The organism is Williamsia sp. DF01-3, from assembly GCF_023051145.1.
GTDB lineage: Bacteria > Actinomycetota > Actinomycetes > Mycobacteriales > Mycobacteriaceae > Williamsia.
The window spans coordinates 2466100-2523770 of sequence record NZ_JALKFS010000005.1 but is presented as its reverse complement, the minus strand read 5'-3'; the positions used below and the strand labels follow the sequence as shown (position 1 = coordinate 2523770).

Sequence of the window (57671 nt, the reverse complement as noted above, 5' to 3'; positions counted from 1 at the left end):
GCCGGATCCGAGGCACCGCTCCCCTGCAAGATCGCGAGATATGCCGAACGGTTCGCCGACACGTAGTCGATGTACTGGGCCAGCGATGCCCGGGCGATCTCGATCGGATCGCCGAGACTCAGATCGGGTTCGGTTCGCGCGAGCATCCGCCTGCTCTGTTCCGTGGTCAGTGCGACCAGGAAGTCCTGCTTCGACTCGAAATAGTGGAAGAGCAGAGCCCGCGACACGCCGGCCGCCTCGGCGACCTCCTCGACGGACACCTGGTCGAGCGCACGGTTGTCGAGCATCCGCAGACCGTGGCTGATCAGCTGATCACGCCGTGCCTGTGGGCTCATCCGGGTTCGCCGAGCGGTCGTCACGCGTCCGATAGTACTGACTCTTCGTCAATAGTCGGGGTCGTGCTCGACGTTCCGCTATTGACAGCTCGTCAATAGGCGGTATGTTCGTACCCATGAACGTTGTAAAGATCGCCATCATCGGCGCAGGCTTTTCCGGATTGGGTGCTGCTGTCAAGCTGCAGCAGAACGGTTTCGACGACTTCGTCATCCTCGACCGCGGCAGCAATTTCGGTGGTACCTGGCGCGACAACACTTATCCCGGTGCGGCATGCGACGTCCCCTCGCACCTGTACTCCTACTCATTTGCGCTCAACCCCTCGTGGAGCCGCTCCTTCTCGCAGCAGCCCGAGATCCACAAGTACATCAACGGCGTCGCCGACAAGTACGACCTGGGGTCGCGGACCCAGTGGAACACCGAGGTCATCAAGACCGCCTGGGACGAAAAGGCCGGCCACTGGGTGATCGACACCGACAAGGGTCAGTGGGAGGCAGAGTTCCTCATCGGCGGGATCGGGCCCCTCTGCGAGCCCAAGCTCCCCGACGTCACCGGCATCGAGAGCTTCACCGGCGAGATCTTCCACTCGGCGCGGTGGAACCATGACTACGAGCTGGCCGGTAAGCGCGTAGCAGTGATCGGAACCGGCGCCTCGGCCATCCAGATCATCCCCGAGTTGGCCAAGAAGGTCGGGCGACTCGACGTCTACCAGCGCACTGCCCCCTGGGTCCTGCCGCGTGCCGACCGGCCGTACTCCGCCAAGGAGAACTGGGCGTTCAAGAACATCCCCGGATTCCAGCGCGCGGTGCGCGCGAGCATCTACGCCTCGCATGAACTGGTCTCGTTCGGCCTCACCCATCAGCCGAACGTCCTGGCACCCGCCAAGATCATCGGCAAGCAGAACATCGCTCGCGGTATCTCCGACCCGGCGCTCCGGGCGAAGGTCACCCCGAACTGGAAGGTCGGCTGCAAGCGGATCCTGTTGTCGAACACCTACTACCCGGCGCTGAACCAGTCCAACGTCGAGTTGGTCACCGACCCGATCAAGGAAGTCACCAGCAGCGGCATCATCACTGCCGATGGCGTGAGCCGCGAGGTCGACGCCATCGTCATCGCGACCGGCTTCCACGTCACCGACTCCCCCACGTTCGAGCACATCATCGGCAAGGACGGGCGCAGCCTCGCCCAGGTCTGGGAGGCCGAGGGGATGAATGCCTACAAGGGTTCGACCGTCAACGGCTTCCCCAACATGTTCCTGATGGTGGGACCGTCCACCGGGCTGGGCCACACCTCGATGGTCTACATGATCGAGTCCCAGCTCAACTACCTCGTCGACTACTTCAAACTGTCCCGCCAGTACGGGATCTCCCGGGTGGAGGTGCGCGCAGACGCACAGCACGATTACAACGTCACCATCCAGAAGAATCTCAAGACAAGTGTCTGGGAGACCGGCGGCTGCGCGAGCTGGTACAAGGACAAGTTCGGCAACATCACCACGCTGTGGCCAGGATTCACCTTCAACTACCGGCGCCTGACCCGTAAGTTCGACCTGGCTGCGTACGACACCTCGACCGCGGCCGCGATCGCTCCCGCGGCAGGCGATGGCGATGGCACGACCAACACACTGAAAGAAGCGGTGACGTCATGAAGGACTTCAGGGGCAAAGTGGCCGTGGTGACCGGCGCCGGTTCGGGCATGGGTCGCGACCTGGCACTCCAGCTCGCAGCCAAGGGCGCCAAGGTCGCCATCTCGGACGTCAATCCCGCCGGTCTCGACGAGACCGAGCGCATGCTCAAAGAGCAAGGCGCCGAAGTACATTCGCAGCTGCTCAACGTTGCCGAACGCGAAGCCGTCCTCACCTACGCGGACGATGTCGCCCAGCATTTCGGCAAGGTCAACCTCATCATCAACAACGCCGGCATCGCGCATCACGGTGAGGTCGAGCTGACCGAGTTCAAGCAGTACGAGCGCGTGATGGACGTGGACTACTGGGGCGTGGTGAACGGGACCAAAGCGTTCCTGCCGTACCTCATCGCATCGGGCGACGGGCATGTCGTGAACACCTCGTCGTTGTTCGGCATCCTGGCCATGCCGGGTCAGAGTGCCTACAACGCGGCAAAGTTCGCGGTCCGCGGCTTCACCGAATCGCTGTACCAGGAGATGCGGATCGCCGGACATCCGGTGAACGTCACCTGCGTCCATCCCGGTGGCATCAAGACGGCGATCGCCCGCAACGCCACCGTGTCCGAAGGGCACGACCAGAAGAACACCGCCGAGTTGTTCGACAAGAAGCTGGCCCGCACCACGTCGGCACGGGCCGCGGAGATCATCATCAAGGCGATCGAGCGCAACCGTCCACGGGTTCTTGTCGGCGCCGACGCCAAGGTGCTCGATCTGCTGGTTCGCGCCGGCGGATCCATGTACGAGATCGTCAACAGCAAGCTGGCGGTCAGGTTGCTGCCGAAGGCGGACCCGTCGCCCGTGACCTCCACGTCTCCGCTCCTCTGACCCCTGGCGATCATGGAACTGAAACCATTTCTGTCGGTCCCGGCCGGCGAACTCATCTTCCGGCCGCTGTTCGCACTCACCCTCAATTCGCGGTGGTCGCCGCAGACCCAGCGCACGCTGCTGGAGATGAGTACGTTGCTGCTGCCGAGGGTGCCTCACTCGGTGATCCGGTCGGTGACCCTGGGTGATCGGTCTGCCGAGCGGGTCAGTGTCGGGGCCACCGAACACGGTCGGGCGGTGCTGTATCTGCACGGCGGTGCCTACATCGTCGGGTCCCCGACCACTCATCGGGCGCTGACCACCACGCTCGCGCGGGCCGCAGGCGCCGAGGTCTATGCCCTCGACTACCGGCTTGCACCCGAGCATCCGATGCCCGCCGCGGTCGATGACTCGGTTGCCGCCTACCTCGCCCTGCTCGAACGCGGATACAGTCCCGAGTCCGTGGCGATCGCAGGCGATTCGGCAGGCGGCGGGCTCAGCGTGGCCACGGCGCGGGTGTTGATCGACGAGCACGGGGTCACCCCCGCGGCGCTCGGCCTGATCTCACCATGGGTGAACCCTGCCGGGGTGTCGGAGGATCTCGGCACCGACATCGTCGTGAACCTCGAGTGGTCGCGTCAGGGCGCAGCCGCCTACCTCGGAGACGGCGATCCCACCGATCCCCGGTATGCGCCGGCCGTCGGACCTTTGGAGGGTCTGCCGCCCACGCTGGTCCAGATCGGTCAGCGTGAATTGTTGCTCGAGCAGGTCACCGAGTTCGTCGCGTCCCTGCGTGAGGCAGGGGTCGACGTCACCGCATCCGATCTCGGTCCGCTGTGGCACGTGGCGCACACCGCGGCACCGCTGGTGACCGAGGCTGCTGCAGCGGTCGACGACCTGGGTCGATTCCTCGGTGATCGGCTGCGGTACTCACAGGCTGTGCTCGCCGAGCCAGCGGGTCGCAACGCCGGATAACTCCGCACCACCGTCGACCTCGGCCGCCATGGTGGTCAGGTCGGCGGTGGTCAACTCGCCCGCAACCTTGTTCATCGCGCGGAACAACGTCCGGCTGAGCGCAGCGGTGCGGAAGACCGGCACCAGGTCCTGCGCCCGCATCGCGTCGTTGCCGTCGTCGAGACCCTGGAGTCCGGCGTCGTCGGCCACCACGCCCAATGCCGAGAACAACCCTGCGGCGCGGCCCGCGGCCACTTCCGCGACCGCCGCCTGCGCATCCATCACCCGAGCGGGACCGAAAGCGCATCCCGCCCCGGCCAGCTCGCTGACCGTCTGCGGCGCCGGTTCCACCACGGTGACCAGAGGCAGCCCTGCCGGGAGTGCGGCGCATTCCGCGAGTTCATCGATGTCGGCCGTGGCCGCGAGGTCACTGGAGACGAACACCAGCGGCTTGTTCTGCACAGTGGTGGCATCGCCTGCCGAGACACCTTGCGGTAGTGCCTGATTGAGCTGGTTGTAGACGTCCTCCGACGTGCGTCCCGATGCCCCCGGATCGAGCTGTGCCAGCAATTCTCCGGACCACGCCGGGAACAGATCCACTGTGCGGTTGTCCATCTGGTCGAGCAGGCCACCGTAGTCGGCCACCGGATGTTCGTCCGAGACCGCCGCCCCTGCCCCGCGAAGAGCTCCCGCATAGATGGCTGTGGCAACTCGACTCGGCGTATCGGCCGTCGACCCCATCACCAGCTCCTGCGGCGCGGGTCCCGGGTCCGAACAACCGGCGACCATCAGCGCGCAGGCCACCACCAAGACCGGCACAACTCGTCGAATGTGCTGCAGTAGAGCGGAATTCACCCTTGCTTGGCCACCCTGGCAACAGCGTCGGCGACCGCGGGTGCCACTCGGGGGTCCAGCGGGCTCGGCACGATCATCTCTGCCGACAGGTCATCGCCGAGGACCTCGACGATCGCGTCGGCGGCGGCCAACTTCATCTCCTCGGTGATGCGTCGTGCGCCCGCGTCGAGCGCTCCACGGAACACTCCCGGGAAGGCCAGCACATTGTTGATCTGGTTCGGGAAGTCACTGCGACCCGTGGCGACCACTGCCGCGTACTTGCGTGCGACATCGGGATGGACCTCGGGATCAGGATTGGACAGAGCGAAGATGATCGCGTCGGAATTCATCGTCGCGAGGGCCTCCTCGGGCACCTTTCCGGCACTCACCCCCAGGAACACATCGGCATCGACGAGGGCGTCCGACAACGATCCAGTCCTGCCGTCGGGGTTGGTGCGCCCGGCCATGTCGACTTTGACGTCGTGCAGGTTGTCGCGGCCACTGTGCACGATGCCCTTGCTGTCGATCACCGTGACGTCGGCGATGCCGTCGGCTAGCAGGATGTTGGCGCAGGCCACGCCGGCGGCGCCGCACCCCGAGATGACGATCTTGAGGGTGCTGCGGTCCTTCTTCAGCAGCTTGGTCGCCGCCTTCAGCGCCGCGAGCACCACGATGGCGGTGCCGTGCTGATCGTCGTGCATGACCGGACAGTCAAGGGCTTCGATCACCCGCTTCTCGATCTCGAAACACCGCGGCGCCGAGATGTCCTCCAGGTTCACCGCACCGAAGGAGTGCCGCAGGCGGATCAGCGTCTCGACGATCTCGTCGGGGTCCTTGGTACTGAGCACCAGGGGGATCGAGTCGAGCCCGGCGAAGTTCTTGAACAGCGCCGACTTGCCCTCCATGACAGGCAGTGAGGCACTAGGACCGATGTCACCGAGCCCCAGCACCGCACTGCCGTCGCTGACCACCGCGACGAGACGATTGGTCCAGGTGTAGCGCCGGGCCAGTTCGGGGTCGGCCGCGATGGCCCGGGACACCTCGGCGACGCCGGGTGTGTAGGCGATGGACAGAGCACGCTTGGTGTCGAGCGGCGAGGTGATACTCACGGACAATTTGCCACCCTCATGGCCGGCGAAGATCTCGTCGCGGGTGATTGTCGATGCGTCGGCGTCGGGGGCGGGCAGTTCACTGCCCATCAGGTCAGTCACGCCGATCACGCTACTTCAACCCAAAAGCTCTCACGGCCATACCTGGTAGTCGTGAGGTTGTCTCGGGTGGTCGTGACGTGTTCGCAGCCCGCACTCCACCGATTCGACATCAACCAGCACCGATGATCCAGGCGCAATCCCGCTGCCGTGGCCCTGCGCAGCCACCGGAATCGGCGGGCGCCACGGTTCCGGGCGTAGCATCCCCCGTGGACTTTCGCCACGCACAGACAAGGGAGGTGCCATGCCGCCGCGGCCGCATCTGCGTACCAGCACACCAGGCAAACCCTCCTCCAGGGTGCCCATCCCGCCGTCACGTGCAGTCGTCGACTGTGCGGTGTACGTCGACGGCAAACGCCTCCCGGGGCTGCGCACGTTCAGTCACGCCCTCGACGAGGTGCGCTCCACCGGACGGGGCTACGTGTGGGTGGGTCTGCACTCCCCCGACAGCAGGCAGATGGAAGGGGTGGCCAACACGTTCGGCCTGCACGAACTGATGGTCGAAGACGCTGTGCAAGCCCATCAGCGGCCGAAACTCGAGCAATACGACAACACGTTGTTCCTGGTACTGAAGACCGTCAAATACGTTGCCCACGAATCTCTACAGGTGGCGAACGAGGTCGTCGAGACCGGCGAGATCATGGTCATGGCAGGCAACGAGTTCGTGATCACGGTGCGCCACGGTGACCACACAGGGCTCTCGGGGGTTCGCAAGCAACTCGAGGAACTTCCCGAACGCCTGGCTCTGGGGCCCACCGCGGTGATGCATGCCGTGGCCGACCATGTGGTCGACACCTATGTCGACGTGACCGCCGCGGTCGAGTACGACGTCGATGCGCTCGAAGAGAACGTCTTCTCGCCCGGCCGCCGGATCGAGATCGAACCCGTCTACCTCCTCAAGCGCGAGGTCATGGAGTTGCGCCGGGCCGTCGACCCACTCGACGCGGCGCTGCGCCGGCTCACCTCGTCCGAGGACAAGTTGATCCCCAAAGAGGTCCGGCGCTATTTCCGCGACGTCCAAGACCATCACACCAGCGTCAACGAGCGGATCGCGAGTTACGACGAGGTCCTGACATCGCTGATCGACGCCGCATTGGCCAAGGTCGGCATCCAGCAGAACACCGACATGCGCAAGATCTCGGCATGGGTGGCCATCGCGTCGGTGCCCACGATGATCGCGGGTATCTACGGGATGAACTTCGACAACATCCCCGAACTGCACTGGAAGTACGGCTACTTCGTAGTGCTGACGTTGCTGGCCACGATCTGCGTGGGACTCTGGCGGACGTTCCGGCGCAATCACTGGCTGTGACCATGGCCCCGCGCCCGCGGACGACAGTCAACCGATGGTGGCGCCCGCCCTCACCGGGTCGTTCACGTCGATCCCGGCTTCGGTCCACGCTGCGCGGAGTGCGTCCACCCCTTTGAGCCGGACCCACGCCGCCTCGTTTGCCGTGACGGGGATCGCCCGAAAGAAATGCACGTCTTCGAGGTCGCCGGGTATCTCGCACGGCGCGATCTTGTCGTCCTCGAGTACAACAGCTGTGAAGGTCGCCCCTTCCCACAGGGGTTCGCCGAGATCGATCAGCGCATCGGCGGTCAAGACCAACCCTTCCACCGCAGGCGCCGCGGCCAGCATCGCGACCGTACGGTGCAGCCCGCGCAGCTGTGTGGAACGGGCTGAGGCATCGGACAGACGCATCCGGATCACCACCTCCGCGCGGGGTCCCGCCGTCGGATCCACGATCAGCTGGTCCGGCTCTCCCATCGGATGCCGGCTGCAGCCGAGCGACACGTACGCCACGCTGCTGGGCACGATCGAAAACCGAAGGACGTCAATCGATTCGAGCCCGAGGAAGGTGACCGACGCCCGCTGGGGTTCGACGTCGTCGAACATTCCACGCAGGTGCGCCGACACCCGATCGATCACCGACGACTCCGACTCGCTCACACGCTCAGGGTAATCCCCCTCATCTGGGCCGTAATCGCGGTCTTCGGCACGTCATCACCCGGCCGCGTCTAGGGTCGAACACGTGGTGCGTGTGCTTTCGGTATCGGACGAGGTCGTCGACAGCCTCTACTACGGGGTTGCCGAGGAGTTGGCGCCCGACCTGATCGTCGCTGCCGGTGACCTGCCCTTTGACTATCTCGAGAAGCTCATGGCCCATTTCGGTGTTCCATGCGTCTTCGTACCCGGCAACCACGACCGGGACCTGTCCGGCTTCAAGAAGACCCGGGCGGGCTGGACCGAGGCAGGGTTGCCGGTCCGTGATCCGGGGCCCGAGGGCGCGGTGAACGCCGACGGCCGCATCGTCACGGTGGCCGGTGTGCGCATTGCCGGACTGGGTGGCTGTATCCGCTACAACGACGGCCCCAATCAGTACCGGGAGGCGACCCAGCGTCAACGGGCCAATCGACTGGCTTTGCGCCGCTTCGCGTATCGGATGATGCCCGGCAAGTCGGCTGTCGACATCCTGCTCACGCACAGTCCGGCGCGCGGCATCGGGGACGCCGAAGACGGCCCGCATCGCGGATTCCGCTGTTTCCTCCCGCTGGTCTACCGGTTGCGTCCACAGCTCCTGCTCCATGGCCACATCCACCCCCACGGCCAGACCCCGATGGATCACACCATCCTGCTCAAGACGATGCCGGGCAAAACCCTGCGCCGCAGCACACTCTCGGTGAACACCGTCGGCTACTGCCTGTTCGACATCGAGCCCGGAGGAACCGGGATCCGGATACACCGGAGACGCCATGGCGCGTGACACCGGATTCCCCAGCGCCGACGCCGAGAACGACTTCAGCAGGCAACGCAGACGAGCCGAGCTGGCGCGTCTGTCGGCCTGGCTCACCCGACAACCCGCAGACGTCAACACGGTCCTGCCGTTCGACGAAGTCGTTGCGGCCCTGGGTAAGACGGGCGAGACGTTCCTCGGGCTCACCGTGGTCGAGGTCTCCACGATCGTCGGCAGCGTGGACCGCACCCGCGACTTCGACCGCTACTTCCGGCCCACGTCGGCCCGCGTACGCGAACGTTGGCAGCGGCTTGCCACCGCCCAGCGGCGCGGTGAATCCGTACCGCCGGTGCAGCTCTACCGCATCGGCGACATGCACTTCGTCATCGACGGGCACCACCGCGTCTCGATCGCGATCTCACGACATTTCACGACAATCGACGCGTACGTGACCGTGATCCACACCCGCATCTCCCCCGAGGGCATCACCGCTCGATCCGATCTTGTCCTCAAGGACCATCGGCGCCTGTTCTTGTCCCGGGTCCCGCTGGAAGGCAAGCAACGCGAGGCCATTTCGTTCGAGGACCCTTTCGACTACGCCGAGTGCGCCGAGAACGTGGAGGCCTGGGGGTTTCGGCTCAGCCAGGAGACCGGCACGTTCCTGAGCCGGGTGGAGGTCGCCCGTCGGTGGTTCGGCGAGGAGTTCCTGCCGGTGGTGCGGATGGCTCGGCGCGCCGAGATACTCCCCGAGGTGACAAGCGACGCCGAGCTCTATCTGTGGCTGGCCTCGGAACGATACCGCTTGGTACGCAAGCACATCTGGGACGAAGCAATCATCGACGAGCTGCGTGAACATTCCCGTCGCAGGCGCAAGCCGACCTGATCGCACGCGTGGCCCACGCGCCCTGTCCACACGCATCTACAACGTAGCGAGCCCGGCGGGATCACCCGCCGGGCTCGGCTGTCGATCGGTGCTACTACAGGCTGAGGTTGTGACCGCTCGCCTGATCGAACACCGACACCTTGGAGGTGTCGTAGAAGAGCTCTGCCTGCTGCCCCTTGCCGATGTTCGACTCCGGTGAGAGGCGGGCGATCAGTTGGCCGCTACCCATCTGCGCACCGGCATCTGCGGCGATGTCCGCCAGCGCCTTGGCGGACGACTGGCCGCCCTCGACGGTGAAGTGCGCGTAGTTGTCCGAGCCCATCGACTCGAGCACGCTGATCTGCACGGTGAAGGTGGCTCCCTTGGACCGAGCCAGCGGGTCGACCAGACGAGCATCCTCGAAGTGCTCCGGCCGGATGCCGATGAGCACCTCACCATTGCTGCGAGCATGTTTGGCGTTCTCCACCACTCGCCGCATATCACTGACCGCCACCTCACCGATCGCGGTCTCGATGCCGTTCTGGGTGAGGCGCCCGGGCAGGAAGTTCATGGCCGGCGAGCCGATGAACCCGGCGACGAACAGGTTCGACGGCCGGTTGTAGAGCTCCTGCGGAGAACCGATCTGCTGCACCAGGCCGGCGCGCAGGACCACAACCCGGTCGCCGAGTGTCATGGCCTCGGTCTGGTCGTGGGTGACGTAGACCGTGGTGGTGCCGAGACGCTGCTGCAGCTGGGCGATCTCGGTACGGGTCTGCACACGCAGCTTCGCATCGAGGTTCGACAGCGGCTCGTCCATCAGGAACGCCTTGGGCGAGCGCACGATCGCGCGGCCCATGGCCACCCGCTGCCGTTGACCACCGGAGAGGTTGGCCGGCTTGCGGTCGAGGTACTGCCCGAGGTCGAGGATGCGTGCTGCCTCGTCGACCTTCTGGGCGATCTCGGCCTTGGGCATCTTCGCCAGGGTCAGCGGGAACGCGATGTTGTCACGCACCGTCATGTGCGGGTACAGCGCGTAGGACTGGAACACCATCGCGATGTCACGATCCTTCGGTGCCTTCTCGTTGACCCGTTCTCCGGCGATGCGGAGTTCACCGGAGGAGATGTCCTCCAGACCGGCGATCATGTTGAGGGTGGTGGACTTTCCACAACCCGACGGGCCCACCAAGATGATGAACTCGCCGTCGGCGATGGTGATGTCGACGTCGTTGACGGCCACAGAACCGTCCGGGTATTTCTTGCTCACCTTGTCCAGCACGATTTCGGCCATTGGCTATCCCTTCACGGCGCCGGAGGTCAGACCGGCAACGATACGACGTTGGAACAAGAGGACAAAGATGATGATCGGGATCGTGATGACCACGGCCGCAGCCGCGATGGATCCCGTGGGTTCTTCGAACTGGCTGCTGCCGGTGAAGTTCGCGATCGCCACAGGGGCGGTGATCGAACGCTCCGTCGATGTCAGCGAGATCGCTAGCAACAGGTCGTTCCAGGCGAAGATGAACACGAGGATGGCAGCGGTCACGATGCCCGGTGCGGCCAGTGGCGCAATCACCTTGCGGAAGGCCTGAGCCGGGGTGGCGCCGTCCATTTTCGCAGCTTTCTCCAGCTCCCAAGGGATCTCACGGAAGAACGCGGACAACGTGTAGATCGCCAGCGGCAGCGCGAAGGTGATGTACGGGATGATCAGGCCGGCCCAGGTGTCGAAGAGCCCGAGACGCCGCTCGATGTTGAACAACGGTGTCACCAGCGAGATCTGCGGGAACATGGCGATCAGCAGGGCTGCGCCGATCAGCGCCTTCTTGCCCGGGAAGTCAAGCCGCGCAACAGCGTAGGCGGCCATCGTGCCCAGGGTCACCGCGATCACCGTCGTGATCAGCCCGATTCCGATCGAGTTGATCAGCGCCGAGGTGAACGCACTGGTGTCGAAGATGCTGGTGTAGTTCTCCCAGGTCCAGGACGTCGGAATGAACTTGCCGTCCTTCACAGAGCCGGGTGGCTTGAACGACAGGCTGATGATCCACAGCACCGGGATCAGTGCGTAGAGGACAACCAGCAGGTTGATGACGGTCCAGCCGACACGTCGGCCCATCACTGTGTTCATGGCTCAGTCACCGTCCTTCTGCGTCGGAGCCGGGTGCCGCGGCACCGAACAGCTTGATGAAGACGAAGGCGATGATCGCCACGCACAGGAAGATGAGGACACTGATCGCTGATCCAACTCCTAGGTTGAACGCCTTGAAGAGGTTGTCGTAGCCCAACATCGACACCGAATAGGTGTTGTTGCTACCTCGGGTGAGGATGTAGATGTTGTCGAACACCCGGAACGCATCCAGGGTGCGGAACAGGAGTGCGACGAGGATCGCCGGCTTCATCAGCGGCAGGATGATCTTCGTCAGGCGCGTCCACGCTCCGGCGCCGTCCATCTGTGCGGCCTTGAGCAGGTCGTCGGGCACCAGCGCCAGGCCGGCCAGGAGGAGCAACGCCATGAACGGTGTGGTCTTCCAGACCTCGGCCAACACGATCACCGCCAGCGACGGCCACTGCTCCGTCAAAGGTGCTGTGCCGTCGGGCAGCAGATTGGCCAGGTAGCCGGTGTCCGGCGTCCACGCGTAGTACCACGAGAACGCGGCGACCACGGTGACGATGCCGTAAGGGATCAGCACCAGGGTGCGAATCGCCCCCTTGCCGAACAGGGTTCGGTGCATCACCAGCGCGATGGCCATGCCCAGCACCAGCTCGATCACCACCGAGACGACGGTGATCCCCAGCGTGACGCTGAAGGCCGTCCACCAGTAGCTGTCGCTCAGCACGGTCGCGTAGTTCGAGAACCCGATGAACTCGTCCTGCCCGGGTGCCGACAGGCTTGCCTTCTGCAGACTCAGCCAGAAGGCGTACACGATCGGGTACCCGGTCACCAGGATCATCAGGACCACGGCGGGTGCGATGAGCAGCAATCCCAGGCGCCGTTCGGCGCGCTTTCCCTCGCTCAGCGCCGGCTTCTTCTTGCCGGTGCTCTGCGGCGCGTTCTGCGTCTCGATAGTTGCGGTCACGGGATCAGCCCCTCACCCTTGATGGCTTTGTCGACCTGATCGGCGAGCTGGTCGACCAAGGTCTCCGGATCCCAGGCGCCGACCGGACTGAGCTTGGCCACCAGCAACGTCGAAATTGCTTGATAGACGGGCGATGCCGGACGCAACGCAGCGTTCTCGCTCTCGAGCTGCGTCTTGATCTGTTGCCCCATCGGGTACGCGGCCTGGAAGTCCGGGTCGTCGTAGATCGCCGCCAACGTGGGCGGGGTACCACCACTGATGGAGTACAGCTTCTGCGACTCCTCGTTGGTCATGCACTCGGCAGCCTTGAACGCAAGATCCTTCTGCTCCGAGGTGTCGGCGACCGCGATGTTCACGCCGCCGAGGGTCACCTTGGAGGGAACCTCCGGAAGGACACCCGGGTACCTGGCGAAGTCGAACTTGGTGCGCACCACGTCGTTGACCGGTGCGAGTTCGTTGTCCGGCGGCGGGTTGTCCGGATCGGCGAACAAGGGGCCGAACTCCTGCTTCACCTCGGGCAAGAACGCCACATCACCGGCTCCGGCGTTGGACCGCATCGAGGGAAACACGAACGGCCAGTTGACCTCGAAGGTCGCCTTGCCCGATTCCATGCCCAGGCGGGCCGAGGACTCATCACTGTTGGTGATGGACGGGTCGGCACCGGGCGCGGTGGCGACCGACTTGAGGGTCTGCAGCGCCTTCACCGTGGCCGCGCGATGTTCCGGGGTGTCGTTGAGCGTCTGCTTGTTCGGATCGTTCGGGTCGACGACCTGGCCCCCGGCACTGGAGAGCACCGAGTTGAACCAGACCATCAAACCCTCGTATTGCTTGCCCTGGACCATGATGTAGCTCGGTCCACCGGCCTTGCGGATGATCTCGTTGTCCGCCAGCATCTCGTCCCAGGTGACGGGCGGCGTGTCCTTGTTGAGGAACTGCTGCAGCACATCGGGTCGGTACCAGAGGAGCTGGGTGTTGGTCCACGTGGGAATGGCGTAGAGGCGTTTGGCCTCGTCGTCGTCGGTCTTCCAGACAGCGGTTTCGTATGGCCCGCCAAGGGTGTCGGCCTTGATGCGCGCGGCCAACTCGTCAGGAACCGGTTCGATCCAGCCCGCGTCGGCGAACTCGGCGGTCCACACCACGTCCATGCCCATCAGGTCGAGGCCGTGGTCGTTGCCCGCGAGCCGCCGTGCCAACTGCAGACGCTGATCGTCGGCTGCCTTGGGCAGCGCGAACGTGTTGATCTTGTACTCGCCTTTGAATTCGCTGCGCAGGTCTCGGCGGCCTGCTTGATGAACGATGCGCCGTCGGCGGGTGCGTACACGTTGAGCGTGCCCGGCGTGGAACCCGAACTGCACGCGCTGAGCACCGGCAGTGCCACAGCCACTGCAGCACAAGATATTCCGAGCTTCTTCCAGGCGGCGACCTTCTTGGGCCCACCGATTGTCTTGGCTCTTGCGGATTTGTCGTCCACCGCGGGTGGATCACCGTTGCACTGCACGCAGCCTCCTCGATGAGTCGCCGGTGCGCGCAGAGATCTCGGCGCACACCATTGATTGCCTGCGACGTACGTTATAGGCGTTAAATAGTGACACGCAACACAATCGGCATGATCGTGCCAACTCGAGACCAAATCGTTGACTGCAGAAAGGCCCTGACCTGCGCCGGGCAGGGCAGCTACGGCTGCAGGCGACTCAACATGTCGCGGGCGCGTTCGGCACTGCGCGGATCGCACAACACGTCGTACCGTCCGGCGACGAGCTGCATCGTCGAGGAGAAGTCACGCTGTCCGCGCGTGGCCGCGTAGGGAATAGAGGTGGACACGACGCCGAAGACGATGCCGCCGACGAGCCCGAAGAGCAGCGGCACCAATGGATTGGTGTCCACCACGATGCCGACGAGCAGTCCGAAGAACAGTCCCAGCCAGGCGCCGGACACCACACCTCCGCCGATCACCTTGCCCCATGTCAATCGGCCCAGCACACGCTCGACCTGCATCAGGTCCACACCCACGATGGTGACGTCCTGCACGGCGAAGTTCTCGTCGGAGAGGTAGTCGACGGCACGCTGCGCCTCGGCATAGGTGGTGTACGACCCGATCGGCCAGCCCTTGGGCGGCGTGGGCAGGCCGGGCCCCGGCGCGGGTTTCATCGGATTGCTCATGTCTTCACTCCTTGTTCGAACGCTCGATTCGATTCGCGGCTGTCAGACGTCCACAGGCGACGGTGAACGGGACATGCCCGCAGCGCGGCCCTTGCCGGCAATCACCTCGGCCATCTTCCTGCTCGCCTCATCGATCATCTCACCGCGGAACCGGACGGCGCCGCGTTCGCCGCCTTCGGCGGTCGCCGCGTGTGCATATGCGTCAAGCAATTCCTCGGCGTCGTCGTAGTCGGCCTGCCGCGGCCGGAACACCTCGTTGGCCACATCGATCTGGCTGGGGTGCACCACCCACTTGCCGTCGTAGCCGAGCGCCGCCGAGGACTCGGCGACTGTCCGAAAACCCGCTGCGTCATCGATTTTCAGGTAGGGACCGTCGATCGCCTGCAGACCGTGAGTTCGTGCGGCGACGAGGATTGTCATCAACACGTGGTGATGCGCATCGCCTTTCAGGTAGCCCTGGGGCTGTTCACCGACGGCCAGCGAACGCATGCCGAGGCTGGCCATCATGTCGGCGGGCCCCAGGACCAGCGAGCGCAACCGTGGACTGGCCGAAGCGATCTCATTGATACATGTCAGTCCGGCGGCGTTCTCGATCTGGGCCTGGATCCCGATCTTCCCCGCCGGCAGACCACAGCCCGACTCGAGTTGGCCCAGCATCAGGTCGAGTGCGATGACCTGCGCAGCCGAGGTGACCTTGGGCAGCAAGATGGAGTCGAGGTGGGCGCCGGCACCCTTGACCACGGTGACCGCGTCGTCGACGGTCCACGGTGTGGTCCAGTCGTTGACCCGGACCACTCGCTGTTGCCCGGACCAGTCCGCCGCGCCCAGCGCCGCGATGACCGAGGCCCGTGCGGCCTCTTTCACCGAGGGCGCCACTGCGTCCTCCAGATCGAGGAAGACCTCGTCTGCGGGCAGCCCCCGCGCCTTGGTCAACATCTTCGGACTGCTGGCGGGTACGGCCAGCACCGACCGTCGGATCGCGGTGTCAGAGGCTGGCATGGGACTCCTTTGTCGTCGACCGGGGCTCGCGACCACTACCCTTACAGCCATGGCAGCGGTGAGCAAGGCGTTCGTGGCCAGGCTGGCCGGTCTGGCGGTACTCGGCCCCGATGGTGAATCCATCGGCCGTGTCCGAGATGTGGTGGTGTCGATCCGATTCGGAACCGGCCAACCCCGGGTTCTGGGCTTGGCGGTGGAACTGACCACCCGTCGGCGCATCTTTGTTCCGATGTTGCGCGTCACGGCAATCGAGCCCACATCTGTGACGCTGAACACCGGAACGGTCAGTCTGCGGCGCCTCATCCTGCGTCCGGGCGAGGCGCTGGTTCTCGGCCAGATCGTGGAATCGCGTGTGCAAGTGGATGATCCGGACCTCGAGCACCTTCGTGGTCACGACCTCACGGTGGTCGATCTGGCGATCGAACGTCGCCGCACACGCGACTGGGTGATCTCCCGGGTCGCGGTGCGCGGTGCACGATCGCGGCTCGGTCGACGCGGGGAAACCCATGTCGTGGAATGGAATCACGTACTCGGGCTCACCCAGAGCGCGCTGTCGCTGCCAGGTCAGGGCGTCACCCAGATCCTGTCGCAGTTCGACGGCATGCGGGCTGCGGACGTCGCGCACGCACTCCGGGAACTGCCGTCGAAACGTCGCCAGGAGATCGCGTCGGCCTTCGACGACGAACGGCTGGCCGACGTGGTGCAGGAGTTGCCCACCGACGACCAGACGGACCTGCTCGGGCACATGGAGGTCGAACGGGCCGCAGACGTGCTCGAGGCGATGGACCCCGACGATGCCGCCGACCTGCTCGGCGAACTCCCGGATTCCGAGGCCGAGGCGCTGTTGCAGTTGATGGATCCCCAGGAATCCGAGCCGGTTCGTCGACTCATGTTGCATTCACCGGACACCGCAGGTGGCCTGATGACGACCGAGCCGTTGGTGGTCACCGCCTCGACCACCATCGCCGAAGCCCTGGCCCGGGCACGCAATCCAGATCTCACCCCGGCGTCGGCATCGCTCACCTTCGTGGTGCGACCACCAACCGCCACCCCGACAGGAAAGTACCTCGGCTGCGTGCACATCCAGGCCCTGCTTCGCGAACCGCCGGCCAACCTCGTCGGCGGCATCATCGACGACAGGTTGCCGCATCTGGGATCCGAGGATTCTCTCGAGAAGGTGACCCGGTATTTCGCCACCTACAACCTCGTATGCGGTCCAGTCATCGACGACGACGGTCATCTGCTCGGTGCGGTGACGGTCGACGACCTCCTCGACCACCTGCTGCCCGAGGACTGGCGGGAAACCGAGGGTGAGGACGAGCTGACCACGGAGGGGCCACGATGACGGGGCCCATGGACCGCGACCGCGCTGCGTCGGGCCGGGCCGAGCGCCAATCGTCGCGGTCGGCCCGCCGCCTCGACACCCCCACCGAAACCCGCCGGTGGATGCCGAAACTGAACCTCGACAGCGACCTTGTCGGTGTCTACAGCGAACGCATCGCCCGCTTCCTCGGCACCGGCCGGTATCTCGCCATCCAGACCGCCCTGGTGATCGTGTGGATCTTCCTCAACCTCGCCGTGATCAGCTTGCGGTGGGATCCCTACCCGTTCATCCTGCTCAACCTGGCGTTCTCGACCCAGGCGGCCTACGCAGCGCCGCTGATCCTGCTGGCCCAGAATCGGCAGGAGAACCGGGACAAGGTCTCACTCGAAGAGGACCGGATGCGGGCCGAACAGACCAAGGCGGACACCGAGTTCCTGGCGCGGGAGCTGGCCGCGGTACGCCTGGCCGTCGGCGACACCGTCTCCCGCGACTACCTGCGCCGCGAGCTCGACGACCTGCTGACCGAACTCACCGAGCGGATCCTCGGCGACCAGCGCAGACGTGACGAGCCCAAGAAGGGCGACGACCGCAAACGCGGAGACAAGAAGCGCGACGACGGGAACTGACCCCTTCCCCTTGCCGGGTCGACTCGTCTGACGGTCGACCCTTCCGTCCCCTCTCGACCACACCGAGCCCGCCGGTAACTGCACGCCGATCCGGTCAATAAGTATGGTTCGCCCGCGGGCATCGATAACGAATATGTATCGTGGATCACAATCAGTTCGTGATGTTCGGGGTCGGGGAGTCAACAGGAGTGCCGAAAGTGCGCTGGGGTCGTTTGGGCAAGGGCGGGAGCCAGAGAACAGAGCCGTCGAAACATGCTTTCGACCTCTCTTCTGTCAGGTGGGGACGCGTCCAGCTGCTCACCGGGTGCGCTGTCATCGGAGTGGGATTGATGGCCGCGGTCACCTCGAGCGCGCACATCGGACCCGCGCCCGCCCTCACCGTCGTATCGGCGGATCAGACGGTCGCGGCGGCCGCCCCGGAGATCCTTCCCATCCCGGCCCGGCCCGAACTCGAGTTCCGTCCTCCGGCGGTCAGTCCGGCGCTTCCCGCGATGCCGGATCCGTTGGCAGTCCCCCGAATGAGGGCGGCAGCACTTCCCGACGGACCTCTGGGTATTCCCGGCATCGTCTTGCAGGCCTACAAGCTGGCCGAACAGCGGGTCGGCGCAGAGTCTCCCCAGTGCAAACTGCCTTGGTTCCTACTCGCAGGCATCGGCCGCATCGAGTCGGGGCACGCCGGTAACGGCAATGTCGACAGCTCGGGAACCACGTTGACGCCGATCGCAGGACCCATCCTGAACGGCACCCTCGCCGGAAACGAGGTGATCGTCGACTCCGACGGAGGTCGTCTCGACGGCGACGCCGGACACGACCGCGCCATGGGACCCATGCAGTTCATCCCCTCCACCTGGGCGTCGTGGGGCAGCGACGCAAACGGTGACGGAAAGTCCGACCCGAACAACATCTTCGACGCCACCTACTCGGCAGGCCGTTACCTCTGTGCCGGAGTCACCGACATCATGGCCGAGAAGACCAAGGTCAGCGCGGTCATGCGGTACAACCACTCCGCCGAGTACGCGGCCAACGTGCTGGCGTGGGCGGCCGGTTACGCAACGGGCGTCACCCCCACCGACACCGGTCCCCTGCCCGCGCCGACGTCGGGTTCGTCGACCCCGCCGAGCACGCCGTCGTCAAGCTCGCCGAGCAGCAGCGCCCCGCCGAGTGAGAGCCCGTCGTCGTCCAAACCCTCGACCACCACGCCCACACCGTGCCCGATCATCTGCCTGCCGACGATCGTGCTGCCCACGCTCCCGCCACCACCGCCGCCGGCGAGATAGCACGCCCGCGCCAGCAGTGGCAGCCCGTGAGGGCGCGAGGTTGATGCGCGCGTAAACTCGGGGCCGATGACACAAGCAACGTTGCCGACCGAATCATCGATTCGCGCCGCGCTGGCCAAGGTGAACGACCCCGAGATCGGTAAACCGATCACCGAACTCGGCATGGTCAAATCCATCACCGTCGCCGACGACTCCAGTGTGGGTATCGGTATCTACCTCACCACCTCGGGTTGCCCGCTGCGCACCGAGATCACCGAACGGGTCACCGCCGCGGCGGCGGACGTGCCAGGGGTCGGATCGGTGTCGGTGGAACTCGATGTGATGAACGACGAGCAACGCACCGAACTCCGCAAGAGTTTGCGCGGTGACCGCGCCGAGCCCGTGATCCCCTTCGCCCAGCCGAGCTCGCTCACCCGGGTCTACGCGGTCGCCTCGGGCAAAGGCGGTGTCGGCAAGTCCAGCGTCACGGTGAATCTTGCTGCCGCACTTGCTGATCGGGGCCTCAAGGTGGGCGTGCTCGACGCTGACATCTACGGCCATTCGGTGCCACGGATGCTCGGCAACGACGCAAAACCCACCCAGGTCGAGAAGATGATCATGCCGCCGATGAGTCATGGCGTGAAGTTCATCTCGATCGCCCAGTTCACCAGTGGCAACACCCCCGTCGTCTGGCGCGGACCGATGTTGCACCGCGCTCTGCAACAGTTCCTCGCCGACGTCTTCTGGGGCGATCTCGACATCCTGCTCCTCGACCTGCCGCCCGGCACCGGCGATGTTGCCATCTCGGTGGCGCAGCTCATCCCCGGCGCCGAGATCCTGGTGGTCACCACCCCGCAGCAGGCCGCAGCCGAGGTGGCAGAACGCGCCGGCGCCATCGCATTGCAGACCCGCCAGAAGATCATGGGTGTCGTGGAGAACATGTCCTGGATGGAACTCCCCGACGGTAGCCGGATCGAGCCCTTCGGTTCCGGCGGTGGAGCTCGGGTGTCCGAGCGTCTGACCATCGCCGTCGGCGCGGAGGTACCCCTCCTCGGCCAGATCCCGCTCGACCCGGCTCTGCGCGAGGGCGGAGATGCGGGAGTCCCGTTGGTCCTCTCGTCGCCTGATTCCGCCGCCGGCGCAGCACTGCGTCAAGTGGCCGATCGCCTGGCCATCCGCAAGCGGGGACTGGCCGGGATGAACCTCGGGATCGACACCACTCGGCGCAACTGACGCACGTCACCGCGGGGGTCTCAGCGGTCCAGCAACGCCTCGACGCCGTCGATGATCCGGGCAAGTCCGAACTCGAACGATCGCTCCGGGCTACCTATGGACTGGTATTCGGCGCCCACTGCCGTACCGACACGGCCGGACACCGGGTAGTCGTCTCCGTCCATCAATCGGGCGAGCACGGGCGCGTTGATCTCCCACCACTGTTCGTCTGACATCCCGGACTCGGTACGCGCCCGGGCAGCTTCGATCGACGAGCGGGCAGCGCTCTCTGTGAAGCCTGCGATGACCGCGAGCGTGGCATCCATCTCCAGATCGTCCAGACCGATCCCTTCGATGGCCGCGAGCTGCCATTCGTACCGCGCCGACGCGTGTGGTCCGATCCAGGGGCGGCTCTTCTGCACGTGCAGCAACCACGGGTGCCGGTGATACTCGTCCCATAGCTGCCGTGCGATGTCGGTCATCCGTTCGCGCAGGTCACCGCGGTGCGGCGGATAGTCGACCTCTCCTGCCACCTCGTCCACCATCAGCCCGATGAGCTCGGACTTGCCCGGCACGTACGTGTACACCGACATCACGCCGAGGCCGAGGCGTTCGGCCACCTTGCGCATGGAGAACGCGGCCAACCCTTCCTCGTCCGCGGTCGCGATCCCGGCGGCGACCACCTCGTCGACACTGACCCTTTGCCGAGGGCCGCGCGTCCCCTGCGGCTCCCCCACCTTCGACCGCCACAGCAGAGTCAGGGTCCGGTCGACATTCGGTGGTTGTTCGGCTGCGTCTTCCATCCGCCCACACTATCCCCGTGTGGTGTACGGTGAACTTTCGCACTCAACCTCGTACACCATACGAAGTAAGGATCCGATGACGTCACCTCCCTCGATTTCAGCGATCGGCCTCCACAAGCGCTACGGCGACACCCGCGCCCTCGACGGCTTCGACCTCACCGTGGAGGCCGGCACCATCCACGGCCTGCTCGGTCCCAACGGGGCCGGCAAGAGCACGGCCGTGCGGGCCCTGGCCACCCTCATCGACCTGGACGCCGGAGTCGCCACGGTGGCCGGCCACGACGTCGGCGGCGGGGCCCGTTCGGTCAGACGCGCGATCGGCCTGGTCGGGCAGAACGCGGCCGTCGACGAACTGCTCACCGGACGCCAGAACCTGGTGATGTTCGGCCGCCTCTTCGGGCTCACCAAGAACAGGGCGGGCGCGCGGGCCGACGAGTTGCTCGAAGGCTTCGGCCTGACCGATGCCGCAGGACGGTCGGTCTCCAACTACTCCGGCGGGATGCGGCGACGCCTCGACATCGCGGCAGGACTGGTCCTGACGCCTGCCGTCCTGTTTCTCGACGAACCGACCACCGGCCTGGACCCTCGCGGGCGAAATGACGTGTGGCGCACCGTCCGTGAGGTCGCCGCAGCAGGGACCACGGTGCTGCTCACCACTCAGTATCTCGACGAGGCCGACCAATTGGCCGCCCGAATCTCGGTGATGAATCACGGGCGTGTGATCGCCGAAGGCTCTCCTGACGAACTCAAGCGCCGCATCGGCGGCGATCGGGTGACCGTGACCGTGACTGCCGACGATTCGCTCGACCGGCTCACCTCAAGCCTGGCCGACGCCGTCGGAAGCCCCGCGACCTCGGTTGACACGCACACACACTCGGCGACGTTCGAAATCGACTCCGCGGTCATCGGTTTGGCCACGGTGGTGCATGCACTCGAGGCCGCGAGCATCACACCCATCGACCTGACACTGCGCCGACCGACTCTCGACGAGGTGTTCCTGCATCTCACCGGCAGCAGCACAGAAGAGGGAAGCCAAAGCGCTACCGAAGCACCCCAAAGGCCCACGGAAGCAACGGATCTCACCGGGGGCGACAAATGACATCGACGCAGCCCATCGCCACCACGCCGGCACTGTTCACGCACGCCTGGGTCATCACCCGGCGCAACCTCGCCCACTGGGTGAAAGATCCGTGGACCCCGATCTTCGGCCTGATGTTCTCGATCATGCTGTTGCTGATCTTCGGGTTCCTGTTCGGCGGCGCAATCGAGATCCCGGGGACCGGCGGGTCCGACCGCGGTGACTACATCGACTTCCTGCTGCCCGGCATGCTCACCATGACGATGATGTTCGGTGTCGAGTCCACCACCTCGGCCATGTCCGCGGATGCCCGGAAAGGGATCACGGACAGGTTCCGATCGATGCCGATCAGCAGTTCCGCGGTCTCACTCGGGCGCGTCGGCGCCGACATGATCAACTCGGTCGTCGAGCTTGCTGTCCTGATCGTCGGAGGTCTGCTCATCGGTTGGACAATCGGTGCCGGAGTCGGGTCCGCCCTGGCCGCCATCGCATTGCTGTTGCTCCTGCGTTTCGCACTGCTGTGGGTGGGCATCTTCCTCGGCCTCACCTTTCACGGCAGCGCTGCGACGTCTGCCGTTCAGGTCCTGGTCTGGCCGGTGGGATTCTTGTCGACCGCGGTGGTGTCCGCGGAGACGATGCCGGGCTGGCTGGGAGCGATCGCGGCGTGGAACCCCATCTCCGCCACCGCCACCGCTGTTCGCGACCTGTGCGGGAATCCGACAGGACTCACCGAGGGGCCGTTGACCGAGTGGGCCATCCCGCTCGCTGTGGGTTGGCCACTGCTGATCAGCGCGGTGTTCGTCGCTCTGTCGGCGCGGTCGTACCGCCGCCTGCGTACCTGACCTGGAACGAGCTGACTCAGGTGGCGTCCCAGCGCTCGACGCCCGAGGGCGCCGGCGCAACGTTGTCGGCATCGGCGGCCACGGGGGACGTCGTGGAGGTGCCTGCGCCCAGAGCCTCGGGCTTCGACGGCTCGGTACCTGCCTTGTTCAGCGAGATCACCTGAGAGTTCTCGTCTGTGGTCGGCAGCGGCTGGGAGACCGGTTTGATCTTGGCGTCGCCGGAATCGAACTTCCCCGTGAAGAAGGAATCATCGCCGTCGAGGAGATGCTTGGTGATCACCGATCGAGGGGTCATACCGCGCAGCTCGTTCAGGTCGGACAGTGGTTTGCGCAGATCGTCGAACTCGGGGCCGAGGTCTTCCTTGAGCTGCGCGGTGGCCCCGGTGGCGTAGTCACGAACCTGGCGCACCGACTTCATCGCCCAGGTCACCGCGCCCGGGAGACGCTCGGGCCCGAGGATCACCAAGCCGGCGACCATCAAGATCGCGATCTCACCCCAACCAACACTGCTGAACACCGTTCCAGGTTACTGGCCTCGGCGGCTCTGTCGAATCGAACGGGCTGCCAAGTCGCTGTGGGCGGTCGGCAGCAGCACAGCCGGGTCTAGTCCGCGGCGGGTGTGATGGTGCCGTCGAAGGTGCGTCCGTCGCGCCAGTACTGGAACGGCACCGGTGTGCCGATCTTCGACGTACGGACGGCCACGGTCAGCTCATCGGCATCCTCGATGACACGATCGCCGAACTTGGTGATGACGTCGCCCTCGCGGATACCGGCCGCCGCGGCAGGTGATGCCTCCACGACGTTGCGCACCTGCGCTCCGAGCACCCTGTCATTACGAACCGAACTGGCGTTGACACCGATCTGCGCGTGTACCACTCGGCCGTCCTTGATCAGGGACTGCGCGACGGGGAGGAACTCGTTGACCGGAATGGCGAAGCCCAGACCGATGGATCCGCCACCCGGGGCCAGGCCGGCCGTGTTGATACCGATCACCCGGCCCTGGTCATCGACCAAGGGCCCGCCCGAGTTACCCGGGTTGATCGCGGCATCGGTCTGGATGGCATCGATGACAGCGTCGGTGTCGGACGTCTCGTCGGGCCGCAGGGGTACCGCCCGGTTGGTGGCGCTGATGATCCCGCTGGTGACCGTGCGATCGAGTCCCAGCGGCGCGCCGAACGCCACCACCTCTTCGCCGATCTGGAGTTTGTCCGAGTCACCCAGTTTGGCAACGGTCAAGTTGTCGACCCCGTCGACCTTGAGCACGGCGAGGTCGGTGCGGATGTCGCGGCCCACGATGCGGGCGGGAACGCGGGTGCGGTCGGAGAACACCACCTCTAGCTTCGCGCTGCGGTCGTTCGCCGCCATGGAGATCACGTGGTTGTTCGTGACGATGTAGCCGGCCTTGTCGATCACCACACCGGATCCGGTGCCACCGCCGTTCGGCAACCGGACATCGACCATCACCACCGCTTTTTCCACAGCTTCGGCGACGCGGGCGACCTGACTACGTGGTTCGTCTTCGTTGTCGTCGTCGCTGCCCGAGAGGCTGACGGTATTCGAATGAAGGGGTTCGGTGACCTCCGCGGTGACCCGGCCGACCACACCACCGATCACCCCGACCACCAGCGCGATCACGGCGAGCACGGATAGAGCCCGCCAGCTCACCTTGCGGTCGAAGAGCACTTCGCGGACCCCGAGTTTGCGTCCGGGCACCGTGGGCTCGGCGGGCGGTGGGGTGTCCACGGCAGGCGAACTCAGTTGCGCCGGAGCGTCCGGGTCCCGCCAGGGGTCGGGTGTGGACTCGGGTTCCTCTGATTCCCCGAAGCGGGAATCCGGGTCGCGTTGCAGGGTGCCGGCACCCTCAGGCCGAGAGAAGGCCTCGCGCAACACCGGGTCGGGGTCGGCGACCACAGGCTGCTGGGGACGACTCCGGGCGTACCCCGGGGCAGCGAAGGCCCCTGTGACCCCCTCGGGCCTACCGAAGACGGCGGCAGTTCGCTCGGGAACAGGAGGGTGATCGTTGGGCCGGGGCGCGAGTCGAGGTGCCTGACCGACTGTGCCGGCGGCAGGCGGAGCCGTGTAGGGATTCGATGATGGCGTGGAGCCGTGCTTGTCGGTCTCGGTCATCGGCCCGCCCGTGTCACCGGTGTCATGAAAAACTCGAACCCCTCGCTTGCGGCTGATCGCTGGACGATCACTCCGGCGGCGCCGGTGAGATCCTCACCGAGGCTACCTGGCACAGTCGCTAACGATCGCGTCGCCGCTGACCGCGATGAACGGGGAATCCGGGTGCGTCGAGGTGGGAATCGGCGTTGGCCTTCGTACCGGCATCACCTGCCGCGCGGAGGTCGATCTCCCGGGTCGGGATCTGATTGAGTTCGCCGAGCAGACGCGCGGGCATCGGGATCTCGCCCGAGCGTCGGAGCGCCGACCGTGCGGCGCTCTGCGCGTCGACCTCGGCACGGCACTGGGCACACATCTCGAGATGCTGAGACGCTCGCATGTAGGCGTTCATCCGCAATTCGCCGTCGACGTAAGCAGCGACAGCCTCGGTCGCGAGGTGTTCGGTCGACAGGAACTTGCGACCACCTTGCGTGCCGGGGGCCCGATAGTTCCTGTTGGTGGTGACCATCGCCGAGGTCGGCAACCACCCCAGGACGCGGCGCCGATTGCGCATGCCTCTGGACTCGTCTCGCGCGTCGACTGTCTCGTCGGCGGAGTCGTCGGGTGTGTGGTCGCTCATCACGATCGCCCCTTCCGCTGCCGTCTACTCGATGCCCGGACTCGACTGTACGGACTGCGGCCATTCCACGCCGCACGAAACCCATCGAAAAAGACGAGTTTCCTGAAAGAAGAACGGTCAGTGCGGCGGCGGAGTTCCCATCAACGGGACCGAAGTCCGGCGCCGGCGCTCAGAAATCGTGAGCGAGTACCGATCGACCGGAGTGGTGGCCGCTGGCCGCGAGGTTGTCTCGGATCGCTTGGCGACCACGGTGGATCCGGCTGCGAACTGTTCCGAGCTTGACTCCGAGCGTCGCGGCGATCTCCTCGTACGACAATCCCTCGATGTCGCAGAGGACCACCGCGGCACGGAACTCCGGGGCCAACGAATCGAGCGCGGTCTGGAGGTCGGGGTCGAGGTTCGCGTCGTGGAAGATCTGCTCGGGATTGGGGTCGTTGCCCGGCACGCGCTCGTAGTCCTCGGGCAATGCCTCCATGCGGATCTTGTTGCGTCGACGCACCATGTCCAGGAACAGGTTGGTGGTGATGCGGTGCAGCCAGCCCTCGAACGTTCCGGCCCGGTAACTCGAGAGCGATCGGAACACCCGGATGAATGTCTCCTGGGTGAGGTCTTCGGCGTCGTGCTGATTACCGGAAAGCCGGTAGGCAAGGCGGTAGACGCGGTCGGCATGTTCACGAACCAGGTCGTCCCACGCGGGCATCAGAGCCGTGTCACCGGTGGCATCGAACCGTGCCGTCCCGGACTCGGGCACCACCGCATCGACCGCGTCTTCCCGGACGAGATCGAACTCGCCCACGACTGCGTCGGTCCCGGTGTTCTCGGCGTCTCGGTTGACATCAGCCACGGTCAGCTCCACTTTCTCCGCGGACCGTCGGTGGACGGTCATTGGTTCGCACCCTTTTAGCTGATTCGCTGAAGTACTCATACCCAGTTCGGTCAACATCAAAGCCTGCTTCGTTGTTCCCCTATGACCTTGTCCGACGGGGGTGTGCGCGCACTATGAGCGGGCTGAGTGTTACCTGAGAGTGTGGCGGCTCTCGCTGCGGCAGAATCGCTGCTCAGCGCGCCTGCGACCCTATCTCGGACCCCGGAGTTAACCTCGACCCTGTGTCCGACCACAGCTCCCCCGCCGATCCAGATGCGACTGCCCCCTCCGGGGCGTCCGGTCCCGTCATCGACCCGGCCGTGTTGAGCCGCTACGCCGAAGCCGCGATCGTCGAAGACGAGGCACTGCGCCTCGCTCGGGAGCGTTCCGACGAGTTGGGTGCGCCGGCGATCACCCCCGCAGTCGGGGCAACCCTGTCGCTGCTGGCGCGATTGGTCGACGCGAAAGCGGTTGTCGAGGTGGGTACCGGCGCAGGTATCAGCGGGCTGTGGTTGCTCAACGGCATGCGGACCGATGGCGTCCTGACCACCATCGACGCCGAGGCCGAGTACCACCGGGCAGCGAGACTTGCCTTCACCACCGCCGGGATCAGCCCGTCGCGGACCCGATTGATCAACGGTCGGGCAGCCGAGGTGCTCCCCCGCCTCGCCGACGCGAGCTACGACCTGGTGTTCGTCGACGGCGCGGTGACCGATCAACCGCGCTACGTCGCCGAGGGCCTGCGTCTGCTGCGCGGCGGGGGATTCTCATCGTGCACAACGCGTCGGCCGACGGCACGGTCGCAGATCCTGCCAGCACCGACCCTGCGGCCCAGGCCGCGCGTGAAGGCGCCTTGCTGATCGCCGACGACGACACACTGCTCCCGGTGGTGATCCCGCTCGGCCGGGGCCTGCTCGCAGCGGCCAAGGCACGCACCGACCTCGGCTGAGCGGTCTGCCGCACCACCGAGGATTTGCGCGAGCGCGAGTCAGTCGGCGCTGGGCGCCATCGCGGTCAACTCGGGATACTTCGGCGCGATCGTGTCGCCGGTGGAGACCCCACGGAGCCGACGACCGACCCACGGGATCGCGTACTCGACCGTCCACTGACGACCCTCGCGGCGCCGCTGGGTCGGCGAGACCAGTTGCGCCGGACCGAAATCCACCGGGACGAGATCGTGCTCGATGCCGAGCGCCCGCAGCACCTCGATCGCCATGTAGACGTGGCCGGCCGACGACATGTGCATCCGGTCGAACTCCCACATGCGACGCTCGCGGAAGATCCGCATCCGCCAGAAGTCGACCAGCACGAGGTTGCGCTCCTCCACGACCTCGCGCAGCAACTCGTTGAAGACGGCGAACCGGCCGCGCAGTGCGCCGAAGACGGATTTCCCGCCGGTGTCGTACGCGGTGAAAGCGATCACGGTCGCGCCTGCGTCCTGGAGCCGGCCGACCGCCGCGTCGTACGACTCGATCAACGCGTCGATGTCGACGCTGGGTCGAAGCAGATCGTTGGCCCCTGCGCAGATGGTCGCCAGGTCCGGTTTCATCGCCAGGGCGGGCTCGAGTTGTTCGCCGAGTACCGCGGGCAGCAGCCGTCCGCGGATCGCCAGATTCGCGTACCGGAACTCGGGGTCCTCCCTGGCCATCACCTCCGCGACCCGATCGGCCCAGCCGCGCACCCCGTTCGGGCAGCGGGGTTCGACGTCCCCCACACCCTCGGCGAACGAATCTCCTAGGGCGACAAAGCGTTTGAAGCTGGGAGACGTCTCAGACATCGGTCGAGAACCTCAGGCCGCCGTCGGGGATGGTCACACCAGGCCACACCCGCGCGCCACGGAGCAACTCACAGCGCGCCCCGATGTCGGCGCCGTCACCGATCACACCGTCGCGGACGAGGGCGCGGGGTCCGATGCGCGCGCCGAAGCCGATGATGCTGCGTTCGATCACCGCACCGGCCTCCACGACGGCTCCGTCGAAGATCACCGCGCCGTCGAGGCGCGCGCCCGCGCCGATCTCCGCACCACGTCCGACCACAGTGCCGCCGATCAGAAGTGCACCCGGCCCCACGCCGGCGCCTTCGTGCACCAACGATTCGCCGCGCGGTCCGGTGAGTGCCGGCGACGGCGCGATCCCTCGGACGAGGTCGGCCGAGCCACGCACGAAGTCCTCGGGAGTTCCCATGTCACGCCAGTAACCGGAGTCGACGTGGCCCTGGACATGATGGTCGTCGGCGAGGAGTTGCGGGAACACCTCGCGCTCCACCGACACCGGCCTATCGTCCGGGATGGACTCGATGACCGACCGCTTGAAGACGTAACAGCCCGCGTTGATCTGGTCCGTCGGGGGATCCTGGGTCTTTTCGAGGAATGCGGTCACCCGGCCGGTGTCGTCGGTCGGCACACACCCGAAGGCACGTGGGTCACCCACCCGGACCAGATGCAGGGTCACCTCCGCCCCGGAGGTCTGGTGGGTGTCGAGAACCGCTCGGACGTCGGTGCCGCACAACACATCTCCGTTGAACACGAGGATGTTCTCCGCGGTCAGCTCGGATAGCACGTTACGGATACCGCCGCCGGTACCGAGGGGCTCGGACTCGTGGACGTAGGTGATGGACAAGCCCATCTTCGATCCGTCACCGAAATACTGCTCGAACACTTGGGATTTGAACGAGGTGCCGAGCACGATCTTGGTGATCCCCGCCGCGCTGATCCGCGCGAGGAGGTGGGTGAGGAACGGCAGTCCCGCGGTCGGGAGCATCGGCTTGGGAGCAGACAGGGTGAGTGGTCGCAGGCGGGTTCCCTTGCCGCCCACCAAGATCACCGCCTGGACGTCGCGATGCCGCGCCGGGTCGTCGTTGGTCGTCTGAGCGGTGTCGATGGTGGTCACGGAGTACCTTTCGCCGATCCGGTTGGGGACTTCTCACGTCGTTGAGCTCGTTTTGCCGCAGCCACGACAACCGCCGAGCGCGCACCGAGACCGGCACGGAGTACGAGCCGCAGGGGCGCTTGCCACCAATGCGGGTGGCGGTCGGCCTGGAATCGGTAGGCACTGCGGTGGTGCGCGGGGAGCATCAGCTCGGGATTGCGGCCGGCGGCGTGCCCTTGGCGTGCAGGACCTCCGCGTCTGGCACGTAGACATTGAGCCAGCCGGCGCGGCCGAGCCGGTCGCCCAGGTCCACGTCCTCCATGTACATGAAGTAGCGCGAGTCGAATCCGTCGATGGCATCGAACGCGCGACGACGGAGCAGCAGACATGACCCGGACAGCCACCCGACCGGCCGCTCGGAGATGTCCTCGTCCGCCTGTCGGTACGCGGCAGTCCACGGGTTGGACTTCCAGACCGTTCCGAGGACCGCATGCCCTGTCCCCGACACGATGTCGGGCACCCGGCGGGCCGACGGATAGATACTGCCATCGGGCTCGTGGATCAGCGGTCCCAGTGCCCCGGCCTGCGGCCATCGCTCTGCTGCCTCGAGGAGTTGATCGATGGAACCCGGACCCCACTCGACATCGGGGTTGGCCACCACCACGAACTCGATGGAGGGGTCGACCTCGGCCACCGCACGGTTGACCGCGCCCCCGTAGCCGATGTTTCCGCCCGTGTGCAGCAGCGACACGTGGTCGTACTTCTCCGCAGCCGCCTCAGGGGCGCCGTCATCGGAACCGTTGTCGGCGAGGATCACCGTCGGAAGGGTGGTCGATGCGTGTTCGAGCGTCTGGATGAAACGGGACAGATACTCGCCTGACGAGTACGTCACCGTCACCACTGCGAATCGCTCGGGAACCGGCTCAGTCGTCACCGGCTCAGCGTAACCGGAGACCACTGGGTCGCCGGGCACCCCGTGGGACAGTCCGTCGTACGAGCTCACCGGACGTGCAGCGCCACAGACAACGCCGAGCGCCACTCTCGCAGCGGTGTGAGACCGGCCTCCTGCCACGCCCGTCCCGACAACACCGAATACGCGGGGCGGGGCGCGGGCCGAGGAAAATCGGCCGAGGTGGTGGGCAGGACCCGAGCCGGGTCGGCCCCGATCTCCGCGAAGACTGCCTGGGCCAGATCGAACCAGCTGCAGCTGCCTGCGTTCGACGCGTGCAACGTCGCTCCCCGGGCCCGCGAGTCGCCGTGGACCACCTGTTCGGAGAGTTCGAGCAGCCCGTCGGCCAGATCGGCGGAATACGTCGGGGAACCGACCTGATCGGTGACCACCGAGACGGTGTCGCGCTGCGATTCCAGTCGGCGCATCGTGCTGACGAAGTCCGAAGAGCCGGGCATGCCGGTGTACACCCATGCGGTCCGAACAATCGTGGCGTCGGCATCCGCCGACCGCACCGCCTTCTCCCCCGCGAGTTTGCTGATGCCGTAGACCGAGGCCGGGCCGGTGGGGTCGTCCGGTTCGAGCGGGCCCGACGCAACCCCCGTGAAGACATAGTCGGTCGAGATGTGGACGAGGTTCGCACCCGTACGGGCGGTGAGCCGGGCCATGTGGCCGGGCCCCGTGCCGTTGACCGCCATCGCGGTCTCCCGGTCGTCTTCGGCGGCATCGACAGCGGTGTAGGCCGCGCAGTTGATCACCACGTCCCGCGGGCCGATGTCACCGAGTACCGACTGCACCGACTGCTCGTCGGTGATGTCCAGATCTGCCGACGTCAACGCACGTACCGTGCCCTCGGCGCGCGTACTCAACTGTTTGCCCAATTGCCCCCCGGCGCCGGTCACGATGACAGAGCGCACACCTGTACCCATGGGGTCCATCATGTCCGGTTGCGTCGGTGCTCTGCCATTCGTACGGCGAGATCCACCCCCGCTGCCCGTCACGAGGGTCCGGTACACGCCGCTTCCGGCATCCCAGAGCTGAGACGGATTCGCACGTAACATTGCCACTACTTCAACAGGTGCACTCTCCCGGTGATGCGGCGTGCGCCATCCGATGCCATCCGTCCACTACCCGTTAGGAGCGCTCACCGCCGTGGACCGTCCATCTTCGGATCGACCGTCAGGCGGGCGACGCCTCAACTCCACCGGCGGCCGTCATCAGCGGCCCCTTCCAGGTGAGGGTCCCACCGGCGGACAGCGACGTCCCCGCGGCACCGAATCGGACGTTCCCCGTAGACCGCGGGCCGATGAACCCTCACGCCGACGGGTGCCACGGGATCCCCTGCCCCCCGACGAACCCCGCCCCAGGCGTGGAGCCGGCGGCGCCCCGCCGAACGCACGGGCCGCACGGTCAGAGCGCCGAGATCAACCGGGTCGGGCACCGAGGTCCCGCGCCGACGCGGGCGGGCGGCCGCCGCGTGAGCCGGCGCCGGCCTCCCCCACTCCGGCACACTCTGGCCGACCGCTGACGCGCATCATCGCGGCGGGCGTGTCGGTGCTGGTGCTGATCGCCACCGGATATGCGTGGAACCAGATGACCGACCTGGAGAACAGCATCACCAAACTGGGTGGTCTGAGCCTGGGCAGCGGTAAGGACGGAGCCGTCGACATCCTCATGGTCGGCACCGACTCACGAACCGATGCCCAGGGCAACCCGCTGTCGGAAAAAGAACTGGCCCAACTGCACTCGGCTGACGAGGTGGCGACCAACACCGACACCATCTTGTTGATCCGCATCCCGAACGACGGGTCCTCTGCGACGGCCATGTCAATCCCCCGCGACTCATACGTCGAGGTACCCGGCATCGGGAAGACCAAGATCAATTCGGCGTACGGCTCATCCAAAGAAGCCCGGCGCGAGGCCCTGGTCAACGACGGGATGGATCTCGAGGAGGCCGACAAGAAGTCCGTCCAGGCGGGACGCGACGCACTCATCACCACGGTCGCCGACCTGACGGGTGTCGAGGTCGACCACTATGCCGAGGTGGGGCTACTCGGCTTCGTCCTGCTCACCGACGCGGTGGGCGGTGTGGACGTGTGCCTCAAGGCGCCGGTCTCCGAACCGTTTTCCGGTGCGGACTTCCCCGCCGGCCGCCAGACACTCGATGGACCAGAGGCACTGAGTTTCGTCCGGCAACGCCACGATCTGCCCCGCGGCGACCTCGACCGCATCGTGCGCCAGCAGGTCTTCATGGCATCGCTGGCCCAGAAGGTGTTGTCGGCAGGCACTCTGTCCAACCCCGGCAAACTCGGCGATCTCGAGAACGCGGTGTCACGTTCGGTGGTGATCGACCAGGACTGGGACATCATCAAGTTCGTGGAGCAGCTCAAGGATCTGTCCGGCGGACGCGTGCAGTTCGCGACGATCCCGGTGGTCACCGAGCAAGGCTGGAGCGACGACGGCACCCAGAGCGTGGTCGAGGTGGACCCGGCGGCCGTCAAGGCATTCACCGATGGGTTGCTCGGAGAGAAGAACGGTACGGGCGAGAAGAAGTTCGTGCCGAGCCAATACACGGTCGACGTGATCAACTCGGGCACCGTCGACGGTCTTGCCACCAACGTGTCGAAGATCGTCGCATCCAAGGGGTTCCGGACCGGCGAGACCGGCAATGCCACCAACCCGTCCACCGACAGCACTGTGCTTGCCGCTGCGACCGACGACGCCGGGGCGAAAGCCGTTGCGGGCCAGCTCGGCGGACTACCCGTGAAAGAGGACAAGACATTGGCACCGAACACGGTTCGGGTGATTCTCACCGACACCTACAGCGGTCCGGGCTCGATCGTCGACGACGGTCAGCAGGACAGCCAGAGCACCGAGGCGACAACGCCCGCACCGGCTCCGGCGATCACCGCCGGCGGCACCGGACCGGAGTGCGTGAATTGACCACTCTCACCGATGCCGCGCTGAACCCGGCGTTGTCCAGCGACGGCTCGCAGCCTCTGATCACCTACTACGACGACTCGACCGGCGAGCGCACCGAACTCTCCGCCATCACCGCGGCGAACTGGGCAGCCAAGACGGCCAACCTCGTGCGCGACGAGTTCGGGCTGATGCCCGGTGATGTGGTGGCGGTCGACCTGCCCGCGCACTGGCAGAGTGCCGCAGTTCTGCTCGGCGCCTGGTGGGCCGGTCTGCACGTACGGGTGGGTTACTCCGACGATGCAGCACTTGCGTTCTGCTCGATGGCGTCGCTCGAGCGGGTGGAAGGTGCGCCGGAGATCGCCGTCGTCTCACTCGATCCGTTCGGGATGCCGTTGCGTGACCTGCCGATCGGGCTCACCGATTACTCGGCCTCGGTGCGCGTGCACGGGGACCAGTTCCGGCCCGGTGGACCCGGCGATCTCGCTCTCGACGACCGCACGGTCGACGACGTGATCACCGAAGCGACCACCTTTGCCGCCGAGGCCGGCATCGTCGCCGGATCGCGCATCATGTCGAGCCGGCACTGGGACAGCGCCGACAACCTCGTGGTCAACCTGCTCGCCACCCTCGTGGCCGGCGGTTCCCTTGTGCAGGTTGCCAATCCGAATCTGGAGAAGATGGCCAACCGGGCGAGCAGCGAGAAGGTCACCGCGACGTTGTCGTGAGCCGACACAGGTTCCGACGTCCGCTCCGACGCCGCGGGATCGTTCGGACCGAACCCGTTCAGAAGAGCGTCGGCTGCGCGGTCTCGACGGCCGCAGCCTCGCGTACCGCCTCGCGCAGGCCGGACTGCCGGTCAGCACTGAGACCGTGGTGCTCGAGCATCGGATCAACCCTGTCGCGCAACCACGTTCGGTATTCCGGGGCCACGTAGGCGCCGTGACCGTAGAGCCGGCGGTACTTGCCGACCAGGGCAGGATGGTGCTCGGCGAGCCACGACATGTACCAGCCACGGGTGGATCCGCGTAGGTGCAGTGGAAACGCGGTGACCGACGTTGCCCCCGCCTGTGCCAGGTGTGCGAACAGGTTGTCGAGGTCTGCGCGCGAATCGCTGAGCATGGGCAGGATGGGTGAGGCCATCACGTGGCAGTCCAGGCCGGACTCACGGACAGCCTCGATCAGATCGAGGCGTGCACGGGCCGACGGCGTGCCGGGTTCGACCTGTTTACACAGGGTCTCGTCGAGCAGCGCCAGGGAGACGCCCACCGACACCGGCACCGATTTGGCTGCTGCCGCAAGGAGTTTGAGATCGCGACGCAGCAGCGTGCCCTTGGTGAGGATCGACATCGGCGTACCCGAATCGGCGAGCGCGCGAATGATGCCGGGCATCAGCCGGTACCTGCCCTCAGCCCGGTGGTAGGGGTCGGTGTTGGTTCCCAGAGCCACGGGCTCACGCTTCCAACTCTTGCGCATCAACTCTTTTCGCAGCACTGCCGCGACATTCACCTTGACCACTATCTGGGTGTCGAAGTCACGGCCGGCATCGAGATCGAGGTATTCGTGGGTGGTACGCGCGAAACAGTAGACACATTGATGGAGGCAGCCCCTGGTCGGGTTGATGGTCCAGCGAAACGGCACCTGCGAACTCTCCGGAACCTTGTTCAGCGCGCTCTTACACAGCACCTCATGGAACGTGACCCCGTCGAAGTCGGGGGTGCGCACCGACCGGACCAGCCCGGCGCGGCTCAGGCCGGGCAGCGCCGGAGACGGATCGCTCGCCTCTTTCTCGTCTCCGGCGTCCAGCAACTGCCCTTCCCACCGCATGCCCAGATTCGAACACGCGTTCTATTTCTTGTCAAGCCGACCCGGCCTGCCCGGGCCGTGTCCTACAGCGCGGCTGCGGGATCGGCGCGCAATGCGCTCCTGGCAGGCAGAGCCGCACTGAGCAATCCAGCCAGTCCACCGACGACCACGATCACCACCATCTCGACCCACGGAAGATCGGGTATGGACACGCGGTCGGCGCCTACGATCGCGGCCGCGCCGGCCACCCCGTAGGTGGTACCGAGAGCCACTCCCGCGACCGACGCCACCGCAGCGATGATCGTGGCCTCGCCCAGGAGCATCGCGCGCACCCCCGGCTGCTCAGGCCGATCACCCGCAACAGCGCATTCTCACGTCGGCGGTCGATCACCGACAACGCCATGGTGTTTCCCACACCGATGAGCGCGACGACGACCGCAACGCCGAGCAGCGCCAAAACGATTCGCAGAACCAGGGTGAGGATCTCGTCGAGCTGCTGCTGGGTCTCGACGCCACCGGCAAAGGTTGCGTCCGGTGCCGATGCGGCGACGAGATCACGCAGGGTGGTGACCGTGTCCATGCTGCCCGTCCCGAACGAGGAGAGGCGCACGGCCATCCCGGTCGGAACCGGTGCCCCGCCCACCGAAGCGCGATCCGCGAAGGAACCGGCCTCGCCTTCGACCACGGTCATCGTTTTCGTGATCCCGCCGGCCAGAACGGTCACCCGCTCACCGTCCTGCACGCCCGCGAGCGCCTGGTCTTCTGGTGCCAGGGCGATCTCATCCGCAGTGGGGGTACTGCCCGACCTCATCACCGCCGACAAGGCCGAGCTGTCCACGGCGGCAATGTTCAGAGCAACCCCGTTCACATCGATCTTCGTACGGGTCAACGGAACTGCCGCAGCCACGCCCTCGGTGGTCCGGATCGACTCGACCAGTGGAGCCGGCAGCGGCGAACCGGACGACACGATCAGATCGACCGGGTGCATGTCGGAGATCAACGTGCTCACGCTCGACCGCACCACCTGCGCGCCCACCACCATCATCGTCGTCAGGGTGATGCCGATGATGAGGGCCGACGCCGTTGCGGCCGTGCGCCGTGGAGCCCGTCCGGCGTTTGCGCCCGTCAGTTCGGCGACCGGTGCCGCGGCGGTGCGCCGAAGCAACAGTGCGGCAGCCGATCCCGCTGCCCGGACGATCGGCGGCACGAGAACCACACCGGACAGCATGATCGCGAGGAACGTCGCGCCGCCGCCCAATGCTGCTGCGGGAACCGATTTCTGTCCGATCCCCCAGATCAACACAGTGGTGCCGACGAGGACCAGAACCGTGGCGGCAGTGATCCGGAAGATGTTGCGGCCGCGCGGCTCCGACGAAGCGACAGTGGTGAAGGCCGCCAGCGGCGAGACCCTTGTCGCCAGTCGCGCCGGGACGGTGGCCGCGAGCAATGTCATCACCACGCCGAGTACGACGGGCACGAGCACGGCGGTGAACGGGATTGCCAAGTGGGTCAACGGCAAGTCGGCACCGGTCATCCGGGTCACCCAGGTGGCCAGCGCGACACCTCCGATCCCGAGGATCACACCTGCCACCGAGGCCACGACACCGAGGACCAGTGCTTCCATCCGAACGCCGGACCGCACCTGGGATGCGTCTGCCCCGATGCACCGCAGCAGCGCGAGTTCCCGGGTTCGTGAGGTGATCAGTACGGCAAACGTGTTGGCGATCACCAGACACGACACCATGGCGGTGATCGCGGCGAACACGAGCAGCACCGAAGCCAGGATCACCGACCCTCCGGTGAACTGCCGGACCACCCGGTCGGCGGCAGCCTCACCCGACATGGCCTCGGCCCCTGGGACGGTCGAGGCCACGTCGGCCACCGCAGCCATGGCCGACGCCGGGTCGGCTCCCTCCGCGAACGCGAGCCTGATCACCACATCATCTCGATCGTCGCTCCGCCCGGAGTCCACCGCGGACACGGCGGCGCCGGGCGCGAACAACTGCGGTACGCCTGACGTGGCGTCACCACGCTCCACCAGACCCACCACGGTGATCTCCACAGCGGTCCGGTCGGTGGCTGTGTCGACGTCCGGGCGCACGAAAAGTCGCTGTCCGACCGCGAAGTTCGAGCCTGCGTACGCCAACGCTTGACGGTCGCCCTGCGGGAACACGCCGGCCGTCAGTTTCTGCCACCGCAACTGCTCGTCGCCTGCCAGCGCGGTCAGCTCCACCTGCGAGTAGGTTTTCGCGCCACTGGTCACGCTGACCAATCGGTTACGGTCGACCGCAACCGCTTGTACGCCGGGCACATTCGCGAGTTGCTCTCCCGTCTGATCCGCGAACTCGGACGGTACCGATACCGCCGCGTCGGTTGTCGAGAACTGTGCTGCCACCGACGCGCGCACCGATTCGGTGGAGGTCGCGGTCAGGGTGAGTGTCGCGGCGACAAATGCCACACCGATGGCCACCGCCAGGACCGACGCCACATAGCGTCCCTTGTGTGCCCGCAATTGGGCCAGCGCGATCCCCTTCATCGTGGGTCACCCACAGAGACCTGATCGGAGCCGTGACCACGCATCGCTTCCAGCACGGAATCTGCTGTGGGCGCGAGGATTCGGTCCACCATCCGTCCGTCGGCCATCACCAGCACCTGATCGCAATAGCTCGCGGCCACAGGGTCGTGGGTCACCATCACGATGGTCTGGCCGATGCGGCGGCTGCTGCTCTGCAGCAGCGACAGCACCTGCGCGCCCGACCTGCTGTCGAGGTTGCCGGTCGGCTCGTCGGCGAGGACGAGTCGCGGCCTGCCGAGCAACGCCCGGGCGATCGCGACGCGTTGCTGCTGCCCGCCGGACAGTTCACCCGGCTTGTGGTCCAGACGATCCCCGATTCCCAGCACCGCCACCAGTTCGTCGAACCACAATTCGTCGGGAGATCGCCGATCCAGGGTGAGCGGAAGCAGGATGTTGGCCCGCGCGGTCAGCACCGGTAACAGGTTGAACGACTGGAAGACAAAGCCCAGCTCTCGGCGCCGCAACCGGGTCCGCTGAGAATCGTTGCATCGCGACAGATCCGTGTCCCCGATCAACACCGTTCCCGCCGTTGCGGTATCCAGTCCCGCGAGACAGTGCATCAGCGTCGACTTACCGGACCCCGACGGCCCCATGATGGCCGTGAACTTGCCGACGGGGATGTCCACGCTCACATCACGCAGCGCGTGAACCGCCGCGTCACCGTGCCCGTACGTCTTCTGTAAAGCAATGGTCCTTGCCGCGTATGGATCTGACATTGGCCCCACCTCTCGTGTCACACGCCGACTTGCGTTGTGGCACAAACCTATTTCGAGTCGAGAGGTCGACACATCGACGTGCGGGCGGACATCTGCAGATCTTCTGGTCAACCCCCGGGATGACCATCCTCACCCGGGGTGGTCCCCCAGGACGAGAAGAGGAGCCTACCGGTGGAGGGTGAGGATGTCGTCGATCCCGATCATCCCGGTACGAAAGGCGAACAACACCACCTGCACACGGTCGCGTGACCCTGTCTTGGTGAGCACCCGGCCGACATGCGTCTTGACCGTGGCGAGGGACAGGTGAAAGTCCGCGGCGATCTCGCCATTGGTCATCCCGACTGCGATGGCCCGCAACACCTCTGTCTCCCGGGGGGTCAGCGGATCGACGAGGTCGGGCACCACGGTGGCGTGACCGGCAGGTGCGGCCGGCGTCGGCATCGCCGCGGTTCCCGCCACGTGGGTCAGCAGGCGTCGGGTGGACCGCGGCGCGATCACGGCGTCACCGGCATGAACCGTCCGGATCGCAGCCAGGAGCTCTTCCGGTTGCGCGTCCTTGAGCAGGAACCCGCTGGCACCAGCGGAGATTGCCGCCAGCAGGTACTCGTCGGTGTCGAACGTCGTCAGTACCAAGACTTTCGGGACACCCTGCTGCACCGACCCACCCGTTTCCTGCTCGGCGAGCAGTTGCCTGGTGGCCGCGATGCCGTCGACGCCTGGCATCTGGACATCCATGAGCACCACGTCGGCGGGGGTTCGGCGCAGAGCCTCCACGGCTGCGGAACCGTCGGATGCCTCGAGCACCACCGTCATGTCGGCCTGCGAATCGATGACCATTCCGAAACCCGCACGTACCAGCGCCTGGTCGTCGACAAGCGCTACTCGGATCACCTCGGTCATCGACCCTCCCCGGTGGGTAACGACGCGCGAATACTGTATCCGGGTCCGTCGTCACGGGGGCCGGCCTGCAGCGTCCCACCATGTAGTTCAGCGCGTTCGCGCATGCCAAGCAACCCCTTTCCGCCGGCCGGACGCAGCTCGCCATCACCGGTGGTAGGGACAACGCCTCGACCGTCATCGGTGACGATGATGGTCAATTCGTCGCTCTGCCAATGCAAGCCGACTTCGGCAGAGGCCCCGAGCCCCGCGTGTTTGAGGATGTTGGTGAGCGATTCCTGCACGATTCGGTAGGCGGTCAGTCCGCATCCCACCGAAACGTCGCGAGCGAAACCAAAAGAGTCCAGTCGAACCGGCAAACCCCCGGCCCGCACGGAATCCACGAGTTCGGGGATGTCGGCGATGCCTGGCACCGCCCGTATCTCGCGTGGCCCGTCATCACGCAGCACTCCCAGCAGCGACCGCATGTCGGCAAGGGCCTGACGCCCGTTGTCGGCAATGGTGGCCAGCGCCTTGACGGCCTGCGCCGGATCCTGCTGCGCCGCATACCGGCCGCCATCCGCCTGCGCGATCACCACCGTCAGCGTGTGGGCGATGATGTCGTGCATCTCGCGCGCAATCCGGGTGCGCTCGCCGATGGCGGCGATCTCAGCTTCCTGTGCCCGTTCGAGTTCCAGCAGGCGGGCCCGCTCACGTAGTCCCTGCACTTCCCGAAGTCGCGTGCGCCGCAACATCCCGGTCGCCCAGATGCCGACGGCGATGACACCCAGGCTCACTGCCCCAGGCGCCGTGAACTCATACGCGGCCGTGTCGTCGGCTGCGGAGTACAGGCGCCCCGACGACAGCACACAACCGACGAGGCCAAGGGCCAATGCGGCTTGGGTGCCTCTTGTCGAACCGTAGGCGGCCATCGAGTAGATACCGATCACCGCGGTCACCATCACCGCAGGGCTGAGTCTTTCGTCAACAGCCAGATGCGCGAAGGCCGCAGCAGCGATGACCACACCGGAGACGTCGGGGCGGGTCCGACGGAACGCGACGGCGACACAGACGATCGTGCCGACCGCGATACGCCACACGAGCGGCGTACCCATGTGTTCCCACAGTTCAGGAACGACGCTGAGCAACGCCAGTGTCGCAGCCAGCAGCGAGTCGAGCAGCAGCCGACGCGGTTCGGCGAAGCGGTTCCAGCGCTGCAAGATCCGCTGGAAGTCCATGTTCGTCAATCTAGCGCCCGGGCGGGTGCCCGGGCATCAGACTGCGGGAGGATTTCTGACGTGGATCAGCGCAGTAGTGCGCGTGACATCACCACACGCTGGATCTGGTTGGTGCCCTCGTAGATCTGGGTGATCTTGGCATCGCGCATCATCCGCTCGACCGGGAAATCGCGGGTGTAGCCGTAGCCACCGAACAACTGCACCGCGTCAGTGGTCACCTGCATGGCCACATCAGAAGCAAAACACTTCGACGCCGCAGAAATGAACCCCAGGTTCTTCTCCCCACGCTCAGCACGCGCGGCCGAGGTGTACACCATCAAACGGGCAGCCTCGATCTTCATCGCCATGTCCGCGAGCATGAACTCCACACCCTGGAACGAGCTGATCGATTTGCCGAACTGCTTACGCTCCTTGACGTAGGCGATCGTCTGATCCAGGGCGCCCTGCGCGATACCCAATGCTTGGGCGCCGATGGTCGGACGGGTGTGATCGAGGGTTTCGAGCGCGGTTTTGAAACCGGTGCCCGGTGCGCCGATGATCCGGTCCCCCGGGATGGTGCAGTTCTCGAAGTACAACTCCGCGGTCGGTGATCCCTTGATGCCGAGTTTCTTCTCCAGCGGGCCGACGGTGAAACCGGGATCATCCTTGTGGACCATGAACGAGGAAATACCGTTGGCACCCTTATCCGGGTCTGTCACCGCCATCACCGTGTACCAGGTGGACTTGCCGCCGTTGGTGATCCAGCACTTGGAACCGTTGAGCACCCAGTTGTCGCCCTCTTCCCGGGCCCGGGTCTTCATCGCCGCCGCATCCGAACCGGCCTCACGCTCGGACAACGCATACGACGCCATCGCCTCACCCGACGCGATCGACGGCAACACCTGCTGCTTGAGTTCCTCAGAACCCTTCAAAATCAAACCCATCGTGCCCAACTTGTTCACCGCCGGGATCAACGACGCCGACGCATCCACCCGCGCGACCTCCTCGATCACAATGCACGCAGCCACCGAATCCCCACCCTGACCGTCGTACTCCTCAGGAACATGGATCGCGTTGAAACCCGACGCCGTCAACGCCGCCAACGCCTCCTCCGGGAACCGGGAGTTCTCGTCCACATCAGCAGCGTGAGGCTCGATCTCCTTCTCGGAAAGAGCCCGAATCGCCGCACGCAACTCGTCATGCTCCTCACCAAGCTTGAACAGATCAAAATCGGGGTTGCCGGCCATCAGAACACTCCTCGTATCCGCCAGAAAAACTCGGTTCTTCCCGTCGATCCTAGTACTTGCGCGCCCAGAGTTACTCACGGGTAACTGAAAAGACAGGGCCGTGCCCGACCGCTGCAGACGCTAGCCTGACGATGAGTCGCACCCGCCGTGCCAGTGAGGAAGCCATGACCCCAAAGCAGTCGCCCGAAGCAGAACTCGCCGACTTCGACCGCGCCGAGTTCACCCATTTCGGCAAAACGCGCACGATCTACCGGCGAGGCGAGGGGCCGGCCGTGGTTGTCATCGCGGAGATGCCGGGAATCACGCCGAAGGTGCTGAACTTCGCTCGCAAGGTGTCCGACATCGGGTGCACTGCTGTGGTCCCCAGCCTGTTCGGAGTCGACGGCCTCGACCCCATGCCGGACAACCTGGGGTATCTCAAGTCCGTCGGGGTCCTGACGTCGGTTCTGGTCCCCACCTGCATCAGCCGCGAGTTCACCGTCCTCGCCACGGGGAAGTCGTCACCTGTGGTGACCTGGCTGCGTGCACTGGCCGCCGATGAGCACAAGCGGTGTGGTGGCCCGGGTGTCGGCGCCATAGGGATGTGTTTCACCGGCGGATTCGCGCTCGCGATGGCCGCGGACGACCGACTCCTGGCCCCCGTGCTCGCCCAGCCCTCCATGCCGTTTCGGCCGGTCGGCGCGGCGAACATCGACATCTCGCCCGACGATCTCGCGGTTGTCAAAGGGCGGTGCGCCGCAGGTCTGGAAGTGATGGGCGTCCGGTTCAGGAAAGACAAGCTCTCCCCCGCTGCCCGGTTCGACTACCTGCGCAGAGAATTGGGCGACGCCTTCGTGGCCATCGAGATAGACGATGCCGACGCGGGCCCGTCTCCGATGCCACCGCACTCGCCGCTCACCGAGCACCTCATCGACGAACCAGGCCAGCCCACCCGAGCCGCTCTCGACGAGGTTCTCGACCTCTTCCGGCGCAAACTGCTGGTCGACGCCGACAGCTAGCCTCCGAGAAGTTTCTGCTTCAAAGCCTGATCTTTCGCCAGAACCATGTCCGACAGGTCGGCCTGGAACCGTTCCATCTGCGCGCGCAGTCCCGGGTCCGCCGCCGCGAGAATGCGCACCGCCAGCAGACCAGCATTACGTGCCCCACCCACCGACACAGTCGCCACCGGCACCCCGGCGGGCATCTGCACGATCGACAGAAGTGAATCCATGCCGTCGAGGTATTTGAGCGGCACCGGAACACCGATCACCGGCAGCGGCGTGGCCGAGGCCACCATGCCGGGTAGGTGCGCCGCTCCTCCTGCACCCGCGATGATGACCGAGAGTCCGCGCCCGGCAGCCTCTTTCGCGTAGTCGAGCATGCGCTGAGGAGTTCGGTGCGCGGAGACGACACCCACCTCGAATCGGACCCCGAACTCGGCGAGGGCCTCCGCAGCGGCCTCCATCGTCGGCCAGTCCGAGTCGCTGCCCATGATCAGGCCGACCCGCGGCCCCTGCGGCCGGTTACCCGAACCTTCGCCGTTCTCACTCACCGTGCACATCCCATCCGTCGGTCCACTCCGCGTGCGACATCCAGTGTGCGGCCCGTTCCGCGATCTCCCGCACGTGCGCCACGTGCTCGGGGTCGTCCACGTTGCCGCCCGCCGATCCCAGGACGTTGACGTGTCCGATCTTGCGGTCGGGGCGTTCTCCCTTGCCGTACAGGTGCACCTTCGCCTGCGGGATACGTGCAAACAGATGGTGCAGTCGCTCGTCCATCGACATCGCCGGAGCCTGCGCAGCACCGAGGATGTTGGCCATCACGGTGACCGGGGCCCGCGTTCCGGTGTCGCCCAGTGGGTAGTCGAGGACAGCACGAAGGTGCTGTTCGAATTGGCCGGTGACACTGCCGTCCATCGACCAGTGGCCACTGTTGTGCGGGCGCATCGCCAGCTCGTTCACCAAGAGCGAGCCATCGGTGGTCTCGAACAGCTCGACCGCCATCACCCCGACCACACCCAGTTCGCCGGCCAGCGACAACGCGAGTCGCTGCGCCGAGGTTGCCGTTTCTTCCGACAGGTTCGGTGCCGGCGCGATCACCACGGCGCACTGTCCTTTACGTTGGACCGTTTCCACCACCGGCCACACGGCGCCCTGGCCGAACGGCGAGCGTCCCACCATCGCCGACAGCTCCCGCCGCAGCGCGATCCTCTGCTCGACCATCAGGGACGAACCCGCTGGTGCCGCCGCAAGCGCCTCGAGTGCCTCCTCGCGACTGTCGACCAGCCACACCCCGCGCCCGTCATAGCCACCGCGGATGGTTTTGAGGACCACCTGCCAGTGATGTTGCTCACCGAACTCGATGAGCGCCTCCATGGGGTTGTCCTGGGGCAGTTCGGCGTACGCGGGAATGGGCGCCCCGAACTCTGCGAGGCGCCGCCGCATGGCGAGCTTGTCCTGGGCAAAGATCAACGCGCTCGGCGGAGGAAGCACACTGACGCCCTCGCCGACCAGCACCTCGAGGTGCTCGATCGGCACGTGCTCGTGGTCGAAGGTCAGCGCGTGGCTGCCACGCGCCGCAGCGCGGAGGTCGTCGAGGCTGTTGTGGCTGCCGAGCACCACATCGGGGCTGACCTGGGCGGCCGGCTCGTCGGCGGACGCCGCCAGGACACGTAGACGCTGCCCCAATGCGATGGCGGCCTGATGGGTCATGCGCGCCAGCTGACCGCCGCCGATCATGGTGACCACGGGCATCCCCGGGGCAGCTGCGTCACGACTGGCCCCCGGCGACGCCGGTGCAGGTGGGACTGCCGAATCGGGGGCCGTGGGAACAGTGGGCACGGGTGCCGTCGAGGCAGGGGTCGGATCACTCGTCACGGCTATCCATCGTGTCACGGGAGGCGTCGATCGGACGACACGGGAGGCGCCGGGACGTGCCGGGATTGGTTTCTGGACGAAGTTGTTTCGTAGACTCCATCCTTGTGTCACTCACCGATGGGCTCATGGCCCGTATGCCTGCGCCGCTGAGAGCGCTGGTAATGCGTCACCATGAGCTCATCAAGTTCGCCATCATCGGTGGCTCGATGATGATCTTGGACATGGCGATCTTCTACTCGCTGAGCCTGACGATCCTCGAGACCAAACCCGTCATCGCCAAGGTCATCTCCGGTGTGCTCGCGACCATCGTCAGCTACATCCTCAACCGCGAGTGGGCGTTCAAGAACCGCGGCGGCCGCGAAACCCACCACGAGGCGTTCCTCTTCTTCGCGATCAGCGGGGTCGGAGTTGTTCTCCAGGCCGCGCCGTTGTTCGTGGCGAACAACCTGTTCGACATCCGCAGTTCGGTCGACGTCACCAAGCTGGTGATCATTGACTTCATCCTCGGTTACATCATCGGCAATCTGCTCCAGATGGCGTTCCGCTTCTGGGCCCTACGGCGTTTCGCCTTTCCCGAATCCGATCTCGCGGCCGCGGTCGACGCGTCGGTACTGCGTCCGGACGACGATCGCGAGGGTGTCGCACGACCAAAAGACGGACGGCGACAGGACGGGCGGACACAGGACGAGCTCGCCGACGAGGAGCTCGGTCACACCTGACCAGCGCCGCGACACTTCAGCGCGGCTCGCTGATGCCGGTTCTGCTCGATCGGTCCGGATCATCCGTGTCGTGTCGTGGGACCACGATCGCAAAGGTTGCCGGACGCCGCTGCAGCAGATCCAGCCGCCGCCGTCGGCTTCGATCAGTGCGCGGGCGAGCGGCAGACCCACCCCACTCGATCCGCCCTCGGAGTAACCACGCTGGAACACGTGGGGCGCGCTCTTGTCGCTGATCCCCTGACCCTCGTCGGACACCGACACCCGGATCATGCGGCTACCGGGCAACTCTCGCGTGTCCACCCAGCAATCTCCGGCCCCGTGGTGCAGCGCATTGTCGACGAGTACGCTCAACGCCTCCCGCAGCCGGGTGGGGGTGACCCGGGCCGCGCACTGCCCGACCCCTCCGGCCCGTAGATGACGGCCCTGCACCTCGAACGCCGATTCGTAGTCGGCGACCACCTGAGCGACCTGCTCGGGCACGGAGACGGGATCGAGCATGGCGACCTGTTCACCCCTGGCGGCGGTGATCAACTCATCGAGTTCGCTGGTCAGCCGTTCCACCTGCGCCAAACCTGCCTCGGCTTCGGTCACCACATCGGGATCGGGATGGATCGATAGTTCGTCGAGCCGCAACCGGATCGCGGTTAGTCTGCTGCGCAGTTGGTGGGAGACCTCTCCGACGATCCGTCCCTCGCGTTCCAGCCGGATGGTGATCTCTCGGTTGGCGGCATCGAGGGCAGATGACACCCGGTCGAGTTCTTCGATGTCGTAGTGCCGGCCTTCGGTACCGAAGTCGCCTTTGGCCATCCGGGCAGCACGTGCGGCGACGTCCTCGAGTGGGTCGGCGAGGCGGCCGGCCGTCACCGCGGCCACCACCAGACCGAGGATCACCGAGGTCACCACCACCAGCGAGACCACACCCACAGCTCCCCACTGCCGGCTGCGGACCTGAGCGTGCGGAACAGAGAGGGTGAGCGACCCGGCTTCGCCGAGGGTGAGCGATTCGGTGACGACTTCCTCGTCGATCGGCGGTCCAACCTCGAGCCGCCCGCGTTCCATGCCCTGGGGCCCGCTGATCGGGAAGTAGATCTCGAGCCGGCCGTTCTCGGGGACGAGCAATCGGAACTTGTCCCGGTCGACGGTGCCGCTGATCGACCCGTCGGGTCCTTCTTGGTCGAGCAGTTCGGTGGATACCCGTTTGAGGCGGTCGTCGAGATCTTGATGTGCGGTGTCGTCCACCCACCACCAGGCGGTGAACATCAACGGCACGCCCAGGAGCAGGCCGATGCCCATCACCATGGCCATCATCGACCGAAGGATCCGGCGGCGCATCTAGTCGGGGTCGAACCGGAAGCCGACACCGCGAACGGTGACGATGCGCTTCTTACGTCCGGGCTGATCGTCGCCGATCTTGCGGCGCAGCCAGGAGATGTGCATGTCGAGCGTCTTGGACGACAGAAGGTCCGGGGTACCCCAGACCTCGGTCAGGATCTCCTCGCGGCTGACCACTTCGCCGCCCCGCTCCATCAGGTACCGCAGCAGGTCGAACTCGCGGTTGGCGAGTGTGGTGTCCTGACCGCTGACCAACACACGCCGTCCGCGCGCGTCGAGGTGGATGTCGCCGGCTTCGATGACCACATCCACGCTCTGCTTGCGGCGCAGCAGTGCCCGTACCCGGGCCAGGAGTTCGGCGAGGCGGAACGGCTTGCCCACGTAGTCGTCGGCCCCGGCATCGAGGCCGACGACGAAGTCGACCTCGTCGGTACGAGCAGTCAACATGAGCACGGCCAGATTGGGCCGAACCGCCCGGATACGGCGGCAGACCTCGAGCCCGTCCATCTCGGGCAGCCCCAGATCGAGGACCAGCAATTCGAACCTGCCACTGCGGGCTTGCTCCAGCGCAGCGGTGCCGGTGGTGACGACCTCGCAGCCATACCCTTCACGGCTCAGGGCGCGGGCCAGCGGAGCGGCGATCGCGTCATCGTCTTCGGCGAGCAGAACTTCGGTCACCAGACCAATTTAGGCGCATGCGGCACGGATACCCGGATCCGATCGGATTCCCGCGCGGCCACAGGCCGTCACGGGACGAGTTCGCCGCCGGATGAGACGTCAGCGCCGGAAGCTGTTGCCGTCCGGAGCATCGAACACCTCGTGATACAGGAGTGAGTGCACGCGTTCCACGTTCGGGATGTCGTTGAACTCGAGGGGGTCTTCGGACGCCGACTCGATGATGAGGGTGCCCGTTCGGAGCATCCGATCGATCAGTCCGTGTCGGAACTCCACCGAGTTGATGCGCTGGACCGGGATGTCGATACCCGAACGGGTGATGATGCCGTTGCGGTAGGTCACCCGCCGATCGGTGAGGACGAAGTGGGTGGTGCGCCAACTGATGAGAGGCCGCACGAAGAACCAGAGGACGATGAGGAGCCACAACGCGGCGATGACGACGCCCACGATCAGCTTTGCCGAGGAGTCGAGGTCGGCATTGGAGAGGTAACCTCCCGCCACACCCGCGGCGGCGGTCCCGACAACAAAGATGAGCGCGGGGGCCAGCAGGCATTTCCAGTGCGGATGGTGATGCACAACCACACGTTCGCCCTGCGCAAGGATGTTCTCCGGATACCCCATCGACAAATCCTCCCGTTGATGACCGTGGCGTACGGCGACTCGCCCGGTCGGTGCCGTTATCAAACCAGAATCGGGCCTGTCCGAACCACAGGCAGCGCCGCGACAGCCCGACGGTGGGGACGCAGACGGCCCCGGGAGCGCTACGGTGGACACCTGATCGTTCTCAGGCCGCAGCAGCGCTGGTCGGTAAACTCGCGCGCAGGGAGGTGCACGATGTACCCGAATGACCCGTACGACCCGAACAAGCCGCGAACAGCCCGGTTCGACCGTGGCTACGAACCCGAGTCACAGGCTTACAGCCAGGCGTACAACCAGGGGCTCCGCCTCCGGACCCGTACTACGCCGCTGCGCCACCACCGGCCACGCCGCCGCGACGGCGCCCCGCCACCAACCGGCCGCAGGTCAACCCGACGATGTTCATCGGCGGAGTCCTCGCCACCGCCATCGTGACCGGCCTGGCCGCCTGGCTCGTCGCGTGGATCATCCGGCTGATCATCGAGCGCGTGAACGAGACCGGAAAGCTCGGCGTGTGGAATCCGATGGCGAACGACGAGTACTGGTTCGCCATCGTCGCGTTCCTGTGCGCCCTGTTCGCAGGAGCGCTCTGGTACGTCCTGCAGCTCACCACACCATCGCCGAGCCAATTTTTCTCCTGGATCGTCGGGCTCCTGATCCTGGCCGCCATCTTGATCCCACTGCTGCTGTCGCGGGATTGGACGACCGGGATCTCGACCGCGATCATGCACGCAGTGATCGGTATCCCGATCCTCCTGCTGATCCCGGCAATGGGCACCAAGAGCTACGAACGTCGCTGACGGCCGAGGCCGGCGGTAGGGCGACAGGCCCGGCGTCGACCCAGTTAATCCGTTCGACCCAGTTGGGTCCGTTCGACCCAGTTGGATCGGCTCAGTCGGTGACCCTCAGGTGGGTGACATCGCCGGCCGCGACCGGCACGTTCTGACCGGGAGCCACCTCGACGACCACTCGTCCGATGCTGTCGATCGATGTGGCCAGACCCTCGATCTCTTCGCCCGCCGGCATCTGCACCCGCACTCGATGTCCCAGGGTTGCGCAAGCAGCCCGGTAATCGTCGGCCACCGCGCCGAGATCACCCGGCCACTGGTCCAACCGTCGCGACAGCGCTCGCAGAACGGCGCCGGCAAGCTGGGTCCGGTCGACGGAGGCTCCCGCCAGGTCCAGCGAGATGGCGGTCGGGACGGGCAGTTCCGCCTCGGTGAGGCTCACGTTGATCCCGAGTCCGATCACCACCACGGGCCCGCTCGGTCCGTGGGTCAGCTCGGCAAGGATCCCGGCGACCTTGCGTCCGCCGTAACCTGCCTCGGTGGTGGTGTCGTCACCGAAGAGCAACACGTCATTGGGCCATTTGAGCCTGGGACTGAGGTCGGTGATCTCGGCGATTCCCTCGACCACCGCAAGACCCGTCAGGAGCGGCAGCCATCCGAGTGCCTGAGGTTGGTCCGACGTGTTCGCAGGCGCGGCCACCGACAACGCCACCTGCGCTCGGGGCGGACTCTCCCACTGCCGGGAATGTCTGCCACGCCCAGCGGTCTGGTGCTCGGCGATGAGCACGGATCCAGCGCAATCGGTGGACCCGGCAAGACTCACCAGATCCGCGTTCGTGGACCCGGTCTCCTCGACCACGCGAACCGACCGCCATCGGGTGCCGGTCACCGCTTGTTGAAGGGCCTCGTGGTCCAGAGGTGCTCGCTCGTCGGTCATGAGGTCTGAGAGTAGAGCGCAAGGAGTGCGATCGGCCACAGAACAGACGGAAGTACGTGTGTCGCTCAGTACCGAACCAAACGTGAGAGAAGCCTCAGGTTAGCCCGCTCACACCAGCGAAAACGGGTGTGGATAGCATCATGGCCATGACGAGTGCCCCCCAGGACGTGCCATCGACGCCGGATATCCACACGACTGCAGGAAAGCTCATCGACCTGCACAATCGTCTCGCTGAAGCCAAGCATCCAGTCGGAGAGGCGGCGGTCGAGAAGACCCACGCCAAGGGAAAACTGACCGCGCGCGAGCGAATCACCCATCTGCTCGACGACGGTTCGTTTGTCGAACTCGACGCCCTTGCCCGACACCGCAGCACCAACTTCGGACTCGCCGAGCGCCGTCCGCTCGGCGACGGTGTGGTGACCGGCTACGGGACGATCGACGGTCGTGAGGTCTGTGTATTCAGCCAGGATGTCACCGTCTTCGGCGGCAGCCTCGGCGAGGTGTACGGCGAGAAGATCGTCAAGGTGATGGACCTGGCGATCAAGACCGGCCGTCCGCTCGTCGGCATCAACGAGGGTGCCGGTGCCCGCATCCAGGAAGGTGTGGTCTCCCTGGGGCTCTACGGCGAGATCTTCCACCGCAACGTCCGAGCCTCGGGTGTCATCCCGCAGATCTCCCTCATCATGGGCCCGGCGGCCGGTGGCCACGTCTACTCGCCTGCCCTCACCGACTTCGTGGTGATGGTCGACGGGACCAGCCAGATGTTCGTCACCGGACCCGACGTCATCAAGACGGTCACCGGTGAAGACGTCACGATGGAAGACCTCGGTGGCGCACACACCCACATGGCAAAGTCCGGTGTCGCGCACTACGTCGCCAGCGACGAAGAGGACGCGCTCGACTACGTGAAGGAATTGCTCAGCTACCTGCCGAGCAACAACCGGGCCGAGGCGCCGCGCTTCCCTGTGGCACAGCCGGCCGCGGGATCGATCGAGGACACCCTCACCGACGAGGATCTCGAACTCGACACCCTCATCCCCGACTCCCCGAACCAGCCGTACGACATGCATGAGGTCATCCGCCGCATCCTCGATGACGACGAGTTCCTCGAGGTACAGGCCGGCCGCGCGGCGAACATCATCGTCGGCTTCGGTCGCGTCGACGGCCGCAGCGTAGGCATCGTCGCGAACCAGCCGACCCAGTTCGCCGGCTGCCTCGACATCGACGCCTCGGAGAAGGCCGCCCGCTTCGTCCGCACCTGCGACGCCTTCAACGTGCCGATCATCACCCTGGTGGACGTCCCGGGATTCCTGCCGGGCACCGACCAGGAGTACAACGGCATCATCCGTCGCGGCGCCAAATTGCTCTACGCATACGGAGAGGCAACGGTCGGCAAGATCACCGTCATCACCCGTAAGGCCTACGGCGGCGCATACGACGTCATGGGCTCCAAGCACATGGGTGCCGATGTGAACCTGGCGTGGCCGACGGCCCAGATCGCCGTCATGGGAGCCTCGGGCGCGGTCGGATTCGTCTACCGCGGCAAGCTCAAAGAAGCTGCGGCCAACGGAGAAGACGTGGATGCGCTGCGCTTGCAGCTGCAGCAGGAGTACGAGGACACCCTGGTGAACCCGTACGTGGCAGCTGAACGCGGCTACGTCGACGCGGTCATCCCGCCGTCGCACACCCGCGGTCAGATCGCCACGGCGCTCAAGCTCCTCGAGCGCAAACTCGTCAACATGCCACCGAAGAAGCACGGGAACATTCCGCTGTGAGTGCAGACAACACGCCAGAGACGAACGCTGCGGACGGCACCGGTGATGCCGCTGCGGCTCGGCCTTTCCTGCGAATCGTCAAAGGGAACCCATCGGATGCCGAGATCGCCGCGGTCGTCGGTGTTTTCGCCTCGGCAGGGGGTTCGGGTGTGGAAGAGGACCCGGGGCCACGCAACCTGTGGGGCACCCCGTCCGACCGACTGCGTGCGGCCGGTGGTCTTGCTCCCAACGCTTTTCCGAACCTGGCCTTCGGTTACTGAGTCGATGCACACGGGTGGGCGCCGATGACCCGGGTGGTCCTGGCATCGGCGTCGCCCGCACGCCTGCGGATCCTGCGGGCCGCCGGTGTCGATCCACTGGTCGAGGTCTCGGATGTCGATGAAGATGCGCTGATCGCGCAGCTCGGAGACACCGCATCTCCCTCCGACGTCGTGACGGCCCTCGCGAAGGCCAAGGCGGACGATGTCGCCGCCCATCCGGGCATCTCCTCGATTGACGACGCGGTTGTCATCGGGTGTGATTCGATGCTGCACCATCGCGGCATCCTGTCCGGCAAACCTCACACTCCCGATGTGGCTCGCGCTCAATGGCTTTCGATGCGCGGGTCGGTCGCCGACCTGTTGACAGGCCACTGTGTGCTTCGGATACGCGGAGGCTCGGTGGTAGCGGAGGCTGTCGCGTTCGCGGGCACCACGATTCGTTTCGGTTCGCCCACCGACGAGCAGGTGGACGCATACGTCGCCACCGGCGAACCACTGGCGGTGGCCGGCGCATTCACGCTCGACGGGCTCGGGGGCTGGTTCATCGACGGTGTCGATGGCGACCCGTCGTCGGTGATCGGGATCAGTCTGCCGCTGGTTCGGACCTTGATCGACCAACTCGGGGTCAGCGTGACCGACTTGTGGTCGGCACGTTGACGATTGCGACCATGAGCCCGTAGGGCTCAGGCCCCCGCACCACTACCGCCTTGCCTGACCGGAGACGTGCGGCATCCATCTTCCAGCCCGGGCCCGCGGCGGGCGCGAGTTCGCCCTCACGCACTCGCAGGTGGTCGACACCGTCGCACGCGAAGGTGACTACGCTGTTGCGAGTACCCCTGTCGAGGAGCTTGCGCTTGCACGTCACCACGATTGACCGCTACTCGCCCGCCCCCGGCGTCCTCCTGCGGTGGTCGGTGGACAGCTCCGCGGATCGCGTGGTCGCCTCCGCGGTGCCACCCTCGTTCAATCAGACCTTTCATCTCGCCGGCGCGGAAGACGGAACCATCTGGCTGGCAGCAGCTTTCGATGTGGACGGCCGAGTCGACACCAAAGCGCTCGAACGGGCGTACCGCCTCTTGATCGCACGGCACGGGACCTTGCACAGCGGATTCGTCCGAACCGACGGCGGAATAGGACGCGAACTGCACGACGCGTCGCACATCACCCTCGTTGCGCGCGCCGGGATCGAGACGACGTCGTCGGCCGATCTCCGCGATCTGCTGTGGAACTCACTGAACGATGCCTGCCACCCGTTCGGCTTTCCGGCCTACCTGTTGGCGGCCATCGACCGTGCCGACCGGTCCACGGTGTTCTGCGGATTCGATCACTCACACGTGGACGCCTACTCCATGTCGATCATCGTGGGTGATCTGCACCAGCTCTACCACGCAGCCAAGGCCGAACCGGGTGGTTTCATCGCAGACGAGATGCGGATGGCCGGCAACTTCGTCGACTACTGCGCCGCGGAATCCGATGCTGCGCCCATCGGGCGGTCCGACCCCCGCATGCGGGCGTGGCTGGCATTCTTCGACGAGCACGAGAACACCGCCCCTTCGTTTCCACTCGACCTCGGGCTGCTCCCGGGCGAGAGAGCGCCGCAGGCGGTCGACCTACGTCATCTGCTCGGACCCGAGGCCACCGACCGCTTCGACAGCCGATGTCGGAGCGCCGGGGCGAGCACTTTCGCCGGAGTGCTCTCGGCGATGGCACAGACAGTTCGCGGCTTCGGCGGTGGACCGCAGATGTCCATGCTCTTCCCTGTACACACCCGACGCTCAGAGCCGTGGCAGAACGCGGTCGGGTGGTTCACCACCAATGCACCGCTCGAGGTGGTCGCGGCCGAGAACTTCGATGAGACCGTCGCCCGCACGGGGCCCGCGTTACGCGCGGCGGTGAAGTTGGGTGAGGTGCCGGTGCCCCAGGTGCTCGAGGCGATCGGCGGTATCCACCGCCGTCGCGACGACATCTTCATGGTCTCGTACGTCGACTATCGGAGACTGCCCGGCTCGGGCACACACGAGGAGATCGGGGCGACCCACATCTCGAACGTCACCACCGCCGACGACGTCCAGTTCTGGATCTCCCGAACAGATCGGGGACTGGCGCTGCGCACCCGCTACCCGGACACCGAAACCGCTGTAGCCGTCATCGGTACCTTCCTCGACGAACTCGGGCGCAGACTCGCCACCGAGTGGTGACGCGTCCGGCGTCAGGGTCCTCCGGCCCCGTCCACTGCGTCGGTGTTGCCGTCGGCACTACGCTCAGGGGGTGCACCCGCACGCATCGTCCAGCCCGATTTGGAGCACCGCACGTGACCGTTGAGATCGACAACAATCCCGGCTTCGCCGACTACGTTCATCCAGAGCGTCTGGTGAGCACCGAATGGCTCAGCGCCCATCTGGGAACCAACGGCCTCAAGATCATCGAATCGGACGAGGACGTGCTGCTGTTCGACATCGGCCACATCCCCACCGCACAGAAGGTCGACTGGCACCTTCACCTGAACGACCCGGTGACCCGCGACTACATCTCCGGCGAACAGTTCGCAGAACTGATGCGCAGCAAGGGTATTCGCCGCGACGACACCGTGGTCATCTACGGCGACAAGAGCAACTGGTGGGCCGCGTACGCACTCTGGGTCTTCACCCTGTTCGGTCACGAAGACGTACGACTGCTCGACGGCGGCCGCGACGCGTGGTTCTCGGAGGACCGCGACATCACCCTCGACGTCCCGGTCTATCCGGAGTCCGACTACCCGGTCGTCGAACGCGACGACTCGGTGATCCGTGCGTTCGCCGACGAGGTGCGCGGAGCACTCGGTACCGAACCACTGATCGATGTCCGTTCGCCGCAGGAATACTCCGGTGAGCGCACGCACATGCCCGAGTACCCCCAGGAGGGTGCGCTGCGTGGCGGACACATCCCCACCGCGGTCTCCATCCCGTGGGCCAAGGCAGCCGCCCCGGACGGCCGGTTCAAGCCGAAGGCCGAACTCGACGAGTTGTACGCCGACTTCACATCTGATGAGCCCACCATCGTCTACTGCCGGATCGGCGAGCGGTCTTCGCACACCTGGTTTGTGCTCACCCACCTGCTCGGATTCGAGAAGGTACGCAACTACGACGGGTCCTGGACCGAATGGGGCAACGCCGTGCGCGCCCCCATCGTGACCGGAACCGAACCCGGAACCGCCCCCTCGACAAGTGGCAAGAGGTGACGGCCGCCCTCGATGAGATCGCCGAGGACTTCTCGGCGCTCACCGACTCCGAGAAGATCCAGCTGCTGCTCGAGTTCTCCGACGAACTCCCCGAGCTGCCGGACGATCTCGCCGAAGCGGCGATGGAACCCGTACCCGAATGCCAGTCGCCGCTGTTCCTCTCGGTGGACGCGAGCAACCGCGATTCGGTGCAGCTGTACTTCAGCGCGCCGCCTCAGGCACCGACGACCCGTGGCTTCGCGTCCATCCTGTACCAGGGCCTCAACGGTGCCGGTGCTGACGAGATCCTTGCCGTACCAGGCGACTTCTACACACGGCTGGGACTGGAATCGGCGATCAGCCCGTTGCGACTGCGTGGGATGTCGGCCATGTTGTCGCGGATCAAGGCACATCTGGGCCCGTCGAGCCCGGTGCCGGGACGATGAGATCGCGTTGTCATGAAGTTCATCCAGATGATGGATCAGCCCGTCGAACCTGGCGGGCTGGTCGAGTGGTCGCCCTTCACCGAGGGCGGATTTGCGCAGTGGACGGCTGATTCGCGGCCCACGTCGCACAATCACGAGCAGCATCTGCGCGCCGCGTTCGAATACCGGCTGCGCACCAAACGTGAGGGCGGCCGCGAATCGTGGCTGGGGCTGGCGATCGATTTCGACGAGCCGATGTCGGTACCGGCCATCCGCGCGGCACTGTCGACCTGGATCGACAGGCACGAGGTGCTGCGCAGCCATGTTGTCATCTGGGCGGACCGCCTGGCCCGGCTGACCACCCCGCCCGGATCGGTCAAGCTGAAGATGGGGCGGGTGGGCTGGTACGGCGAACCCGGCCCCCTGCTGGATCAGCTGGCAGGTTCCTTCGACCGAGCGACCGCGCCGCTGCAATGGCCCGCTTACATCTTTGCCACCGTTGCCCGCGAGGACTCGTTCACGCTGCTCTTCGCGGCCGATCACTCTCTGGTGGATGGTTACTCCCTGATCATGGGCCAGTACGAACTCGTGGCGCTCTACACCGCGCACCGGCGCAAGGTGGAGCCCGACCTGCCGCCGGTGGGGTCGTACGTGGACTTCAGTGCCCATCAGCGGCGAGAGGCAGACTCGGCAGGCGCCGAGCACGAAGCCGTTGCGGTGTGGGCCGACTTCCTGCGCGACTCGGGCGGGGAACTGCCCCGGTTCGACATCGCCGACGAGGACGGGACGCCGGTCGAGGCACCGACCCCGTCGCCACAACCGGGTACCGATCTGATCCCCCAGGGTTCGATCACGGCGGATCTACTCGACGATGAACAGACCAACCGATTCACGGCGGTGTGCTCAGCGGCCGGCGGCTCGTTGCTGTCCGGGGTGATGGCGGCCCTGGCGATCGTCTACGCCGAGCTCGGCGGGGGCCCGGTGTTCCGGTGTGTCATTCCCCGGCACACGCGCACCGATCAACAGTGGTTCGGGGCACTCGGCTGGTTCGTCGCCACGGTCCCCTTTCGTCTCGACACCTCAGGCGCGGCCGATTTCGGACAGATCATCGCCCGTGCCGCGGACGAGATGCGGCGCGTCCGCAAAGCCGGGAACCTGCCCTACCTGCGGGTCGGTGAGATCCTCGGACACACGGGAGACACAGACATCCCCGACCCCAGATTCGTCGTCTCGTTCATCGATCTGCGTTTCGCCCCCGGACACGCAGAGGCAGACGCAGGTCGGGCGAGGATGCTGCGCAGCCACAACTACTCGAACGAAGAGGTGTACATCTGGGTGCACCGCACTGCTTCGGGCATCCGCATCTCGTCCCGCTTCCCGGCACAGGGCCGCACTCATCGGCAGGTCGGACGTTATCTCGGCGCCTTCGGAGACTTTCTCAAAGAGGTCGGCAATCGCAGCACCTACGGGCCGCAACCGGGCGACCCCGAGCGCGAATCGGCGACTTGAAAAACGTTACCGGTGAGTAGGTATTGGTGACCGAACGAGCGATCTGTGGGCCAGCAGTCGTGCCTGTTCGGCGGGGTGCTTAGACTCCATCTAGTGCCGTCCCCCACATCCCGCGGGAAGGCACGCCCACGTAACAACACATCGAAATCCGAGACAGTGTCACCGACGCGCATCGACCAGCGCCCAACAGGAGATCAAGTGCCAAGTCACGCCAGCACAGCACTCACGAAAGTCCTCATCGCCAACCGAGGCGAGATCGCGGTACGGGTCATCCGGGCTGCCAAGGACGCCGGATTGACCAGCGTCGCGGTGTACGCCGAACCGGACGCCGATGCTCTGTTCGTGAAGCTCGCCGACGAGGCTTTCGCACTGGGCGGTCAGACCTCGGCCGAGTCGTACCTGGTTTTCGACAAGATCCTCGACGCCGCGGCCAAGTCCGGGGCCGACGCCATCCACCCCGGCTACGGCTTCCTCTCGGAGAACGCCGACTTCGCCCAGGCTGTCATCGACGCCGGGCTCACCTGGATCGGGCCGTCGCCCCAGTCGATCCGCGACCTCGGTGACAAGGTCACCGCACGTCACATCGCGCTGAAGGCCAACGCCCCGATGGCCCCGGGTACCAAGGACCCAGTCAAGGACGCGGGTGAGGTCGTGGCCTTCGCCGAGGAGCACGGTGTCCCCGTCGCCATCAAGGCGGCATTCGGCGGCGGCGGCCGCGGCATGAAGGTCGCCTACACGATCGAAGAGATCCCCGAACTGTTCGACTCGGCCACCCGTGAGGCAGTGTCGGCATTCGGTCGCGGAGAGTGCTTCGTCGAGCGCTACCTCGACAAGGCGCGCCACGTGGAGGCCCAGGTCATCGCCGACCAGCACGGCAACGTGATCGTGGCAGGCACCCGCGACTGCTCGCTGCAACGCCGCTTCCAGAAGCTCGTCGAAGAGGCGCCGGCACCGTTCCTCACCACCGAGCAGCGCGAGAAGATCCATTCCTCGGCCAAAG

At 65.8% G+C, this 57671-nt stretch carries 53 protein-coding genes and 5 pseudogenes (2 of these 58 only partly in view); 26 read left to right on the top strand and 32 right to left on the bottom strand.

The annotated features are described in order from the left end of the window. On the bottom strand, nt 1–359 hold the 5' portion of the coding sequence (locus tag MVA47_RS14080) for a TetR/AcrR family transcriptional regulator (protein ID WP_247208389.1). It extends 253 nt beyond the left edge of the window; 359 of the gene's 612 nt are visible here — the first part of the coding sequence; its start codon is at nt 357–359; its stop codon lies beyond the left edge, outside the window. A 92-nt stretch (nt 360–451) separates the two neighbouring features. Here MVA47_RS14080 and MVA47_RS14075 point away from each other — a divergent pair, with 92 nt between their 5' ends. From MVA47_RS14075 to MVA47_RS14065, 3 genes are read left to right on the top strand one after another with little or no spacing between them, the layout of a single operon-like run. Further along, nucleotides 452–1981 (top strand): NAD(P)/FAD-dependent oxidoreductase, encoded by a 1530-nt coding sequence (locus MVA47_RS14075; RefSeq protein ID WP_247208388.1) that lies wholly within the window; start codon nt 452–454, stop codon nt 1979–1981. Next, nucleotides 1978–2841 (top strand): SDR family oxidoreductase, encoded by an 864-nt coding sequence (locus tag MVA47_RS14070; RefSeq protein ID WP_247208387.1) that lies wholly within the window; start codon nt 1978–1980, stop codon nt 2839–2841. The genes MVA47_RS14075 and MVA47_RS14070 overlap by 4 nt, the downstream gene beginning before the upstream one ends. Before the next feature lie 18 nt (nt 2842–2859). After that, nucleotides 2860–3795: an alpha/beta hydrolase gene (locus MVA47_RS14065; protein WP_374474375.1), complete on the top strand. Its 936-nt coding sequence runs from the start codon at nt 2860–2862 to the stop codon at nt 3793–3795. On the opposite strand, the gene MVA47_RS14060 is transcribed toward MVA47_RS14065, so the two are convergent. Continuing rightward, nucleotides 3751–4629 carry a glycine betaine ABC transporter substrate-binding protein gene (locus MVA47_RS14060; protein ID WP_247208385.1) on the bottom strand — a complete coding sequence of 293 codons (879 nt, stop codon included), beginning with the start codon at nt 4627–4629 and terminating at the stop codon, nt 3751–3753. The two genes, MVA47_RS14065 and MVA47_RS14060, sit on opposite strands and share 45 nt — an antisense overlap. Beyond that, on the bottom strand, nt 4626–5807 hold the full coding sequence (locus MVA47_RS14055; RefSeq protein WP_051721993.1) for an NADP-dependent malic enzyme: 1182 nt from the start codon (nt 5805–5807) through the stop codon (nt 4626–4628). The genes MVA47_RS14060 and MVA47_RS14055 overlap by 4 nt, the downstream gene beginning before the upstream one ends. A 253-nt stretch (nt 5808–6060) precedes the next feature. Here MVA47_RS14055 and corA point away from each other — a divergent pair, with 253 nt between their 5' ends. Further along, nucleotides 6061–7128: a magnesium/cobalt transporter CorA gene (corA, locus tag MVA47_RS14050; RefSeq protein WP_031332191.1), complete on the top strand. Its 1068-nt coding sequence runs from the start codon at nt 6061–6063 to the stop codon at nt 7126–7128. Between the two features lie 27 nt (nt 7129–7155). Here corA and MVA47_RS14045 read toward each other — a convergent pair whose 3' ends face one another. Next, nucleotides 7156–7713 carry a suppressor of fused domain protein gene (locus MVA47_RS14045; RefSeq protein ID WP_247210784.1) on the bottom strand — a complete coding sequence of 186 codons (558 nt, stop codon included), beginning with the start codon at nt 7711–7713 and terminating at the stop codon, nt 7156–7158. Nucleotides 7714–7849: 136 nt separating this feature from the next. On the opposite strand from MVA47_RS14045, the gene MVA47_RS14040 reads away from it, so the two are divergent. After that, nucleotides 7850–8581 carry a metallophosphoesterase gene (locus MVA47_RS14040; RefSeq protein WP_247208384.1) on the top strand — a complete coding sequence of 244 codons (732 nt, stop codon included), beginning with the start codon at nt 7850–7852 and terminating at the stop codon, nt 8579–8581. Further along, a complete protein-coding gene (locus MVA47_RS14035) occupies nt 8571–9434 on the top strand; it encodes a chromosome partitioning protein ParB (RefSeq protein ID WP_247208383.1) in 864 nt (287 codons plus the stop codon). Before MVA47_RS14040 ends, MVA47_RS14035 begins: the two co-directional genes overlap by 11 nt. 94 nt (nt 9435–9528) lie before the next feature. Here MVA47_RS14035 and MVA47_RS14030 read toward each other — a convergent pair whose 3' ends face one another. The 6 genes and pseudogenes from MVA47_RS14030 to MVA47_RS14005 form a co-directional block, all read right to left on the bottom strand. Then, nucleotides 9529–10701: an ABC transporter ATP-binding protein gene (locus tag MVA47_RS14030; protein WP_023957802.1), complete on the bottom strand. Its 1173-nt coding sequence runs from the start codon at nt 10699–10701 to the stop codon at nt 9529–9531. A gap of 3 nt (nt 10702–10704) precedes the next feature. After that, nucleotides 10705–11535 (bottom strand): carbohydrate ABC transporter permease, encoded by an 831-nt coding sequence (locus tag MVA47_RS14025; protein WP_023957800.1) that lies wholly within the window; start codon nt 11533–11535, stop codon nt 10705–10707. Nucleotides 11536–11542: 7 nt separating this feature from the next. Beyond that, entirely contained in the window at nt 11543–12472 is a 930-nt protein-coding gene (locus MVA47_RS14020; RefSeq protein ID WP_374474372.1) for a carbohydrate ABC transporter permease, read from the bottom strand. An 8-nt stretch (nt 12473–12480) separates the two neighbouring features. Further along, a pseudogene (locus MVA47_RS14015) lies at nt 12481–13925 on the bottom strand (extracellular solute-binding protein). A 233-nt stretch (nt 13926–14158) separates the two neighbouring features. Beyond that, entirely contained in the window at nt 14159–14644 is a 486-nt protein-coding gene (locus tag MVA47_RS14010; RefSeq protein ID WP_023957794.1) for a general stress protein, read from the bottom strand. 42 nt (nt 14645–14686) lie between these two features. After that, on the bottom strand, nt 14687–15643 hold the full coding sequence (locus tag MVA47_RS14005) for a CoA ester lyase (RefSeq protein WP_247208382.1): 957 nt from the start codon (nt 15641–15643) through the stop codon (nt 14687–14689). Between the two features lie 49 nt (nt 15644–15692). Between MVA47_RS14005 and MVA47_RS14000 the strand changes: the two genes are divergently transcribed. The 4 genes from MVA47_RS14000 to MVA47_RS13985 all read left to right on the top strand — a co-directional run bounded on the left by MVA47_RS14000 (nt 15693) and on the right by MVA47_RS13985 (nt 20082). Further along, the gene (locus MVA47_RS14000; protein ID WP_030174183.1) at nt 15693–16988 is read left to right on the top strand and encodes a magnesium transporter MgtE N-terminal domain-containing protein; all 1296 of its coding nucleotides are present in this window, start codon (nt 15693–15695) and stop codon (nt 16986–16988) included. 8 nt (nt 16989–16996) lie between these two features. Next, nucleotides 16997–17593, top strand: a complete 597-nt coding sequence (locus tag MVA47_RS13995) for a DUF1003 domain-containing protein (protein ID WP_247210778.1) — start codon at nt 16997–16999, stop codon at nt 17591–17593. 329 nt (nt 17594–17922) lie between these two features. Further along, nucleotides 17923–18870, top strand: coding sequence for a lytic murein transglycosylase (locus MVA47_RS13990; protein WP_374474191.1), 948 nt, complete (start codon nt 17923–17925; stop codon nt 18868–18870). A 66-nt stretch (nt 18871–18936) separates the two neighbouring features. Further along, on the top strand, nt 18937–20082 hold the full coding sequence (locus MVA47_RS13985; protein ID WP_023957786.1) for an Mrp/NBP35 family ATP-binding protein: 1146 nt from the start codon (nt 18937–18939) through the stop codon (nt 20080–20082). Nucleotides 20083–20102: 20 nt separating this feature from the next. On the opposite strand, the gene MVA47_RS13980 is transcribed toward MVA47_RS13985, so the two are convergent. Beyond that, nucleotides 20103–20864: a TetR/AcrR family transcriptional regulator gene (locus MVA47_RS13980; RefSeq protein WP_247208381.1), complete on the bottom strand. Its 762-nt coding sequence runs from the start codon at nt 20862–20864 to the stop codon at nt 20103–20105. Between the two features lie 76 nt (nt 20865–20940). On the opposite strand from MVA47_RS13980, the gene MVA47_RS13975 reads away from it, so the two are divergent. Both MVA47_RS13975 and MVA47_RS13970 read left to right on the top strand, forming a co-directional pair. Beyond that, nucleotides 20941–21963, top strand: a complete 1023-nt coding sequence (locus MVA47_RS13975; protein WP_247208380.1) for an ATP-binding cassette domain-containing protein — start codon at nt 20941–20943, stop codon at nt 21961–21963. Then, a complete protein-coding gene (locus MVA47_RS13970) occupies nt 21960–22784 on the top strand; it encodes an ABC transporter permease (protein ID WP_247208379.1) in 825 nt (274 codons plus the stop codon). Before MVA47_RS13975 ends, MVA47_RS13970 begins: the two co-directional genes overlap by 4 nt. A 16-nt stretch (nt 22785–22800) precedes the next feature. Here MVA47_RS13970 and tatB read toward each other — a convergent pair whose 3' ends face one another. The 4 genes from tatB to sigE all read right to left on the bottom strand — a co-directional run bounded on the left by tatB (nt 22801) and on the right by sigE (nt 26323). After that, nucleotides 22801–23301, bottom strand: coding sequence for a Sec-independent protein translocase protein TatB (gene tatB, locus MVA47_RS13965; protein ID WP_247208378.1), 501 nt, complete (start codon nt 23299–23301; stop codon nt 22801–22803). 86 nt (nt 23302–23387) lie between these two features. Further along, on the bottom strand, nt 23388–24911 hold the full coding sequence (locus MVA47_RS13960; protein ID WP_247208377.1) for a S1C family serine protease: 1524 nt from the start codon (nt 24909–24911) through the stop codon (nt 23388–23390). Between the two features lie 118 nt (nt 24912–25029). Next, on the bottom strand, nt 25030–25527 hold the full coding sequence (locus MVA47_RS13955; RefSeq protein WP_374474189.1) for a zf-HC2 domain-containing protein: 498 nt from the start codon (nt 25525–25527) through the stop codon (nt 25030–25032). Between the two features lie 169 nt (nt 25528–25696). Beyond that, nucleotides 25697–26323: an RNA polymerase sigma factor SigE gene (gene sigE / locus MVA47_RS13950; protein WP_374474369.1), complete on the bottom strand. Its 627-nt coding sequence runs from the start codon at nt 26321–26323 to the stop codon at nt 25697–25699. Nucleotides 26324–26634: 311 nt separating this feature from the next. Between sigE and MVA47_RS13945 the strand changes: the two are divergent. Beyond that, a pseudogene (locus MVA47_RS13945) lies at nt 26635–27341 on the top strand (O-methyltransferase). Nucleotides 27342–27380: 39 nt separating this feature from the next. Here MVA47_RS13945 and MVA47_RS13940 read toward each other — a convergent pair. The 4 genes and pseudogenes from MVA47_RS13940 to rfbD form a co-directional block, all read right to left on the bottom strand. Further along, entirely contained in the window at nt 27381–28169 is a 789-nt protein-coding gene (locus tag MVA47_RS13940) for an SGNH/GDSL hydrolase family protein (RefSeq protein ID WP_247208376.1), read from the bottom strand. Continuing rightward, nucleotides 28162–29271, bottom strand: a complete 1110-nt coding sequence (locus MVA47_RS13935) for a sugar phosphate nucleotidyltransferase (RefSeq protein ID WP_247210771.1) — start codon at nt 29269–29271, stop codon at nt 28162–28164. The genes MVA47_RS13940 and MVA47_RS13935 overlap by 8 nt, the downstream gene beginning before the upstream one ends. 5 nt (nt 29272–29276) lie before the next feature. Then, nucleotides 29277–30193 (bottom strand): annotated as a pseudogene (locus tag MVA47_RS13930) (glycosyltransferase family 2 protein). Between the two features lie 65 nt (nt 30194–30258). Next, nucleotides 30259–31137, bottom strand: a complete 879-nt coding sequence (gene rfbD, locus MVA47_RS13925; RefSeq protein WP_247208375.1) for a dTDP-4-dehydrorhamnose reductase — start codon at nt 31135–31137, stop codon at nt 30259–30261. A 619-nt stretch (nt 31138–31756) separates the two neighbouring features. Here rfbD and MVA47_RS13920 point away from each other — a divergent pair. Continuing rightward, nucleotides 31757–33151, top strand: coding sequence for an LCP family protein (locus tag MVA47_RS13920; protein WP_308280548.1), 1395 nt, complete (start codon nt 31757–31759; stop codon nt 33149–33151). Continuing rightward, a complete protein-coding gene (locus MVA47_RS13915; protein ID WP_247210768.1) occupies nt 33148–33855 on the top strand; it encodes a TIGR03089 family protein in 708 nt (235 codons plus the stop codon). The genes MVA47_RS13920 and MVA47_RS13915 overlap by 4 nt, the downstream gene beginning before the upstream one ends. A gap of 58 nt (nt 33856–33913) precedes the next feature. Here MVA47_RS13915 and MVA47_RS13910 read toward each other — a convergent pair whose 3' ends face one another. From MVA47_RS13910 to MVA47_RS13885, 7 genes are all read right to left on the bottom strand, one after another. After that, nucleotides 33914–34954, bottom strand: coding sequence for an Rv2578c family radical SAM protein (locus MVA47_RS13910; protein ID WP_247208374.1), 1041 nt, complete (start codon nt 34952–34954; stop codon nt 33914–33916). Nucleotides 34955–35016: 62 nt separating this feature from the next. Next, a complete protein-coding gene (locus tag MVA47_RS27270; RefSeq protein WP_281504736.1) occupies nt 35017–35145 on the bottom strand; it encodes a hypothetical protein in 129 nt (42 codons plus the stop codon). Between the two features lie 11 nt (nt 35146–35156). Next, a complete protein-coding gene (locus MVA47_RS13905; RefSeq protein WP_247208373.1) occupies nt 35157–37469 on the bottom strand; it encodes an FtsX-like permease family protein in 2313 nt (770 codons plus the stop codon). Then, a complete protein-coding gene (locus tag MVA47_RS13900) occupies nt 37466–38224 on the bottom strand; it encodes an ABC transporter ATP-binding protein (protein ID WP_247208372.1) in 759 nt (252 codons plus the stop codon). The genes MVA47_RS13905 and MVA47_RS13900 overlap by 4 nt, the downstream gene beginning before the upstream one ends. A gap of 165 nt (nt 38225–38389) precedes the next feature. Beyond that, the gene (locus MVA47_RS13895; RefSeq protein ID WP_247208371.1) at nt 38390–39124 is read right to left on the bottom strand and encodes a response regulator transcription factor; all 735 of its coding nucleotides are present in this window, start codon (nt 39122–39124) and stop codon (nt 38390–38392) included. Beyond that, entirely contained in the window at nt 39121–40338 is a 1218-nt protein-coding gene (locus tag MVA47_RS13890; RefSeq protein WP_247208370.1) for a sensor histidine kinase, read from the bottom strand. The genes MVA47_RS13895 and MVA47_RS13890 overlap by 4 nt, the downstream gene beginning before the upstream one ends. Nucleotides 40339–40403: 65 nt before the next feature. After that, the gene (locus tag MVA47_RS13885) at nt 40404–41564 is read right to left on the bottom strand and encodes an acyl-CoA dehydrogenase (protein WP_247208369.1); all 1161 of its coding nucleotides are present in this window, start codon (nt 41562–41564) and stop codon (nt 40404–40406) included. Nucleotides 41565–41728: 164 nt separating this feature from the next. Here MVA47_RS13885 and MVA47_RS13880 point away from each other — a divergent pair, with 164 nt between their 5' ends. Then, complete coding sequence (locus tag MVA47_RS13880; protein WP_247208368.1) at nt 41729–42562, top strand: dienelactone hydrolase family protein; 834 nt, start codon at nt 41729–41731, stop codon at nt 42560–42562. Here the strand turns inward: MVA47_RS13880 and purE are convergent. Together purE and MVA47_RS13870 are read right to left on the bottom strand one after the other, a co-directional pair. Beyond that, nucleotides 42559–43095 carry a 5-(carboxyamino)imidazole ribonucleotide mutase gene (gene purE, locus MVA47_RS13875; protein ID WP_308280546.1) on the bottom strand — a complete coding sequence of 179 codons (537 nt, stop codon included), beginning with the start codon at nt 43093–43095 and terminating at the stop codon, nt 42559–42561. The two genes, MVA47_RS13880 and purE, sit on opposite strands and share 4 nt — an antisense overlap. Then, the gene (locus MVA47_RS13870; RefSeq protein WP_247210767.1) at nt 43088–44296 is read right to left on the bottom strand and encodes a 5-(carboxyamino)imidazole ribonucleotide synthase; all 1209 of its coding nucleotides are present in this window, start codon (nt 44294–44296) and stop codon (nt 43088–43090) included. Before MVA47_RS13870 ends, purE begins: the two co-directional genes overlap by 8 nt. Nucleotides 44297–44523: 227 nt before the next feature. Between MVA47_RS13870 and MVA47_RS13865 the strand changes: the two genes are divergently transcribed. Next, nucleotides 44524–45138, top strand: coding sequence for a GtrA family protein (locus tag MVA47_RS13865; protein ID WP_247208367.1), 615 nt, complete (start codon nt 44524–44526; stop codon nt 45136–45138). Nucleotides 45139–45318: 180 nt separating this feature from the next. On the opposite strand, the pseudogene MVA47_RS13860 reads toward MVA47_RS13865, so the two are convergent. The 3 genes and pseudogenes from MVA47_RS13860 to MVA47_RS13850 form a co-directional block, all read right to left on the bottom strand. Next, nucleotides 45319–45636: pseudogene (locus MVA47_RS13860) on the bottom strand (ATP-binding protein); the annotation flags it as partial. Nucleotides 45637–46470: 834 nt separating this feature from the next. Continuing rightward, nucleotides 46471–47148 carry a response regulator transcription factor gene (locus MVA47_RS13855; protein ID WP_023961571.1) on the bottom strand — a complete coding sequence of 226 codons (678 nt, stop codon included), beginning with the start codon at nt 47146–47148 and terminating at the stop codon, nt 46471–46473. 99 nt (nt 47149–47247) lie between these two features. Then, entirely contained in the window at nt 47248–47766 is a 519-nt protein-coding gene (locus MVA47_RS13850) for a PH domain-containing protein (RefSeq protein ID WP_247208366.1), read from the bottom strand. Between the two features lie 213 nt (nt 47767–47979). Between MVA47_RS13850 and MVA47_RS13845 the strand changes: the two are divergent. After that, nucleotides 47980–48581 (top strand): annotated as a pseudogene (locus MVA47_RS13845) (hypothetical protein). A gap of 91 nt (nt 48582–48672) precedes the next feature. Here MVA47_RS13845 and MVA47_RS13840 read toward each other — a convergent pair. Further along, nucleotides 48673–49506, bottom strand: a complete 834-nt coding sequence (locus tag MVA47_RS13840; protein WP_247208365.1) for a biotin--[acetyl-CoA-carboxylase] ligase — start codon at nt 49504–49506, stop codon at nt 48673–48675. A 146-nt stretch (nt 49507–49652) separates the two neighbouring features. On the opposite strand from MVA47_RS13840, the gene MVA47_RS13835 reads away from it, so the two are divergent. The 8 genes from MVA47_RS13835 to MVA47_RS13800 form a co-directional block, all read left to right on the top strand. Beyond that, nucleotides 49653–51281, top strand: a complete 1629-nt coding sequence (locus MVA47_RS13835; RefSeq protein WP_247208364.1) for an acyl-CoA carboxylase subunit beta — start codon at nt 49653–49655, stop codon at nt 51279–51281. Continuing rightward, nucleotides 51278–51541 carry an acyl-CoA carboxylase subunit epsilon gene (locus tag MVA47_RS13830; RefSeq protein ID WP_030174090.1) on the top strand — a complete coding sequence of 88 codons (264 nt, stop codon included), beginning with the start codon at nt 51278–51280 and terminating at the stop codon, nt 51539–51541. Before MVA47_RS13835 ends, MVA47_RS13830 begins: the two co-directional genes overlap by 4 nt. Nucleotides 51542–51565: 24 nt before the next feature. Then, nucleotides 51566–52198: a nucleoside triphosphate pyrophosphatase gene (locus MVA47_RS13825; protein ID WP_247208363.1), complete on the top strand. Its 633-nt coding sequence runs from the start codon at nt 51566–51568 to the stop codon at nt 52196–52198. Nucleotides 52199–52395: 197 nt separating this feature from the next. Further along, the gene (locus MVA47_RS13820; RefSeq protein ID WP_247208362.1) at nt 52396–53739 is read left to right on the top strand and encodes a condensation domain-containing protein; all 1344 of its coding nucleotides are present in this window, start codon (nt 52396–52398) and stop codon (nt 53737–53739) included. A gap of 113 nt (nt 53740–53852) precedes the next feature. Continuing rightward, nucleotides 53853–54758, top strand: a complete 906-nt coding sequence (locus MVA47_RS13815; RefSeq protein WP_247208361.1) for a sulfurtransferase — start codon at nt 53853–53855, stop codon at nt 54756–54758. Next, on the top strand, nt 54755–55183 hold the full coding sequence (locus MVA47_RS13810; protein WP_023961605.1) for a SufE family protein: 429 nt from the start codon (nt 54755–54757) through the stop codon (nt 55181–55183). Before MVA47_RS13815 ends, MVA47_RS13810 begins: the two co-directional genes overlap by 4 nt. A gap of 12 nt (nt 55184–55195) precedes the next feature. Beyond that, nucleotides 55196–56671, top strand: a complete 1476-nt coding sequence (locus MVA47_RS13805) for a condensation domain-containing protein (protein ID WP_247208360.1) — start codon at nt 55196–55198, stop codon at nt 56669–56671. Nucleotides 56672–56869: 198 nt separating this feature from the next. Further along, a protein-coding gene (locus MVA47_RS13800) for an acetyl/propionyl/methylcrotonyl-CoA carboxylase subunit alpha (RefSeq protein WP_030174053.1) crosses the window boundary here: on the top strand, nt 56870–57671 show its beginning. It continues 986 nt past the right edge of the window; the window shows 802 of its 1788 coding nt (coding positions 1–802); it begins with the start codon at nt 56870–56872; the stop codon falls past the right edge of the window.

Excerpts from the sequence above, each read along its gene's own strand:
- MVA47_RS14035 (WP_247208383.1), top strand. The coding sequence starts at position 8,571 with ATGGCGCGTGACACCGGATTCCCCAGCGCCGACGCCGAGAACGACTTC.
- MVA47_RS14030 (WP_023957802.1), bottom strand. The coding sequence starts at position 10,701 with ATGGCCGAAATCGTGCTGGACAAGGTGAGCAAGAAATACCCGGACGGT.
- MVA47_RS13975 (WP_247208380.1), top strand. The coding sequence starts at position 20,941 with ATGACGTCACCTCCCTCGATTTCAGCGATCGGCCTCCACAAGCGCTAC.
- MVA47_RS13955 (WP_374474189.1), bottom strand. The coding sequence starts at position 25,527 with ATGAGCGACCACACACCCGACGACTCCGCCGACGAGACAGTCGACGCG.
- MVA47_RS13840 (WP_247208365.1), bottom strand. The coding sequence starts at position 49,506 with ATGACCGACGAGCGAGCACCTCTGGACCACGAGGCCCTTCAACAAGCG.
- corA (WP_031332191.1), top strand. The coding sequence starts at position 6,061 with ATGCCGCCGCGGCCGCATCTGCGTACCAGCACACCAGGCAAACCCTCC.
- MVA47_RS13940 (WP_247208376.1), bottom strand. The coding sequence starts at position 28,169 with ATGTCTGAGACGTCTCCCAGCTTCAAACGCTTTGTCGCCCTAGGAGAT.
- MVA47_RS14025 (WP_023957800.1), bottom strand. The coding sequence starts at position 11,535 with ATGAACACAGTGATGGGCCGACGTGTCGGCTGGACCGTCATCAACCTG.
- MVA47_RS13880 (WP_247208368.1), top strand. The coding sequence starts at position 41,729 with ATGACCCCAAAGCAGTCGCCCGAAGCAGAACTCGCCGACTTCGACCGC.
- MVA47_RS14000 (WP_030174183.1), top strand. The coding sequence starts at position 15,693 with ATGGCAGCGGTGAGCAAGGCGTTCGTGGCCAGGCTGGCCGGTCTGGCG.
- MVA47_RS13825 (WP_247208363.1), top strand. The coding sequence starts at position 51,566 with ATGACCCGGGTGGTCCTGGCATCGGCGTCGCCCGCACGCCTGCGGATC.
- MVA47_RS13990 (WP_374474191.1), top strand. The coding sequence starts at position 17,923 with ATGGCCGCGGTCACCTCGAGCGCGCACATCGGACCCGCGCCCGCCCTC.
- MVA47_RS13870 (WP_247210767.1), bottom strand. The coding sequence starts at position 44,296 with ATGCCCGTGGTCACCATGATCGGCGGCGGTCAGCTGGCGCGCATGACC.
- MVA47_RS13805 (WP_247208360.1), top strand. The coding sequence starts at position 55,196 with ATGAAGTTCATCCAGATGATGGATCAGCCCGTCGAACCTGGCGGGCTG.
- MVA47_RS13970 (WP_247208379.1), top strand. The coding sequence starts at position 21,960 with ATGACATCGACGCAGCCCATCGCCACCACGCCGGCACTGTTCACGCAC.
- MVA47_RS13985 (WP_023957786.1), top strand. The coding sequence starts at position 18,937 with ATGACACAAGCAACGTTGCCGACCGAATCATCGATTCGCGCCGCGCTG.
- MVA47_RS13905 (WP_247208373.1), bottom strand. The coding sequence starts at position 37,469 with ATGAAGGGGATCGCGCTGGCCCAATTGCGGGCACACAAGGGACGCTAT.
- MVA47_RS13890 (WP_247208370.1), bottom strand. The coding sequence starts at position 40,338 with ATGGACTTCCAGCGGATCTTGCAGCGCTGGAACCGCTTCGCCGAACCG.
- MVA47_RS13960 (WP_247208377.1), bottom strand. The coding sequence starts at position 24,911 with ATGACCGAGACCGACAAGCACGGCTCCACGCCATCATCGAATCCCTAC.
- MVA47_RS13835 (WP_247208364.1), top strand. The coding sequence starts at position 49,653 with ATGACGAGTGCCCCCCAGGACGTGCCATCGACGCCGGATATCCACACG.
- MVA47_RS13910 (WP_247208374.1), bottom strand. The coding sequence starts at position 34,954 with ATGCGGTGGGAAGGGCAGTTGCTGGACGCCGGAGACGAGAAAGAGGCG.
- MVA47_RS14075 (WP_247208388.1), top strand. The coding sequence starts at position 452 with ATGAACGTTGTAAAGATCGCCATCATCGGCGCAGGCTTTTCCGGATTG.
- MVA47_RS13885 (WP_247208369.1), bottom strand. The coding sequence starts at position 41,564 with ATGGCCGGCAACCCCGATTTTGATCTGTTCAAGCTTGGTGAGGAGCAT.
- MVA47_RS13850 (WP_247208366.1), bottom strand. The coding sequence starts at position 47,766 with ATGGGGTATCCGGAGAACATCCTTGCGCAGGGCGAACGTGTGGTTGTG.
- MVA47_RS13995 (WP_247210778.1), top strand. The coding sequence starts at position 16,997 with ATGGACCGCGACCGCGCTGCGTCGGGCCGGGCCGAGCGCCAATCGTCG.
- MVA47_RS14045 (WP_247210784.1), bottom strand. The coding sequence starts at position 7,713 with ATGTTCGACGACGTCGAACCCCAGCGGGCGTCGGTCACCTTCCTCGGG.
- MVA47_RS14005 (WP_247208382.1), bottom strand. The coding sequence starts at position 15,643 with ATGCCAGCCTCTGACACCGCGATCCGACGGTCGGTGCTGGCCGTACCC.
- MVA47_RS13895 (WP_247208371.1), bottom strand. The coding sequence starts at position 39,124 with ATGACCGAGGTGATCCGAGTAGCGCTTGTCGACGACCAGGCGCTGGTA.
- MVA47_RS14070 (WP_247208387.1), top strand. The coding sequence starts at position 1,978 with ATGAAGGACTTCAGGGGCAAAGTGGCCGTGGTGACCGGCGCCGGTTCG.
- MVA47_RS13900 (WP_247208372.1), bottom strand. The coding sequence starts at position 38,224 with ATGTCAGATCCATACGCGGCAAGGACCATTGCTTTACAGAAGACGTAC.
- MVA47_RS13980 (WP_247208381.1), bottom strand. The coding sequence starts at position 20,864 with ATGGAAGACGCAGCCGAACAACCACCGAATGTCGACCGGACCCTGACT.
- MVA47_RS14055 (WP_051721993.1), bottom strand. The coding sequence starts at position 5,807 with ATGGGCAGTGAACTGCCCGCCCCCGACGCCGACGCATCGACAATCACC.
- MVA47_RS14010 (WP_023957794.1), bottom strand. The coding sequence starts at position 14,644 with ATGAGCAATCCGATGAAACCCGCGCCGGGGCCCGGCCTGCCCACGCCG.
- rfbD (WP_247208375.1), bottom strand. The coding sequence starts at position 31,137 with ATGGGTACAGGTGTGCGCTCTGTCATCGTGACCGGCGCCGGGGGGCAA.